This window comes from Streptomyces sp. LMG1-1-1.1, assembly GCF_040815545.1.
Lineage (GTDB): Bacteria > Actinomycetota > Actinomycetes > Streptomycetales > Streptomycetaceae > Streptomyces.
This window is the reverse complement of the sequence record NZ_JBFPNH010000021.1, coordinates 169,739-225,149: the sequence shown is the minus strand read 5'-3', so window position 1 is coordinate 225,149 and position 55,411 is coordinate 169,739. Positions and strand designations below refer to the sequence as shown.

The 55,411-nt window shown below is 72.5% G+C and carries 53 protein-coding genes, 1 tRNA gene and 1 pseudogene (2 of these 55 cut by a window edge); 32 read left to right on the top strand and 23 right to left on the bottom strand.

Going from position 1 to position 55,411, the window contains the following annotated elements; translation table 11 throughout:
• Positions 1–125 carry the end of a hypothetical protein gene (locus MRBLMG1_RS11670; RefSeq protein ID WP_367823366.1) on the top strand. The gene continues 526 nt to the left of window position 1, outside the view, so the window shows 125 of its 651 coding nt (coding positions 527–651); its start codon lies off the left edge, out of view; the stop codon is at positions 123–125.
• 40 nt (positions 126–165) lie between these two features.
• On the opposite strand, the gene MRBLMG1_RS11665 is transcribed toward MRBLMG1_RS11670, so the two are convergent.
• Positions 166–870: an SLATT domain-containing protein gene (locus MRBLMG1_RS11665; protein WP_367823692.1), complete on the bottom strand. Its 705-nt coding sequence runs from the start codon at positions 868–870 to the stop codon at positions 166–168.
• Between the two features lie 290 nt (positions 871–1,160).
• Between MRBLMG1_RS11665 and MRBLMG1_RS11660 the strand changes: the two genes are divergently transcribed.
• From MRBLMG1_RS11660 to MRBLMG1_RS11630, 7 genes are all read left to right on the top strand, one after another.
• Complete coding sequence (locus tag MRBLMG1_RS11660) at positions 1,161–1,496, top strand: YbaB/EbfC family nucleoid-associated protein (RefSeq protein WP_367823691.1); 336 nt, start codon at positions 1,161–1,163, stop codon at positions 1,494–1,496.
• A gap of 69 nt (positions 1,497–1,565) precedes the next feature.
• Complete coding sequence (recR, locus tag MRBLMG1_RS11655) at positions 1,566–2,165, top strand: recombination mediator RecR (protein WP_033202382.1); 600 nt, start codon at positions 1,566–1,568, stop codon at positions 2,163–2,165.
• Positions 2,166–2,200: 35 nt separating this feature from the next.
• Positions 2,201–2,869 carry a DUF5063 domain-containing protein gene (locus tag MRBLMG1_RS11650; RefSeq protein WP_367823364.1) on the top strand — a complete coding sequence of 223 codons (669 nt, stop codon included), beginning with the start codon at positions 2,201–2,203 and terminating at the stop codon, positions 2,867–2,869.
• A 115-nt stretch (positions 2,870–2,984) separates the two neighbouring features.
• On the top strand, positions 2,985–4,256 hold the full coding sequence (locus tag MRBLMG1_RS11645) for an aspartate kinase (RefSeq protein ID WP_367823362.1): 1,272 nt from the start codon (positions 2,985–2,987) through the stop codon (positions 4,254–4,256).
• A complete protein-coding gene (locus MRBLMG1_RS11640; protein WP_367823361.1) occupies positions 4,253–5,311 on the top strand; it encodes an aspartate-semialdehyde dehydrogenase in 1,059 nt (352 codons plus the stop codon). Before MRBLMG1_RS11645 ends, MRBLMG1_RS11640 begins: the two co-directional genes overlap by 4 nt.
• Before the next feature lie 263 nt (positions 5,312–5,574).
• Complete coding sequence (locus tag MRBLMG1_RS11635; RefSeq protein WP_367823359.1) at positions 5,575–6,327, top strand: SigE family RNA polymerase sigma factor; 753 nt, start codon at positions 5,575–5,577, stop codon at positions 6,325–6,327.
• Positions 6,324–7,661, top strand: a complete 1,338-nt coding sequence (locus MRBLMG1_RS11630; protein ID WP_367823357.1) for a hypothetical protein — start codon at positions 6,324–6,326, stop codon at positions 7,659–7,661. The genes MRBLMG1_RS11635 and MRBLMG1_RS11630 overlap by 4 nt, the downstream gene beginning before the upstream one ends.
• A 49-nt stretch (positions 7,662–7,710) precedes the next feature.
• Here the strand turns inward: MRBLMG1_RS11630 and MRBLMG1_RS11625 are convergent, their stop codons facing one another.
• Both MRBLMG1_RS11625 and MRBLMG1_RS11620 read right to left on the bottom strand, forming a co-directional pair.
• Positions 7,711–8,451 carry an SURF1 family protein gene (locus MRBLMG1_RS11625; RefSeq protein ID WP_367823355.1) on the bottom strand — a complete coding sequence of 247 codons (741 nt, stop codon included), beginning with the start codon at positions 8,449–8,451 and terminating at the stop codon, positions 7,711–7,713.
• A gap of 61 nt (positions 8,452–8,512) precedes the next feature.
• Entirely contained in the window at positions 8,513–10,336 is a 1,824-nt protein-coding gene (locus tag MRBLMG1_RS11620) for a S9 family peptidase (protein ID WP_367823353.1), read from the bottom strand.
• Positions 10,337–10,407: 71 nt separating this feature from the next.
• Between MRBLMG1_RS11620 and MRBLMG1_RS11615 the strand changes: the two genes are divergently transcribed.
• Positions 10,408–11,238, top strand: coding sequence for a class I SAM-dependent methyltransferase (locus MRBLMG1_RS11615; RefSeq protein ID WP_367823351.1), 831 nt, complete (start codon positions 10,408–10,410; stop codon positions 11,236–11,238).
• An 83-nt stretch (positions 11,239–11,321) separates the two neighbouring features.
• Here MRBLMG1_RS11615 and MRBLMG1_RS11610 read toward each other — a convergent pair whose 3' ends face one another.
• Positions 11,322–12,359 carry an Lrp/AsnC family transcriptional regulator gene (locus MRBLMG1_RS11610; RefSeq protein WP_367823349.1) on the bottom strand — a complete coding sequence of 346 codons (1,038 nt, stop codon included), beginning with the start codon at positions 12,357–12,359 and terminating at the stop codon, positions 11,322–11,324.
• Positions 12,360–12,553: 194 nt separating this feature from the next.
• On the opposite strand from MRBLMG1_RS11610, the gene MRBLMG1_RS11605 reads away from it, so the two are divergent.
• Together MRBLMG1_RS11605 and MRBLMG1_RS11600 are read left to right on the top strand one after the other, a co-directional pair.
• A complete protein-coding gene (locus MRBLMG1_RS11605) occupies positions 12,554–13,915 on the top strand; it encodes a tetratricopeptide repeat protein (protein WP_367823347.1) in 1,362 nt (453 codons plus the stop codon).
• Between the two features lie 38 nt (positions 13,916–13,953).
• Positions 13,954–14,961, top strand: a complete 1,008-nt coding sequence (locus MRBLMG1_RS11600) for a YdcF family protein (protein WP_367823345.1) — start codon at positions 13,954–13,956, stop codon at positions 14,959–14,961.
• Positions 14,962–14,991: 30 nt separating this feature from the next.
• Here MRBLMG1_RS11600 and MRBLMG1_RS11595 read toward each other — a convergent pair whose 3' ends face one another.
• A complete protein-coding gene (locus MRBLMG1_RS11595; protein ID WP_367823343.1) occupies positions 14,992–16,833 on the bottom strand; it encodes an alkyl/aryl-sulfatase in 1,842 nt (613 codons plus the stop codon).
• Positions 16,834–16,986: 153 nt separating this feature from the next.
• Here MRBLMG1_RS11595 and MRBLMG1_RS11590 point away from each other — a divergent pair, with 153 nt between their 5' ends.
• The gene (locus MRBLMG1_RS11590) at positions 16,987–17,268 is read left to right on the top strand and encodes a hypothetical protein (protein ID WP_367823341.1); all 282 of its coding nucleotides are present in this window, start codon (positions 16,987–16,989) and stop codon (positions 17,266–17,268) included.
• A 65-nt stretch (positions 17,269–17,333) separates the two neighbouring features.
• On the opposite strand, the gene MRBLMG1_RS11585 is transcribed toward MRBLMG1_RS11590, so the two are convergent.
• Positions 17,334–18,530, bottom strand: coding sequence for a serine/threonine-protein kinase (locus MRBLMG1_RS11585; RefSeq protein ID WP_367823340.1), 1,197 nt, complete (start codon positions 18,528–18,530; stop codon positions 17,334–17,336).
• Positions 18,531–18,758: 228 nt separating this feature from the next.
• Here MRBLMG1_RS11585 and MRBLMG1_RS11580 point away from each other — a divergent pair, with 228 nt between their 5' ends.
• Positions 18,759–19,637, top strand: coding sequence for a glycosyltransferase family 2 protein (locus MRBLMG1_RS11580; RefSeq protein ID WP_367823338.1), 879 nt, complete (start codon positions 18,759–18,761; stop codon positions 19,635–19,637).
• 60 nt (positions 19,638–19,697) lie between these two features.
• Here MRBLMG1_RS11580 and MRBLMG1_RS11575 read toward each other — a convergent pair whose 3' ends face one another.
• The 4 genes from MRBLMG1_RS11575 to MRBLMG1_RS11560 form a co-directional block, all read right to left on the bottom strand.
• Entirely contained in the window at positions 19,698–20,390 is a 693-nt protein-coding gene (locus tag MRBLMG1_RS11575; RefSeq protein WP_367823337.1) for an HAD family hydrolase, read from the bottom strand.
• Between the two features lie 242 nt (positions 20,391–20,632).
• A tRNA-Pro gene (locus MRBLMG1_RS11570) sits at positions 20,633–20,706 on the bottom strand.
• Between the two features lie 60 nt (positions 20,707–20,766).
• Positions 20,767–20,928 carry a hypothetical protein gene (locus MRBLMG1_RS11565; protein WP_367823335.1) on the bottom strand — a complete coding sequence of 54 codons (162 nt, stop codon included), beginning with the start codon at positions 20,926–20,928 and terminating at the stop codon, positions 20,767–20,769.
• Positions 20,929–20,957: 29 nt separating this feature from the next.
• Complete coding sequence (locus MRBLMG1_RS11560; RefSeq protein ID WP_367823333.1) at positions 20,958–21,896, bottom strand: metallophosphoesterase; 939 nt, start codon at positions 21,894–21,896, stop codon at positions 20,958–20,960.
• A 74-nt stretch (positions 21,897–21,970) separates the two neighbouring features.
• Here MRBLMG1_RS11560 and MRBLMG1_RS11555 point away from each other — a divergent pair, with 74 nt between their 5' ends.
• A complete protein-coding gene (locus MRBLMG1_RS11555) occupies positions 21,971–22,435 on the top strand; it encodes a GatB/YqeY domain-containing protein (RefSeq protein ID WP_367823331.1) in 465 nt (154 codons plus the stop codon).
• 75 nt (positions 22,436–22,510) lie between these two features.
• Here MRBLMG1_RS11555 and MRBLMG1_RS11550 read toward each other — a convergent pair whose 3' ends face one another.
• Complete coding sequence (locus MRBLMG1_RS11550) at positions 22,511–24,751, bottom strand: transglycosylase domain-containing protein (protein ID WP_367823329.1); 2,241 nt, start codon at positions 24,749–24,751, stop codon at positions 22,511–22,513.
• 416 nt (positions 24,752–25,167) lie between these two features.
• Here MRBLMG1_RS11550 and MRBLMG1_RS11545 point away from each other — a divergent pair, with 416 nt between their 5' ends.
• Positions 25,168–25,512, top strand: coding sequence for a WhiB family transcriptional regulator (locus MRBLMG1_RS11545; protein WP_026058363.1), 345 nt, complete (start codon positions 25,168–25,170; stop codon positions 25,510–25,512).
• Between the two features lie 173 nt (positions 25,513–25,685).
• On the opposite strand, the gene MRBLMG1_RS11540 is transcribed toward MRBLMG1_RS11545, so the two are convergent.
• Both MRBLMG1_RS11540 and MRBLMG1_RS11535 read right to left on the bottom strand, forming a co-directional pair.
• A complete protein-coding gene (locus tag MRBLMG1_RS11540; protein ID WP_367823690.1) occupies positions 25,686–27,020 on the bottom strand; it encodes an ArsA family ATPase in 1,335 nt (444 codons plus the stop codon).
• Positions 27,021–27,181: 161 nt separating this feature from the next.
• Positions 27,182–28,144 (bottom strand): ArsA family ATPase, encoded by a 963-nt coding sequence (locus tag MRBLMG1_RS11535; RefSeq protein WP_367823327.1) that lies wholly within the window; start codon positions 28,142–28,144, stop codon positions 27,182–27,184.
• 136 nt (positions 28,145–28,280) lie between these two features.
• On the opposite strand from MRBLMG1_RS11535, the gene MRBLMG1_RS11530 reads away from it, so the two are divergent.
• The 5 genes from MRBLMG1_RS11530 (at position 28,281) to MRBLMG1_RS11510 (ending at position 31,768) form a co-directional block, all read left to right on the top strand.
• Entirely contained in the window at positions 28,281–28,439 is a 159-nt protein-coding gene (locus MRBLMG1_RS11530; protein ID WP_015034547.1) for a DUF4177 domain-containing protein, read from the top strand.
• Positions 28,436–28,906, top strand: a complete 471-nt coding sequence (locus tag MRBLMG1_RS11525; protein WP_367823325.1) for a RidA family protein — start codon at positions 28,436–28,438, stop codon at positions 28,904–28,906. The genes MRBLMG1_RS11530 and MRBLMG1_RS11525 overlap by 4 nt, the downstream gene beginning before the upstream one ends.
• 91 nt (positions 28,907–28,997) lie before the next feature.
• Entirely contained in the window at positions 28,998–29,885 is an 888-nt protein-coding gene (locus MRBLMG1_RS11520) for an NUDIX hydrolase (protein WP_367823324.1), read from the top strand.
• A complete protein-coding gene (locus MRBLMG1_RS11515) occupies positions 29,882–30,712 on the top strand; it encodes an MBL fold metallo-hydrolase (RefSeq protein WP_367823322.1) in 831 nt (276 codons plus the stop codon). Before MRBLMG1_RS11520 ends, MRBLMG1_RS11515 begins: the two co-directional genes overlap by 4 nt.
• Before the next feature lie 171 nt (positions 30,713–30,883).
• Entirely contained in the window at positions 30,884–31,768 is an 885-nt protein-coding gene (locus tag MRBLMG1_RS11510) for a prohibitin family protein (RefSeq protein ID WP_367823320.1), read from the top strand.
• A 74-nt stretch (positions 31,769–31,842) separates the two neighbouring features.
• On the opposite strand, the gene MRBLMG1_RS11505 is transcribed toward MRBLMG1_RS11510, so the two are convergent.
• Entirely contained in the window at positions 31,843–32,517 is a 675-nt protein-coding gene (locus MRBLMG1_RS11505; protein ID WP_018845857.1) for a Crp/Fnr family transcriptional regulator, read from the bottom strand.
• 230 nt (positions 32,518–32,747) lie between these two features.
• On the opposite strand from MRBLMG1_RS11505, the gene nth reads away from it, so the two are divergent.
• The 3 genes from nth to MRBLMG1_RS11490 all read left to right on the top strand — a co-directional run bounded on the left by nth (position 32,748) and on the right by MRBLMG1_RS11490 (position 35,681).
• Positions 32,748–33,596: an endonuclease III gene (gene nth, locus MRBLMG1_RS11500; RefSeq protein ID WP_367823318.1), complete on the top strand. Its 849-nt coding sequence runs from the start codon at positions 32,748–32,750 to the stop codon at positions 33,594–33,596.
• Positions 33,597–33,702: 106 nt separating this feature from the next.
• On the top strand, positions 33,703–34,401 hold the full coding sequence (locus MRBLMG1_RS11495) for an NUDIX hydrolase (protein WP_367823316.1): 699 nt from the start codon (positions 33,703–33,705) through the stop codon (positions 34,399–34,401).
• 80 nt (positions 34,402–34,481) lie between these two features.
• Positions 34,482–35,681, top strand: a complete 1,200-nt coding sequence (locus MRBLMG1_RS11490) for a MarP family serine protease (RefSeq protein WP_367823314.1) — start codon at positions 34,482–34,484, stop codon at positions 35,679–35,681.
• 71 nt (positions 35,682–35,752) lie between these two features.
• On the opposite strand, the gene MRBLMG1_RS11485 is transcribed toward MRBLMG1_RS11490, so the two are convergent.
• From MRBLMG1_RS11485 to MRBLMG1_RS11460, 6 genes are all read right to left on the bottom strand, one after another.
• Complete coding sequence (locus tag MRBLMG1_RS11485; RefSeq protein WP_367823312.1) at positions 35,753–35,941, bottom strand: hypothetical protein; 189 nt, start codon at positions 35,939–35,941, stop codon at positions 35,753–35,755.
• Positions 35,942–36,062: 121 nt separating this feature from the next.
• On the bottom strand, positions 36,063–36,998 hold the full coding sequence (locus MRBLMG1_RS11480; RefSeq protein ID WP_367823311.1) for an alpha/beta fold hydrolase: 936 nt from the start codon (positions 36,996–36,998) through the stop codon (positions 36,063–36,065).
• Complete coding sequence (locus MRBLMG1_RS11475) at positions 36,995–37,480, bottom strand: phage holin family protein (RefSeq protein WP_367823310.1); 486 nt, start codon at positions 37,478–37,480, stop codon at positions 36,995–36,997. Before MRBLMG1_RS11475 ends, MRBLMG1_RS11480 begins: the two co-directional genes overlap by 4 nt.
• Before the next feature lie 41 nt (positions 37,481–37,521).
• Entirely contained in the window at positions 37,522–38,913 is a 1,392-nt protein-coding gene (gene nhaA / locus MRBLMG1_RS11470) for a Na+/H+ antiporter NhaA (RefSeq protein ID WP_367823309.1), read from the bottom strand.
• A 268-nt stretch (positions 38,914–39,181) separates the two neighbouring features.
• A complete protein-coding gene (gene acs / locus MRBLMG1_RS11465; protein ID WP_367823308.1) occupies positions 39,182–41,137 on the bottom strand; it encodes an acetate--CoA ligase in 1,956 nt (651 codons plus the stop codon).
• Positions 41,138–41,404: 267 nt separating this feature from the next.
• A complete protein-coding gene (locus MRBLMG1_RS11460) occupies positions 41,405–43,756 on the bottom strand; it encodes a SulP family inorganic anion transporter (RefSeq protein WP_367823307.1) in 2,352 nt (783 codons plus the stop codon).
• A gap of 258 nt (positions 43,757–44,014) precedes the next feature.
• Between MRBLMG1_RS11460 and MRBLMG1_RS11455 the strand changes: the two genes are divergently transcribed.
• The gene (locus tag MRBLMG1_RS11455; protein ID WP_367823305.1) at positions 44,015–45,343 is read left to right on the top strand and encodes a hypothetical protein; all 1,329 of its coding nucleotides are present in this window, start codon (positions 44,015–44,017) and stop codon (positions 45,341–45,343) included.
• On the opposite strand, the gene MRBLMG1_RS11450 is transcribed toward MRBLMG1_RS11455, so the two are convergent.
• The gene (locus MRBLMG1_RS11450; protein WP_367823303.1) at positions 45,321–46,307 is read right to left on the bottom strand and encodes an ATP-binding protein; all 987 of its coding nucleotides are present in this window, start codon (positions 46,305–46,307) and stop codon (positions 45,321–45,323) included. The two genes, MRBLMG1_RS11455 and MRBLMG1_RS11450, sit on opposite strands and share 23 nt — an antisense overlap.
• 102 nt (positions 46,308–46,409) lie before the next feature.
• Here MRBLMG1_RS11450 and MRBLMG1_RS11445 point away from each other — a divergent pair, with 102 nt between their 5' ends.
• A complete protein-coding gene (locus MRBLMG1_RS11445) occupies positions 46,410–47,228 on the top strand; it encodes an oxidoreductase (protein ID WP_367823301.1) in 819 nt (272 codons plus the stop codon).
• Between the two features lie 423 nt (positions 47,229–47,651).
• Here MRBLMG1_RS11445 and MRBLMG1_RS11440 read toward each other — a convergent pair whose 3' ends face one another.
• Positions 47,652–48,518 carry an HAD family hydrolase gene (locus MRBLMG1_RS11440; RefSeq protein ID WP_367823299.1) on the bottom strand — a complete coding sequence of 289 codons (867 nt, stop codon included), beginning with the start codon at positions 48,516–48,518 and terminating at the stop codon, positions 47,652–47,654.
• Between the two features lie 448 nt (positions 48,519–48,966).
• Between MRBLMG1_RS11440 and ssd the strand changes: the two genes are divergently transcribed.
• The 7 genes and pseudogenes from ssd to MRBLMG1_RS11405 all read left to right on the top strand — a co-directional run.
• Positions 48,967–50,088: a septum site-determining protein Ssd gene (ssd, locus tag MRBLMG1_RS11435; RefSeq protein ID WP_367823298.1), complete on the top strand. Its 1,122-nt coding sequence runs from the start codon at positions 48,967–48,969 to the stop codon at positions 50,086–50,088.
• Positions 50,085–51,266, top strand: a complete 1,182-nt coding sequence (locus MRBLMG1_RS11430; RefSeq protein WP_367823296.1) for a TadA family conjugal transfer-associated ATPase — start codon at positions 50,085–50,087, stop codon at positions 51,264–51,266. Before ssd ends, MRBLMG1_RS11430 begins: the two co-directional genes overlap by 4 nt.
• Positions 51,267–51,319: 53 nt before the next feature.
• Positions 51,320–52,198: a type II secretion system F family protein gene (locus MRBLMG1_RS11425; RefSeq protein WP_414721570.1), complete on the top strand. Its 879-nt coding sequence runs from the start codon at positions 51,320–51,322 to the stop codon at positions 52,196–52,198.
• A complete protein-coding gene (locus MRBLMG1_RS11420; protein WP_367823294.1) occupies positions 52,195–52,962 on the top strand; it encodes a type II secretion system F family protein in 768 nt (255 codons plus the stop codon). Before MRBLMG1_RS11425 ends, MRBLMG1_RS11420 begins: the two co-directional genes overlap by 4 nt.
• 137 nt (positions 52,963–53,099) lie before the next feature.
• A complete protein-coding gene (locus MRBLMG1_RS11415; RefSeq protein ID WP_367823688.1) occupies positions 53,100–53,324 on the top strand; it encodes a DUF4244 domain-containing protein in 225 nt (74 codons plus the stop codon).
• Positions 53,311–53,670, top strand: coding sequence for a TadE family type IV pilus minor pilin (locus MRBLMG1_RS11410; protein WP_367823292.1), 360 nt, complete (start codon positions 53,311–53,313; stop codon positions 53,668–53,670). Before MRBLMG1_RS11415 ends, MRBLMG1_RS11410 begins: the two co-directional genes overlap by 14 nt.
• A pseudogene (locus tag MRBLMG1_RS11405) lies at positions 53,556–53,948 on the top strand (Rv3654c family TadE-like protein); the annotation flags it as partial. The gene MRBLMG1_RS11410 and the pseudogene MRBLMG1_RS11405, both read left to right, overlap by 115 nt.
• A 40-nt stretch (positions 53,949–53,988) precedes the next feature.
• On the opposite strand, the gene MRBLMG1_RS11400 reads toward MRBLMG1_RS11405, so the two are convergent.
• On the bottom strand, positions 53,989–55,411 hold the 3' portion of the coding sequence (locus tag MRBLMG1_RS11400; RefSeq protein WP_367823291.1) for a DEAD/DEAH box helicase. It continues 1,181 nt past the right edge of the window; only the last 1,423 of its 2,604 coding nucleotides appear in the window; its start codon lies off the right edge, out of view — the gene reads right to left on this strand; it ends in the stop codon at positions 53,989–53,991.

Genomic DNA, 55,411 nt, shown 5'->3' with positions numbered 1-55,411 from the left:
AGGAGCCGGCCGCCCCGGTCCCGCACGACGGCAGCCCCTTCGCCCGGGAGCGCCACGTGTGGCTGGGGCTGCACGCGGCGGCGGTCCGGAGCCTCGCCCAGGGCTCGATGATCATCCTGAGCTGAGCTGTTGCGCCGCTCACCCCGCGCCGCCCCCGGACAGGCCCTAGCGGGCCTCCGGGGGCCGCTGGCGCGGCATGTTCGGCCGGGTGCCGGGCGGCAGCGGGAAACGGCCCGCCGGGTGGTGGCTCTCGGCCCGCGCGGGCACCACGCCCGCCGACTGCAGCGCGAGCGGCGCCGGACCCGAACGGAACTCGACCATCCAGTCCGCGGTCTCCGCCCGGACGAGCTCCGTCACGTCCTCCGAGAAGCGGCGCAGCACCCCCAGACATCGCTCCGCGGCCTCACTGGCGGTGCCCTCCGTGGGTCCCAGGACCTCACGGACGCTCTCCGAGGCCCAGTCGAACTGCAGGGCCTGGAGACGGCGCTGCACGGCCTGCGCGGTCGCCACGTTCCTTATCCAGCCGGACGTCAGGCCGAAGTACCGGTCGCAGGCCATGCAGGCGGCACCCAGCAGCAGCGACAGGTAGCCCCAGCCGGCGGCGCCCGCGGCGACCCCGGTCAGGTCCAGCAGCGGCAGCGCGGCGCCCGCGATCACCCCGGCGGCCGTGCCGACCCGCAGGGCCCGGGCGCAGCGGCGCTTCCAGACACGGTCCGAGAGGTACCACTCCGCCGTGCGGAGGGCTTGGGACTCCACCCAGCGGTACAGCTCGTCGAGCCGTTCCGCCGGCTCACCCCAGTCGCCCAGGGGGAACGGCGTACCGGTCAGATCGCGGTGGACGTCTCCCCCGGGGGGCCCCGGTGGCTGCATCTCCGGCTGCTGGCTCACCGGGGGACTCCTCTGTTCAGCTCAGCGCTCATGTCCTTCTGTGACGTGCGGTGCACGTGGTGCCTGCCCTTCCTACCGCCGAATGGTGGGCGGCGGGCCCGGAATCCCGGGATTTGCGCCCACAAGAGGGTGTTGATCAGGTAGAGGAGGCCGCAGTTTCTCACCCGAAAGAGTGATGGAGGCAGGGCGGGCGGGGACCACGTAGGCTCGGCGTACCGACACATACGGACGTACCGAACTTCGGACGCGACGAACCTCAGGAGTGAGTGACCGTGTTTCCCGGTGGTGGCCAGCCCAACATGCAGCAGCTTCTCCAGCAGGCCCAGAAGATGCAGCAGGACCTCGCCCAGGCGCAGCAGGAACTGGCCGCGACCGAGGTCGACGGCCAGGCGGGCGGCGGCCTCGTGAAGGCGACCGTCACCGGCTCCGGCGAGCTCCGCGGCCTGGTGATCGACCCCAAGGCGGTCGACCCGGAGGACACCGAGACCCTCGCCGACCTGATCGTGGCCGCCGTCCAGGCCGCCAACGACAACGCGCAGCAGCTCCAGCAGGCCAAGCTCGGCCCGCTGGCCCAGGGCATGGGCGGCATGCCGGGCCTGGGCTTCTGAGCCTGCTCTTCTAACGAGCACTTCCAGCCACTACCGTAAGAATCAAGCACTCCCGAGGAGGGCGTTCCGTTGTACGAAGGCGTGGTTCAGGACCTCATCGACGAGCTGGGCAGGCTGCCCGGCGTCGGTCCCAAGAGCGCGCAGCGGATCGCCTTCCACGTCCTCCAGGCCGAGCCGACGGACGTCCGGCGGCTCGCGCACGCGCTCCTGGAGGTCAAGGAGAAGGTCAGGTTCTGCGCGGTCTGCGGCAACGTGGCACAGCAGGAGCAGTGCAACATCTGCCGGGACCCGCGGCGCGACCTCACCGTCATCTGCGTGGTCGAGGAGCCCAAGGACGTCGTGGCGATCGAGCGGACCCGCGAGTTCCGCGGCCGGTACCACGTCCTCGGCGGTGCGATCAGCCCGATCGAGGGCGTCGGCCCGGACGACCTGCGCATCCGCGAGCTGCTCGCGCGGCTCGCGGACGGTGCCGTCACCGAGCTGATCCTCGCGACCGACCCGAACCTGGAGGGCGAGGCCACCGCGACGTACCTGGCGCGGATGATCAAGCCCATGGGGCTGAAGGTGACCCGGCTCGCCAGCGGGCTCCCGGTCGGTGGCGACCTGGAGTACGCGGACGAGGTGACCCTCGGCCGTGCCTTCGAGGGACGGAGGCTGCTAGATGTATGACGACAGGGCCGGTGCGCTCTCAGGGAGGCTGCTCGATGTCTGACGCCACACTGCACTCCGTCACGCAGGACCCCGACGACTTCGCGGTCCAGATCTCCGACTCGATCGAGAGCTTCATCGTCGCGACCACCGAGGTCGCCAAGGGCGACGAGCCGGACAGCGCCGTGCCCTTCCTGCTCCTGGAGATCTCCCAGCTGCTCCTCACGGGCGGCCGGCTCGGCGCGCACGAGGACATCGTCCCCGACGAGCGGTACGAGACCGACACGGGACCCGAGCCGGACGTCGACGACCTGCGCGAGCGGTTCGCGGTGATGCTCGACCCGGTCGACGTCTTCTCCGAGGTCTTCGACCCCTACGAGCCGCGCAAGGCGCCCGTCCCGGCCCGGATCTCCGACAACCTCGCCGACATCGTCACCGACCTCCGCCACGGCCTCGCGCACTACCGCGCGGGCCGCACCAGCGAGGCCCTCTGGTGGTGGCAGTTCTCCTACTTCTCCAACTGGGGCCCCACGGCCTCGGCCACCCTCCGCGCCCTCCAGTCCCTCGTCGCGCACGTCCGCCTCGACCAGCCCCTCGCCGCCCTCGACGGCCTCGACACCGACGAGGACCTCACCGAGGACGACCTCGCCGAGGAAGCCGGCCGCGTGATGCTCGAAGAGATCGCGGCCCCGCTGGGCCTGCGGGGCCGTTCCGTCAAGGGATGATCACTTGCTGAGCTTCGTATCTCAGGATGTGATATACGGTCGGCGTTTCCAGGTCCCTCGATAGACTGAGCCGATCGCAGCGCCGGCTGCGGCACAGACTGAGCGAGGAGCGCACGTGGGCCTTGTCGTGCAGAAGTACGGAGGCTCCTCCGTTGCCGATGCCGAAGGCATCAAGCGCGTCGCCAAGCGAATCGTGGACACCAAGAAGGACGGCCACCAGGTCGTCGTCGTGGTTTCCGCGATGGGCGACACGACGGACGAGCTGATCGATCTCGCCGAGCAGGTATCCCCGATCCCTGCCGGGCGTGAGTTCGACATGCTGCTGACCGCCGGAGAGCGGATCTCCATGGCCCTGCTGGCCATGGCGATCAAAAACCTGGGCCACGAGGCCCAGTCGTTCACGGGCAGCCAGGCAGGCGTCATCACCGACTCGGTCCACAACAAAGCGCGCATCATCGATGTCACGCCGGGCCGGATCCGCACCGCCCTCGACGAGGGCAACATCGCCATCGTCGCGGGCTTCCAGGGCGTGTCCCAGGACAAGAAGGACATCACCACGCTGGGCCGCGGTGGTTCCGACACCACGGCCGTGGCGCTCGCCGCCGCGCTCGACGCCGAGGTCTGCGAGATCTACACCGACGTCGACGGCGTCTTCACGGCCGACCCGCGCGTCGTGAAGAAGGCGAAGAAGATCGACTGGATCTCCTTCGAGGACATGCTGGAGCTCGCCGCATCCGGCTCCAAGGTGCTGCTGCACCGCTGCGTCGAGTACGCGCGCCGCTACAACATCCCGATCCACGTCCGCTCGTCCTTCTCGGGACTCCAGGGCACGTGGGTCAGCAACGAACCGCAAGGGGACCAGAAGGTGGAGCAGGCCATCATCTCGGGTGTCGCCCACGACACCTCCGAGGCGAAGATCACCGTCGTCGGCGTGCCGGACAAGCCGGGCGAGGCCGCGGCCATCTTCCGCGCCGTCGCGGACGCCGAGATCAACATCGACATGATCGTGCAGAACGTGTCCGCGGCCTCCACCGGCCTCACGGACATCTCCTTCACCCTCCCGAAGGCCGAGGGCCGCAAGGCCCTCGACGAGCTGGAGAAGGCGAAGGGCGCGATCGGCTTCGACTCGCTCCGCTACGACGACCAGATCGGCAAGATCTCCCTGGTCGGCGCCGGCATGAAGACGAACCCCGGCGTCACCGCGGACTTCTTCAAGGCGCTGTCCGACGCGGGCGTGAACATCGAGCTCATCTCGACCTCCGAGATCCGCATCTCGGTCGTCACCCGCGCCGACGACGTCAACGAGGCCGTGCGCGCCGTCCACACCGCCTTCGGTCTGGACAGCGACTCGGACGAGGCCGTCGTCTACGGAGGCACCGGCCGATGACGCCGAAGCCGACGCTCGCGGTCGTCGGTGCGACCGGAGCCGTCGGCTCGGTGATGCTCCAGATGCTGTCGCACCACGCGGACGTCTGGGGCGAGATCCGACTCCTCGCCTCCCCGCGCTCGGCGGGCCGCAAGGCCGCCGTGCGCGGGGAGGAGTGCGAGATCCTCGCGCTCTCCGAGGAAGCCCTGGAAGGCGTCGACCTGGCGCTCTTCCTGGCCCCCGAGGCGGTCGCGGCGCAGTGGGCGCCCATCGCCGCCGCCAAGGGCGCCGTCGTCGTGGACACCTCGGCGGCCTTCCGCGCCGACCCCGACGTGCCCCTGGTGGTCCCCGAGACCAACCCCCACGCCGCGCGCGTACGGCCCCGCGGCATCGTGGCGAGCCCCGGCTCCACCACCCTCGCTCTGATCGTCGCCGTGGGCACCCTGCACGCCGAGTTCGGGCTGTCCGAGCTCGTCGTCACCGCCCAGCAGGCCGCGAGCGGCGCCGGCGCCGGACAGGCGGGCGTCGAGGCGCTCCGCGCCCAACTGGGCCTGGTCGCCGGCAGCGACGACCTCGGCACCCACCCCGGTGACGTACGACGGGCCGTCGGCGACAACACCGGCCCCTTCCCCGGGCCCCTCGCGCTCAACGTCCTGCCCTGGTCGGGCACGCCCGGCGCCGACGGGGCCTCCTCGGAGGAGGAGCACGTCCGGGACGAGACCCGCCGGATCCTCGGCCTCCCCGCACTGCGGGTCGCCGTCACCTGCCTCCGCGTGCCCGTCGTGACCGGGCACTCCGTCTCCGTCCACGCGCGCTTCGAGCACCCCGTGCCGGTCGAGCGCGCCCACGAGATCCTGGCGACCTCGCCCGGCGTCGTGCTGTACGACGACCCCGCCGCGGGCGACTTCCCCACCCCCGCCGACGTCGCCGGCACCGACCCCACCTGGGTGGGACGGGTCCGGCGCTCCATGGACGACGAGCGTGCGCTCGACTTCTTCGTCTGCGCCGACAACCTGCGCAAGGGCGCGGCCCTGAACGCCCTTCAGATCGCGGAATCGGTTGTCACAGCTTTGTAGGATCTGTGGACGTCCTGTGAGCAATTAGGCGTCAGATACCTCTTGAACTGCGGTGATGCCGTGGAAGAGGATGCTTTTCCCCCCTGCCGCAACCAACGGCCGGGTGGAGGCGTCTCTGCGTTCACCCACGACCGTGTGGCGCGGAACACGCCGTGAAAGCGGGGCACAGGGGGAGAACGGTTACGCATGAGGACATACGACTCACCGTCAAAAAGGGTGGCGTACGCGTACAACCCTGTCGGGGGGACGTGTGTCCAACAGGCGTGGCAGAGGTACTCGACATCGCGACCATCGCTCCGCTCCGCGGCGCGGGCACAGGCGTGCTCCCCGTGCGGGGCGCCGCCGTGCTCCCCCTGCGCGGAAGTGCCGTCGGCCCCGTACGCGGCCCCGCGGTCCGTCCGTTCAGACGCCCGCGCCCACTCGGCGGGATGCCGGTGATCGCCCCCGTGCCCGCCGCGCCCCGCGCGGCCGGGATGGACGCGATCCCGGCGCCGCGCGCCAGCGCCGAGGGCACCTCGGCCGCCGGAACCACCGTCGACCACCTGACCGAGACCTACCGCGCCCACTACCGGTCGCTGCTCGGTCTCGCCGCGCTGCTCCTCGACGACACGGCCTCCTGCGAGGACGTCGTCCAGGAGGCGTTCATCCGCGTCCACTCGGCCCGCAAGCGCGTCCGCGAGCCCGAGAAGACGCTCGCGTACCTGCGCCAGACCGTCGTGAACCTCTCCCGGTCCGCGCTGCGCCGCCGCATCCTCGGCCTCAAGCTGCTGTCCAAGCCCATGCCGGACATGGCCAGCGCGGAGGAGGGGGCGTACGAGCAGCTGGAGCGCGAGGACCTGATCAAGGCGATGCGCGGCCTCCAGCGGCGCCAGCGCGAGGTGCTCGCCCTGCGGTACTTCTCCGACATGACCGAGGCTCAGGTCGCCGAGACGCTCGGGATATCCCTGGGGTCCGTGAAGGCGTACGGCTCGCGGGGCATCGCGGCGCTGCGCGTCGCGATGGGAGCGACGGCATGAGCGAGACCTCCGGCAGGACACCTGACGAGGTGCCCGAACCGGTGTCCGGCAAGGGACCCGGCAAGGCACCCGACGCGGTGCCCGACGTGGTGCCTGAGGCTGTGCGCGACGCGGTGCCCGACGTGGTGCCCGGCTCCGTGCCCGGCCCGGTGTCAGGTGGGAGGCCCCGTGAGGACGGCGGTGCTCGTGACGAGCACGACGCCCTGGATGAACGCAACGACGTGAGTGGACAGCGCATGGTGAAGATCGAGCCCGGACCCGGCGAGGGCGACGGTGACGACGAACTCGCGCTGCGGCGGCTCTTCCAGGGGGCCGTCGCCGGCCTGGAGCCCTCCGCGGGCTCGCTGGACCACCTGCGCCGTGCCGTCCCCGCGCGCCGCGCCCGCAAGCGCCAGGCCCTCGTCGGCGCCTGCGCCGCCGTCGTCCTCATCGGGACGGCCGTTCCCGCGTTCGTGCACGTCGCCTCCTCGGGCGGCCTCTCCGCGGCCGACGCCGTGAACGCGGGCCACGGCGAGGACGCCCAGGGCGGCACCGGCGCCGAGGCCGGCGCCGAGGGCGGCCAGAGCACCCACGGCCCCGCGACCGGCGTCTCGCCGAGCCAGGGCGCCGGCCAGGGGACCGGCGGCGGGCAGTCGCCGGGCGCCGCCGGCGGGCAGCAGCAGTCGCAGGGCGCGGGCAACGGCTCCGCGTCCCGCTGCGGCCCCGACCAGCTCGGCGTCAGCAGCGAGGGAGCGCAGGGCCCCGACGACCAGGGCAGGTTCTACGGCAACTTCCGCATCGCCAACGTGTCGGGCCGGGACTGCGTCGTCGACGGCAGCGGCGTCGTCGGCTTCGAGGCGCGCGGCGCGGCCGACCCGGGACGGATCGCGGTGGTCCGGCACACCTCGGGGGACAACGGCAGCGGCCTGCCCGACCCCTCGCAGGAGTCCTCCTCGCTCGTCCTGAAGCCCAACGGTTCGTACGAGGTGAAGTTCGTCTGGGTGCCGAGCGAGACCTGTCCGACGACGGGGACCACCCCGACTCCGACGCCGCCCACGCCGACCGAGCAGCCCACCACGCAGCCGCCGACGGTCCCGCCGACCACCACCGCCGACCCCGGCCCCACCACGGGCACCGGAGGCACCGGCACGGCGGGCACGGGCGCGGAGGCGGGCGCGGGTTCCGACGCCGGGACCGGTGTCACGACCCAGCTGCTCCACGAGGACGACGCTCCCGCGGACGGCAGCGTCGTGGTCAGCCACACCGCGGAGCCGGGCGGCCCCACGGCGTCGGCGATCGTCACGAACGCCTGCGCCGGCGTCATCTACCGGACCGGCATCCTGAACGCCTCCTGAGGCGCCGCCGGGACCCACCTGCCAGGGCCGGTGGCCCCGGCCCGGGGAGCTACAGGCCCAGTGCCTCGTCCCGGGACGCCTCCGCCTCGCGGCGCACGAGGCGGAACCACATGAAGACGACGAAGCCGGCGAAGACGAACCACTCCGCCGTGTAGCCGAGGTTCTGGAAGGCCTTCGCGTCCAGGCCGGTGCCCGCCGCGGCGGCGGCCGGTACCGGCGTCAGCCCGGCGGGGGAGTCGGCGAGGGTGATCCAGGCGTCGTAGACGTCGTCCGTCACCACGTTCACCAGGGCCGCCGCGCTGATCATGCCGAGCTGCCCCTCGGGCAGCCCGCCCGCCGCGCTGACGCCCTTCGTGCCCGCGTTCTCCGAGGCCTGGAGCGCGCCCACCACCGTGACCTCGCCGGACGGCGGGGCGGGGGCCTTCGCGCCCGTGGGGAGCCAGCCGCGGACCACCGGCAGGGACCGGCCGCCGTCCGTCCTGAGCAGCGTCAGGACGTACGAGCCGGAGCGGCCGTCCAGCTCGCGGTCGGGGACGAGGAACTGCTCCCCGAACCTGCCGCGGGCTTCCGCCGACCGGCCCGAGGTCTCCGTGTCCACCGGCAGCAGGGACGCCAGCGGCTCCGCCTTCAGCGAGCTCGCGGCGGGCCGCTGCTCGGCCTCCTGATGGGAGTCGACGCGGTCCTCGAACTTGCCGAGCTGCCAGGTGCCCATGAAGACGCAGAACGGGATCGCGAGGAGGACGAACGCGTTGATCCCCCACCAGCGGGGCGTTCTCAGGAACCGGTACACGCCCCCACGGTACGCAAGCCCGCCCCGCCCCCCGTCGGCCGGGTCCCCGCGCGGCCGTCGGTCAGGCCGGGCCGGACACCCCCAGGTGCTTCGCGGCGAAAGCCAGGTCCAGGCCGACCTGCTTGATCCGCTCCTCCACCACCAGCGAGCCGTGGCCCGCGTCGTACCGGTACACCTCGTGGACCGCGCCCCGGGCCGCCAGCCGGTCCACGTAGTTGTCGATCTGCCGGATCGGGCAGCGCGGGTCGTTGACGCCGGCCGAGACGTGCACCGGGGCCTTCACCGCGTCCACGTACGTCAGCGGCGACGAGGCCGCGTACCGCTCGGGCACCTCCTCCGGCGAACCGCCGAGCAGGGTCCGGTCCAGCGCCTTGAGGGCCTCCATCTCGTCCTCGTACGCCGTGACGTAGTCCGCGACCGGGACCGCCGCCAGGCCCACCGCCCAGTCGTCCGGCTGGGTGCCCAGGCCGAGGAGCGTGAGGTAGCCGCCCCAGGAGCCGCCGGACAGGACGAGGCGCGACGGGTCGGCGAGGCCGCTCGCCACCGCCCAGGCGCGGACCGCGGCGATGTCCTCCAGCTCGATCAGGCCGACCCGGTGCTTGAGCGCGTCGGTCCACTCGCGGCCGTACCCCGTCGAGCCGCGGTAGTTGACCCGCACCACCGCGTACCCGTGGTCCACCCAGGCCGCCGGTCCCGACGCGAAGGCGTCGCTGTCGTGCCAGGCCGGACCCCCGTGCACCTCGAAGATCGTGGGGAAGGGGCCCTCGCCCTCCGCCGGGCGCTGCACGAGCGCGTGGACCCGGCCGCCGGGCCCGTCCACCCACACGTCCTCCACGGGCACCGACGGCGGAGCCTTCGCGCCGGGCGGGTCGAGGACGACACCGCCGGCCGTGGAGCGCACCACCGGCGGCTCGGCGGCCGACGACCACAGGTACTCGACGCTGCCGTCGGGCCGGGCCGTCGCACTCGACACCGAACCGGCCGGGGTCTCCACCCGGACCAGGGCGCCGGTGGCGATCTCGTACCGCCAGAGCTCGCTGCGCGCCTCGAAGCTGTGCACGATCAGCAGCCCGGAGCCGTCCGGGTACCACTCCGCCGACACGTCGCCCGGCAGGTCGAGCCGGAGGTCGGTCTCGGTGCCCGCCGCCACGTCCCACAGCATCGGCTCCCAGCGGCCGCGCCGCTGGTGCCCGACGAGCAGCCGGGTGTCCCCCGCCGCCGGGGCGAAGCCGAGGACCGTGAGCCCCAGCTCCTCCGTGCCGCCCTTGGTGTCGTCGAGGTCGGCGAGGACGGCCGCGTCCGAGGCGCGCAGCACGCGCAGCGCCGAGTGCATCGCGTCGCCGTGCTCGGTGTGCTCGATCGCGATCAGCGCGCCGTCGTACGAGAGGTCGCCGACCCCGGCCGACTCCCGGTGCCGGTAGATCTCGACGGGGGCGCCGGCCCCGGGGCGTACGAGATGGACCGTGGAGCCGTCCTCGTCCGTGGAGCGGCCGACCACGAGCGTGCCCTCGCGGCCGATGGCGAGTCCGGCCGGGTAGGAGGCGTCGAGGCCGGGCACGGCGGGCTCGTCGGGGCCGCCGGCGAACGGCTGGCGCATCCACACCCCGAACTCGTCCCCGTCGGTGTCCGCGAACCACCAGACCCACGCACCGTCCGGGGACAGCGTGCCGTCCGTCGTGCCGTTCGGCCGGTCCGTGACCTGCCGCTGGGCGCCGCTCGCCCGGTCCCAGGCGTACAGCTCGTACGTCCCCGTCGCGTTGGAGACGAACAGCGAGCGGTCGGGGGCCTCCTCGGCCCACTCGGGCAGGGAGACGCGCGGTGCGCGGAAGCGCCGCTCCCACGCAGGGGTCTCCGCGGGGAGCTCGGGGTTCTTGCTCTCAGTCATGGACCCATGATGCTCCGGCCGGCGGACGATTCGGGTCGCGTCCTCCCCGGCCTGTGGATAACCTCGCCGACATGTACTCTCCGACCCCCGAAGACTGGCTCGAGGCCAACCGCGCGCGCTGGGACGAGCGCGTCCCGATCCACGCCGCGAGCGAGTTCTACGACCTCGACGCCTTCCGCGCGGGCAAGGACGCCCTGCGCGACTTCGAGCTCGCGGAGGTCGGTGACGTCACCGGGCGCTCCCTGCTGCACCTGCAGTGCCACATCGGCCTCGACACGCTCTCCTGGGCCCGGCACGGCGCCGCGCACGTCGTCGGCCTGGACTTCTCCGAGCCGGCCGTCGAGACGGCCCGCTCGCTCGCGACCGACCTGGGCCTCTCGCAGGACCGGGCCGCGTTCGTCGCCGCCGACGTGTACGACGCCGCGGAGGCCGTCCCGGACCGCGCGTACGACATCGTCTACACCGGCAGCGGGGCGCTGTGCTGGCTCCCGGACATCGACCGCTGGGCGGAGATCGCCGCCTCGCTCGTCGCGCCCGGCGGCTTCCTCTACGTGGCGGAGTTCCACCCGCTGACCGATTCGCTCGACGACGAGACCGGCAGCCGGATCGTCCATGACTACTTCGTCCGCGAGCCCTGGGTGGACACCTCCCCGGGCACGTACGCCGATCTCGACGCGGCCACCGTCCACAACCGCAGCGTGGAGTGGGTGCACCCGGTCGGCGAGGTCGTCACGGCGCTCGCCAAGGCCGGTCTGCGGATCGAGTTCCTGCACGAGCACGAGGCGTCGCTGTTCCCGCGCTACGGCGCGCTCCAGCGGCACGAGGACGGCTACTACCGCTTCCCCGCGGACCGTCCCCGCATCCCCCTGATGTACTCGATCAAGGCCTCCCGCCCGGCCTGACCGTCACGAAGACTCCGGTGACCCGCCGAGCCTGACCGCCCGTCAGCGGGCTTCGGCGGGTCTCGGCGGGCCTGAGCCGGGCCTCAGGGGGCGCAGTAGGGCCGTACGTGGTGCGTCCGCCGGCCGTCGGGGCCGAGGACCTGTGCGCCTATCTTGTGGGTGCGGAGCGACAGCGAGGTGCCCGCGACGCGGAGTGCCGGGGCGGCCCGCACCATGGCCGCCGTGATGTCGTGGAGTTCGTCGACGGTACGGAGCCACATGGCGAGGGCCAGGTTGTGCGGCCCGGTGACCGAGGTGATCACGCGGGTCTGCCGCAGTCGGGCCAGCGCGGCCACGGTCGCCGGGACGTCGAGCGGCGGGACGTCGGCCGTGACCATCGCCCAGACCGGGCGCCCGGAGAACCGGGGGGCCGCCTGGCAGTGCTGGTGGAGCACGCCGGCGCCGGTGAGGGCGTCCAGTCTGCGGCGCACGGTGGACTCGCTCGTGCCGCACTGCCGGGCGAGCTCGGCGGCGCTGCGGCGGGCGTCCCCGGCCAGTTCCGCGACCAGTCGCCGGTCGAGCTCGGTCACGTACGGGTACGCGCGCGTGTGCGCGGAGCGGGGCCGCCGGTCGCCGTTCACGGCCTCGGCGAGCAGCTGGGCCTGGGACGGCGGGAGTTGTTCGATCCGTGACCGGTAGGGGCGGTTGTGCAGCCGTGTGACGACCTGGGTGCGGGACCGGAGCACTCCGGGCAGTCGGCGGATGCGGTCCGCGAGGTAGGCGTCGAGCGCGTACAGGTCGGGCCAGACCACGAGGAGCACGAGGTCGGCGTCGCCGGTCACCTGGTGGACGCCGAGGGTGCAGGGGTCGCCGGCGACCTGGATCGCGGTGGCCTCCGCGTCGCCGGGGACGCACTCAAGCTCGACCCAGGCGTACAGCGTGGCGTCCGTGCCGAGACGGGCCGCGAGCAGCGAGTTCCAGGCGTAGCCGCCGGAATTGAGGTGCTCCCAGCGCCGGGCGAGGGTGTCGGGGCTCGTCCCCAGAACCCCCGCCAGCTGGGTCCAGCTGGCGCGCGGGGCGATCTGCAGTGCGTGGATCAATGACAGATCCGCTTCTCCCAGGACGGATTCCCCGGTATCCATGTACCTCCTTGGTCGATCCCGGCCAATCCCTGGGTGTGGGCTGCGGGAAGCCCCAGGATGTGGACCAGGGCAAATGCATTCAAGCCGCGACGGTGGCTGATTTCCATTAAATCCGTCCTAAGTCACAGGAGAGGGACGGGGAAGGAACACGGGGGCTGCGGCGCATGTGGGCAGGGGAATCGGCGGAAAACGAAATGTTGTGGGGCGAACCGGTCGGCCTTGACCAGCTCGCCGCGGCCGAGCGCGGCTACGAGAGCGCCGGACCGGCCGAACAGCTCCTGTGGGAGCGGCTGTCCGTCTTCGAAGGCGCCTTCGGCCGGGACGCCGTCCGCGAGGTCTGCGCCTCCGGCTCGCTGCCCGCCGCGGAGGTCCAGGAGGTCCTCGACCGCCTCGCGCCCCTCGCGCTCCTCCCCGTCGACGACCTCTTCGACGGCGAGGACGGCCTGCCCCGCTACTGGATGCCGCATCCCATGCGGGCCGTCGGCGCCCGCCGGCTCACGGCGCGCGGAGACCGCTGGGTGGTCGTCCTGCACCACCGCAGGTGGTGCGTGAAGCTGGCCCGGCGGGCCGCCGACTGGTGGCAGCGGGGACGGCAGCTCGACGCCAGGGACCTCGCCCTGCGGGAACTCCCCGACCTGGCCGCCGCCATGGACCCGACGACCGCGCCGCTGTCGCCGAGCACCGAGGCCGACACCGCCGTCGAGATCGCCGTCTCCCTGTGGTTCCTGTGGGTGGCCTGCGGGCGGATCGCCGAGGGCCGCACCCGGCTGCGGCACGCCCTCAGCCTGCACCCGGGCCCGGTGCCCGCCCGTGCCCTGTGGCTCGCGGCCTTCCTGGAGCTGGAGTCGGGCCGCCCCGAGGACGCCGACCCGCTCCTCGCCCAGTCGTGGGCGGCTGCCGTGCGGGACGGGGACGACCGCTGCCTGGCGCTCCTGGCCCATCTGCGCGGCGCGACCGCCCTCTACCAGGGGCGTACGCGCGCGGCGGCGGCCGAATTCCGGGACGCGCTGGCGCTGATGGGGGAGCACCCGGAGTTCGGGCCGACCCGCCAGGCGTGCTGGGTCGGCCTCGCCCTCTCCCTGTGCCGCTCCGACCCGGAGGCGGCGCAGGAGGCGCTGGACCAGGGCGACCTGGACGGCGTGAGCCGGCGGGCCTGGGTGGGCCGCGACCTGTTCGCCGATGCCTGGGCGTATCACGTACGGGCCGAACTCGTCGCCTGGGACGGCGACCGGGAGCGGGCCGCCGGCTACGCCCGCCGGGCCCTGCGCGAGCACCTGCGGCTCGGCTCCGCCGTGGGCGCGGCCTGCGCGGCGGAACTCCTGGCCCAGATGCGGGCGCTGGAGGGGCAGCACGACGTGGCGGCCCATCTGCTGGGCGCGGTCGACCTGTTGCGGACCTCGGTCTTCGACTCCTCGTACCGCCCGGCGGAGTACTGCATGGTGACACGCGCCCGCGGGGAGGCCGCCCTCCGGGCGCTGCTCGACGACCCCGAGCTGAGGAGCGCGTACGAAGAGGGCGCGAGGCGGGGCCTGTTCATGCTGGCGGGCGAGGTCTAGCACCCCCCTCTGTCGGTCGTGGTGTCTACGATGTCGGCATGCTCGCCTTCGTCGTGGCCGCCGTGTTCCTGCTGCTCTTCGGGGCCGGTGTGCGGCGCGACCGGCGCCGCTTCGGCAACGCCGTGTACCTCGGCCTCGCCGTCACCTTCCTCGGCCTCGGGCTCCTCACGGGCATCGACGACGCCCCGCCCGGCGTCGCCGAGACGGTGATGATCACCGTGCTGCTCGCCCTCGGCCTGGGCCCGGTCGTCCTCGCCGGACTGCTCTGCGCGAACGGCGTGAAGATGGTCCGCAAGGAGGGCAGAAGCCCGGCCAACCTGCTCGCGCTCCTCGCCGGCGCCGGCATGTTCGCCGTGATGGGCCTCGCCGTCACGGCGGCCGTCACCCGCTCACCAGCCCTCGGCGTCCTCGTCGGCACCGCCCTGCTCGTGCTGGCCTACGTCTCGTTCCTCTTTCTCTGCTTCGTCGGCTACGCCTACCTGTACGGCCGGATGCGGATCCGCCGCGACGCCGACTACGTCGTGGTCCTCGGCTCCGGGCTGATCGGCGGCCGCCGCGTGCCGCCCCTCCTCGCGAGCCGCCTCGACCGGGGTCGGCAGGTCTACGAGATGCTGGCCGCGCGCGGTGGGAACGCACCCGTCCTCATCACCTCCGGCGGGCAGGGCCCCGACGAGGAGGTGCCCGAGTCCCACGCGATGGCCGACTACCTCGTCGAGCGCGGCTTCCCGGCCGGCGCGGTGGTGCGCGAGGACCGCTCGCGCACCACCGAGGAGAACATGCTGCTCAGCAAGGAACTGATGGAGCGGGACCGGCCCGGCTCCTCCTGCGTCATCGTCACCAACAACTTCCACGCCTTCCGGGCCGCCCTGGAGGCCCGCCGGGCGGGCCTGGACGGCCAGGTGGTGGGCTCGCCGACCGCCGCCTACTTCTGGCCGTCGGCGACCATCCGCGAGTTCGTCGCGGTCTTCCTCCAGTACAAGGTGGTCAACCTCGGGATCTGCCTCACGCTGATCCTGCTGGGCTTCCTGGCGTGGGTCGTGAGCTGAGAGCGGCCCGTCCGGTCCGTCACGGCCTCCTCACGGGGTGACGATCGGGAACCGGGGGTCGGGCTTCGTCACGTACGAGAAGAGGCGGGCGAGCAGTGCCGCGTCCCCCTCCACGCCGATCCCGAGCTCCTCGGGACTCTTCCCGGCGAGGAGGCCGAGGAGCTGGGCCTTCCCCCCGAGGGTGAGGGTGAGCCCGGCGGGCGTCCGCGGCGCGGCGACCACCCGGTGCGTCAGGGCTCCGTTGTGCAGGGTGAGGCGCCGCCGCTCGCCCGCGTCCGTGGGGACGTCGAGCAGGACCAGGTCGATCGTCAGGTCGTCGTCCCAGGCGCGCGGGCCGTCGATCGCGACGGCCACCGAGTCGATCAGCATCGGGACGGTGAGGGCCATCGCCATCTCGGGGTTGGTCATGTCGACCATGTCGCCCCCGACGCCCTCGCGGAGCTCCTGGGCGCCGCGCAGGTAGAAGTTGCGCCAGGTGGCGTTCTCGGCGCCGTACCCGAGGCGCTGGTACACCCCGGCGAGCACCTCCTTGGCCTCCGCGTTGCCGGGGTCGGCGAAGACCAGGTGGTCGAGGAGGGTCGCGGCGAAGCGCAGGTCGCCGTCCTCGGCGTACGCCCGGGCCTTGGCGAGCGCGTCGGCGGGCCCGCCGGCCACCTCCACGTACCGCCGCGCCAGCTCCACGGGCGGCTGCTCCCAGAGATGGGCCGGGTTACCGTCGTACCAGCCGAGGTAGCGCTGGTAGATCGCCTTGGTGTTGTGGCTGAGCGAGCCGTAGTAGCCGCGGCCGTGCCAGGCCTTCTCCAGGGCGGGCGGCAGCTCGATCAGCTCGGCGATCTCGACGCCCGTGTGCCCCGCGTTCAGCAGGCGGAGGGTCTGGTCGTGCATGTACGCGTAGAGGTCGCGCTGCTCGGCGAGGAACGCCACCACGTTGTCGTGGCCCCAGGTGGGCCAGTGGTGGGAGGCGAAGCCGACGTCGTACCGCCCGTGGAAGTACTCGATGGCCTCGTCCAGGTAGTGCGACCAGATCCGGGAGTCGCGGACGACCGCGCCGCGCAGGGTGAGCACGTTGTGCATGTTGTGCGTGGCGTTCTCCGCCAGGCACAGGGCGCGGTGGTCGGGGAAGAGGAAGTTCATCTCGGCCGGCGCCTCGGTGCCCGGCGTGAGCTGGAAGACGATCCGCACCCCGTCGACCGTCTCCTCCTGCCCCGTCTCCGTGATGTCCACGGTCGGCGGGATCAGGCTGATGGTGCCGGTGGAGGTGCCCTGCCCGAGCCCCACGCCGATCTGGCCGTCCGGGGCCTTCGGGAGCCCGACGCCGTACATGTAGCTCGCCCGGCGGGTCATCGCGTTGCCCGCGTACACGTTCTCGCTGACCGCGTGCTCCAGGAAGCCCGCGGGCGCGAGGATCGGCACGCCCTCCTCGGTGCCGTGCGGGAGGACGCCCCGGACACCGCCGAAGTGGTCGCCGTGCGAGTGCGTGTAGATCACCCCGGTGACCGGCCGGTCACCGCGGTGCTCCCGGTACAGCGCGAGGGCGGCGGCCGCCGTCTCCACGGAGATCAGCGGGTCGATGACGACGATCCCGCGCTCGCCCTCGACGATCGTCATGTTCGAGATGTCCAGGCCGCGGACCTGGTAGATCCCCTCGGTGACCGCGTACAGACCCTGCCGCGCGCAGAGCCGGCCCTGCCGCCACAGACTGGGGTGAGCGGTGTCCGGGCACTCCGCCTTGAGGAAGTCGTAGGCGTCGTTGTCCCAGACCACACGGCCGGCCTCGTCCGTCACGACGCCTGGGACGAGCGAGCCGAGGAATCCGCGGTCGGCGTTGTCGAAGTCGGTCGTGTCCTCGAAGGAGGGAAGGATGTCGCTCATGTATCCGGGGGCTCCGTTCCGCGCGGGCGGTGGTTCGGCGTACCGGTCCATCTGAACACCGGGCCACTACGACCGCACTTCGGAGCGGCGGGACCGCCGGACCGTACCTACTCTGGAGATACGCGTCCCACTCCGGCGGCACGGAGGTGGCCCATGAGGGCACGCCACCACTTCCACATCGACTATCTCGGGCACTCGGTCTCCGCGACCGTGCAGACCGGTCACACCCCCGTCGTCGAGGTCCTCGTCGACGGCAAGGAGACCGGCTACGCCACGACCAAGGACGACCGGCCCGTCACCGTTCCCGTCGAGCTCCCGACCGACCCGCCGACCCCCGTCACGGTACGGGCGACCCCGGGGCCCGGCGTCCCGCGCTGCCTGCTCCTCGCCACGGCGGACGGAGAGGGGCAGGTGATGGCCCCGAGGCTGTACTGAGACCGGGCCGGCCCGGCTCCGGAGCGGTCGGCACCGACCGGCGCTGACCGGGACCCGGCGCCGGCTCAGGAGAGCCAGGCCATCCCGATGATCAGGAAGACGACGAACGCGATGGCCCCCGCCACCGCCGCCGTCTTCCGCGGCCGCCGTCTGGACAGCTCGGCGAGCCCCCCGCCGGCGCCGCCCGGCCGCTCCCGCCTGCGCGAGGCGGCGGCGGGCGCGGCCATGGGCCCGGTCGAGGGCCGGGACGCCGAGCGGGACGCCGAGCGGGACGCGGAGCCGTGCGTGGACGCGGCCCCGTGCATCGGCGCCGTTCCCGGCATGGGCGCGCCCCCGTGCGCGGACTGCGCGGCCCCCGGCATCGGCGCCGAGCCCCTCCTCGGCATCGGGGACGACATCGGCGCGGCGGTCCGCGTCGACATCGGCGCGGCCGCCGGGGTGGGCTGCGGGTACGCCCGCCACGCCCCGGAGGAGAACCAGTCCGCGATCGACTGCGCCGAGGGCCGCTGCTCCGGCCGCTTGGCCAGCAGGCTCAGCAGGTACGTCTCGAACTCGGGCGGCAGCGCCGCCCCGAGCCGGGTCGGCGGCACCGGCGGGGTGTCGATGTGCTGGTACAGCAGAGCCGTGGCGGTGTCCGCCCGGAACGGCGGTCGGCCGGTGAGCAGTTGGTAGAGCACGCAGCCCAGCGAGTACACGTCGGAGGCGGACGAGGCCGGCTGCCCGAGGGCCCGCTCCGGTGCCAGGTACAGCCCCGTGCCCACGATCTGACCCGTCGTCGTGAGCGCCGCCGACGGGTCGTCGACGAACCGGGCGATGCCGAAGTCGGCCAGCTTCACCGTCCCGTCGGCGTCCACGAGCAGGTTCCCCGGCTTGATGTCCCGGTGCACCACGCCCTGCCGGTGCGCGGCCGCGAGTCCGGCGGCTGCGTGCGCGGCCACCACGGCGACCCGCTCGGCGGGCAGCAGCAGCGGGTCGGACGGACTCCCCGCGAGGCTGTCCCCCTCGACCAACTCCATGACGAGGAAGAGCTTTCCGTCCCACGTTCCGAAGTCGAAGACGCCCACCACGTGCGGGTGGCTCAGCCGTGCCGCGGTCTGCGCCTCCAGGCGGAACCGTTCGGCGGCCGACGGGTCGGTCCCCTGCGCCAGCATGAGCTTCACGGCCACGGCCCGCCCGAGCACCTCGTCGGTGGCCTGCCACACCTCGCCCATGCCGCCCCGGCCGATACACACATGAAGCCGATATCGGTCCGCGACCAGCACCTGGAGACCACCCTTTCGACGATCGATCAACCTGACGGAAGGGGACAAGCGTAGAGCCGTCCGCCCCGACCCCTCGCGCCGCTCCCCTCCCAGCGGACCTCCGGACGTGACGACCCGCCAGGAGTGAAGGCCTGCCGGCGCCCGGCCGCACGCCGGGTGAACGCCGGGTGGCGCCCGGCGGTTAGCATCGCGGCCCGGAGTATTCACGCGTGTGGGACGGAGTGGGTCGTGGCACGACCGCGTATGGGTGTGGCGGTACTGACGATGGGCTCCCGCCCCGCCGAGCTGCGGCTGCTCCTCGACGCCGTGGCGCGGCAGGACGAGCCGGCGGCCCGGATCGTCGTCGTCGGCAACGGCACCGGCTCGCTGCCCGAACTCCCCGAGGGCGTGACGGGCGTCGAACTGCCGGAGAACCGGGGCGTGTCGGGCGGCCGGAACGTCGCGATCGAGACCCTCCGCGCGTTCGGCGACGTGGACGTGGTGGTCGACCTCGACGACGACGGCCTCCTCGTCGACACGGACGTCTTCCGCCGCCTCGCCGACCTGTACGCGGCCGACCCCGCCCTCGGCGTCGTCTCGTTCCGCATCGCCGACGAGACCGGCGAGACGCAGCGCCGGCACGTCCCCCGCCTCGGCGCCAAGGACCCGCTGCGCGGCGGCGAGGTGACGACCTTCCTCGGCGGCGGCCACGGCCTGTCGATGCGGATGCTCGACCGCGTCGGCGGCTGGCCCGAGGAGTTCTTCTTCACCCACGAGGAGACCGATCTCGCCTGGCGGGCCCTCGACGCCGGCTGGAAGGTCCTCTACGCCCCCGAGCTCCTGCTCCAGCACCCCAAGACCAGCCCGGCCCGCCACGCCGTCTACTACCGGATGACCGCCCGCAACCGCGTCTGGCTCGCCAAGCGCAACCTTCCGGCCCTCCTCGTCCCCGTCTACCTCGGCGTCTGGACGCTCCTCACCCTCGCCCGCACCCGCTCCCTCCCCGGCCTCGCCGCCTGGTTCGCCGGCTTCGCCGAAGGCCTCCGCCGCCCCTGCGGCCCCCGCCGCCCCATCCGCTGGTCCACCGTCCGCCACATGACCCGCCTGGGCCGCCCCCCGATCATCTGACCCACCCCCGTGGGGGGCTTCCCCGAGAAGCCCCTGTGACAGGTCCCCGCCGGCCCTCTGCTACGCCGTGGTGAGCGCGTCGGCGATGGACTGCATGTCCTGGATGACGACATCGGCCCGCGCTTCGGCGAACGCCTCGGACTTGTGGGGCTTGTTCGCGTAGCCGATGACCGCTGCCCCGGCCGCGTGGGCGGCCTGGATATCCGTGAGTGAGTCGCCGATCAACGTGCAGCTCGATACGTCGGCGTGCATCAACTCGGCTGCCGTGATGAGCGGGAACGGGTTCGGCTTCATCAGGTGCGGCTGCTCGGAGGGTCGACCCACGACCTCGGTGACGTACTCGTACAGCCCGTGCAGTCCGAGGAAGACCCGCACACATTCGGCTGAGTTGTTGCTCACCACCGCGACGCCTCGACCAGCGGAAACCGCCGCCCGGAGTGCTTCCGCCGCACCAGGTGTCGGCTGCCCGGCCACCGCGACGGCTCGGACCTCGGCGGCCGTCAGTGCCTGCTCGATCTTCTGGCCGAGTTCGGTGTCGGCCTCGTACGCGATGCGCAGTACCTCAATGGGGTCGTCCGTCTGGGAGGCCTTCGCCCCCGCGGCTTCGTTCTCGGCGGCTAGGAGGTCGGTCAGTTCCCCCGCGACCTCGGGCGCCGGCAGTCCCGCGAACACGTCGCATACGGGTCCGTCGAAGTCGAAGAGGACCACGCGCGCGTTCGCCAGGGTCTCGGTGAGCGGATCATCGTGCGTCAAGGTCGAAGTCCCTTCCGATCGTTTCCCAGGCACTGTCGATTCGATCCTGGCGGCAAACCGCTCGTCAAGCGGGGGAGCGGCAGGACCAGGACCGGTGCCGTGGTCATGGACGGGATCTTGGGGGGAGGATCAGCTGCGGCCGTAAGCACGCGAGGAGCGGCAGTCACGCAGAGAGACACGCAGACAGAAACAGGTGAGGCCGGTACTGGATCCAGTACCGGCCTCACCTGCTGTTACGGCTGTCGGGGTGGCGGGATTTGAACCCACGACCTCTTCGTCCCGAACGAAGCGCGCTGCCAAGCTGCGCTACACCCCGATGTCGCTGCTCTGTTCTTCACGTCGCGGCGACATCGCTTACTTTAGCCCACGCGCGCGCTCAGGCGAAATCCGGTATTCGGGGGACGGCGGCGCAGGTCGGATGCGGTCGAGGCTCGCCGACGATCGCGAGGTCGAGGCCGGGGACGGCGAGCCGCTGGGCGGCGTGGCGCGGGCGGAGGGCGCCGGGCGGGGTGGGGAGGTGGAGGACGAGGCCGATCACCGGGATGCGGAGCAGGACCCCGTGAGTGGTCAGGGACGCGCCGTCAGGGTGAGCAGGGTGGCCTCGGGAGGGCAGGCGAAGCGGACCGGGGTGTACCGGTTGGCGCCGCAGCCCGCGGAGACGTGGAGGTACGAGGTCCGGTCGGCGACCGTGTGCGTGGAGAGCCCCTTCACCCGGTCCGTGTCGAGGTCGCAGTTGGTGACGAGCGCCCCGTAGAAGGGGATGCACACCTGCCCGCCGTGGGTGTGCCCGGCGAGGATCAGCTCGTATCCGTCGGCGGTGAAGGCGTCGAGCGAGCGCAGGTACGGGGCGTGGACGACGCCCACCGTGAAGTCGGCCGAGGCGTCGGGGCCGCCGGCCACGCGCTCGTAGCGGTCGCGCTTGATGTGCGGGTCGTCGAGGCCGGTGAACGCCAGGTCGGCTTCGGGCAGCTTCAGCCGGCCGCGGGTGTTGGTGAGGTCCACCCAGCCGGCCGCGTCGAAGCCGTCCCGCATGGGCTCCCACGGGTTGTGGCGGGCGCCGACGACGGGCCCGTTGCCGTTGAGCCCGTGGCGGCCCTGGGCCTTCTCCTTCAGGTAGCGGCCGGGGTTGCGGGGCGTCGGCCCGTAGTAGTCGTTGGAGCCCATGACGTACACGCCGGGGAACTCCATCAGGGGGCCGAGCGCGTCCAGGACCTCCGGCACCGCGTCCGGGTCGGAGAGGTTGTCGCCGGTGTTGACGACGAAGTCGGGGCGGAGGCCCGCGAGGGACTGGAGCCAGGCGCGCTTCTTGCGCTGGCCGCACACCATGTGGATGTCGGAGACCTGGAGGACCCGCAGGTCGCGCATGCCCGGCGGGAGGACCGGGACCGTCACCCGGCGCAGCCGGAACGAGCGGGCCTCGAAGCCCGCCGCGTAGACGAGTCCGGCCGCGGCCGCAGCCGTCAGACCTGCCGTGACCTTCAGGGGGATCCCGTACCGTGCGCGCATCCCCCCATCGTCGCAGACCCGCGCGGCGGAAATGCGCGGGCGGTCGGGGCGGGGCACCTGCCACACTTGACCTCATGACCACGCTCAAGGAGAAGCTCAAGGCCGACCTCAACGCCGCGATCAGGGAGCGCGACGAACTGCGTTCCTCGACCCTGCGGCTGACCATCACCGCCATCACGAAGGAGGAGGTCGCGGGCAAGACCAAGCGCGAACTCTCCGACGACGAGGTGCAGAAGGTGATCGCCAAGGAGGCGAAGAAGCGCCGCGAGGCCGCGGAGGCCTTCGCCCAGGGCGGCCGCCACGAGTCCGCCGAGCGGGAGAAGGCCGAGGGCGTCCTGCTCGACGCGTACCTGCCGAAGCAGCTCGGTGACGAGGAGCTCGACGGGATCGTCGCGGCGGCCGTCGAGGAGGCGAAGGCGGCGGGTGCCGAGGGCCCGCGCGCCATGGGCGCCGTGATGAAGATCGTGAACCCGAAGGTGGCCGGCCAGGCCGACGGCGGCCGTGTCGCCGCCTCCGTCAAGAAGCTGCTCGCGGGCTGATCCGCGCCGGTTCGGCGTTCGATACGCGAGAGGGCGCCCCCACCAGGTGGGGGCGCCCTCTCGCGTATCGCGGTGTCAGCGGTTGCCGCGGCCCGGTCGGCCGTCGCCGCCGCCCAGCATGTCCGGCGGGAGCGTGATCCCGGGGAACGGGTTGGTCGGGTCGGTGTCGCCCGGCTTGGCGTCGCCCGGCTTGCGGGGCTTGTTCGGGCCCTCGTCGCCCTCCTTCTCCGGGTCCTTGGGCTTCTCGGCCCGCGGTACGGAGACGGTGTTGAAGCCCGGCGTCTCGGAGGCGTCGAGCGCGCCCGTCATCGCGATCTTCCAGATGGGGCCGGGGAGGCAGCCACCACAGACCTTCTCGTAGTACTCGCCGCCGATGGTGATGTCGTACATCGACTTCTTCTCGCCGACGTCGTCACCGACCCAGACGGCGGTGGACAGGTTCGGGGTGTAGCCGACGAACCAGGCGTCCTTGCGGTCGTTGGTGGTACCGGTCTTGCCCGCGTTGTCGCGGTCGCTCAGGCCGGCCTTGGTGCCGGTGCCGTCCTCGACGACGCCCTTCAGCATCTGGTTGATGACGTCGGCGGTGTGCTGCGACATCGCGCGCGAGCACTTCGACTGGGGCACGTTCAGCTTGTCGCCGTTGGCGGCCTTGATCGACTCGATGACGACCGGGGTGCAGTACATGCCCCGGTTGGCGAAGGTCGCGTAGACGGACGCCATGTCGAGCGGGGTGCTCTCGATACTGCCGAGCGTGATGGACGGGCTCTGCTTGACGGGCTTGCCCAGCTCGCGCTCGTAGCCGACGTGCTTCGCCATCGTCAGCGTCTCGCACAGGCCGGCCATCTGCTCCAGCTTGGCGAAGTAGGTGTTGATGGACTTGCCGAGCGCGCTGGTCATGTCGTAGGCGCCCTTCTCCGACTCGACCTCGTTGTTCACCTCCCAGTTCGCGTAACCCGCGGGCTTGCCGTCGCAGCGGGTGTAGTCGTTCTCCGGGATGTTGATCTGCGCCGGGGTGTCGAAGACCTGGGCCGGGCTCAGGCCCTTCTCCAGGGCCGCGGCCGCGGTGATCGGCTTGAAGGTCGAGCCGACCTGGAAGCCGTACGTGGTGCCGCCCATCTTGCTGCCGACGGCGAGGTTGAGCGTGGTCTGGTGCTGCTTCTGGTCCAGGCCGTACGGGCGGGACTGGCCCATCGAGATGATCTTGCCGGTGCCGGGCTTGACCTGGACGACCGAGGCGGCGACCTGGTCGTCCTTGTTGATCTTCGCGATGGCGGCCTCGTTGGCGGCGGCCTGGGCGCGCGGGTCGAGCGTGGTCTTGATGGTGAGACCACCCAGGTTCCACAGCTTCTGCCGCTCCTCGGCCGTCTTGCCGAAGGTCGGGTCGTTGAGGATCGTCTTGCGGACGTAGTCGCAGAAGAAGCCGGAGCCGTCGACGGCCGTGATGCAGCCGTTCTTCGGGGTCTTCACCTTCAGCTTCAGCGGGGTGGCCTTCGCCTCGTCGGCCTCGGCCTGGCTGATGTCCTTCACGTCGGCCATCCGCTGGAGGACCACGTTGCGGCGCTTGGTGGCTTCCTGGATGTCGTTGATCGGGTCGTAGCGGCTCGGCGACTGGACGAGCCCGGCCATCATCGCCGCCTCGCCCAGGGTGAGGTTGGCGGCCGGCTTGGAGAAGTACCGCTGGGAGGCGGCCTCGATGCCGTACGCCTGCTGCCCGAAGAACGTGATGTTGAGGTAGTTCTCCAGGATCTTCTTCTTGCCCAGCTCCTCCTCGACCTGGATCGCGAACTTCAGCTCGCGGACCTTGCGGCCGATGGTCTGCTGGGTGGCCTGGGCGACCTTCTCGGGGTCGTCACCGGCCTCCTCGACGAAGACGTTCTTCACGTACTGCTGGGTGAGGGTGGACGCGCCCTGCGCGACACCGCCCGACTGCGCGTTGCGGTTGATCGCGCGCAGCACGCCCTTGAGGTCGATCGCCCCGTGCTCGTAGAAGCGGCCGTCCTCGATCGCGACGATCGCCTTCTGCATGTACGGCGAGATCCTCTCCAGCGGGACGACCTTCCGGTCCCGGGAGTACACCGTGGCGATGAGCCCGCCCTCGGAGTCGAGAATCGTGGTGCGCTGACTCAGCGGCGGGGTCTTCAGGTTGGAGGGGATCTCGTCGAACCCCTCGACCGTGCCCTTCGCGGCGAGTCCCAGTGCACCGGCCGCGGGCAGGGCGATGCCCGCCAGCACGGCTCCGGAGAGCACACTGACACCGAGGAACTTGGCGGCCTGCTGGGTCCCGGTCAGACCACCGCCCGAGCGCTTCTTTGCCATGGGGGCAGCCTACGTTCTCATTCGCCGGACACGCGTATATGCCTTGGCCTAAGCTGCTCACAACTGTCACAGCAGTGCGGTCTCGCATCAAGACCCGTGCGTGACATCGGTATGAATTCCCGTGACCCCGAAACACGGGAAGCTCGTGTCCGATTCCGGCTCATGCGTCACGCGGTGCCCGAAGTGGCCCCGCCGAGGAACGGCGTATCTGCGTGATATGTCCGCTATCACACGCATGTCCATCGATCACTCCCCTGGGTGATCTGACGCGCACGCATAGTCCGTTCGGGCCATCCAAGATTGGGCCCGAAGGGGGTGTTGCGCTGTGCCCACCTTCCGTAACGTCCCAACTGGCAGCGGTGAATATGCCGCTGTCGCCGTGGGGGAGCCTCGATTCGGGAGAGGACGGCGCCGGTATGGGCTGGGTAGCTGACTGGAGTGCGCAGGCGGCCTGCCGCACTACCGATCCGGATGAACTATTCGTGCAGGGAGCGGCACAGAACAGGGCAAAGGCGGTGTGCACCGGATGCCCGGTGCGGACCGAGTGCCTCGCCGACGCCCTGGACAACCGGGTGGAGTTCGGTGTGTGGGGCGGCATGACGGAGCGCGAGCGCCGCGCCCTGCTGCGCAGGAGGCCGACCGTCACCTCGTGGCGCCGGCTCCTGGAGACGGCGCGCACGGAGTACGAGCGCGGCGCGGGCCTGCTGCCCGTCGCCATGGAGGACGACGCGACGTACGAGGCGTACGCGGCGGTCGGCTAGACCCCGACCCGTACGCGACACGGGTACGGAGGCATGCGTACGCGACAGGGAGCTCCTGGACGTACGCGGCACGGAGACGCCCGTCCGCGGTGCAGAGGCTCCTGGACGTACGCGGCACGGAGGCACCCGTCCGCGGTACGGAGCTCCTGGACGTACGGAGACGGGGATACCGCTCAGGTCGAGGGCGTCCGCCCGGCCGCGAGCCGGTCACCGATGGCCCGCAGCCCGGCGAGGTCGTGCACATCGCCGGGCAGGGCGGCCACTTCGGCCACCGCCACCTCGGGGTGGAGCGCGGTGAAGCGGTCGCGCGTGCGCTGCTCACGCGCGAGCACCCGCATGCGCTCGGCATGCAGGCGCAGAAGTCCCGCGGTGAGATGACGAACGTCGACGTCCGTGTCCGTGTATGTGTCCGGGTCCGTGCTGGTGTCAGTGGCTTCGTCGTCGTGCTGTGCGGCCGGTTCGGCTGTGGGGGCAGCCTCTGAAACGGGGAGTGCGGCGGCGGTGGCGAGATCGGACGGCTCGGGCATCGTGGCCGGGGAGCCACGCAGTTCAGCCTTCCCGCCCCCCTGATCCACAATGCGCCCCTCGTCAAGATTTTCCGCGGCGGCCCGCGCCCGCTCGGCCGACAGCCGGGCGGCGCCGCTGCCGTGGACGCGGTTGAGCACGAGGCCCGCCAGCGGCATCTCGTCGGCGGCCAGCCGCTCCACGAAGTACGCGGCCTCCCGCAGCGCGTCCCGCTCCGGCGTGGCGACCACGAGGAACGCCGTGCCCGGGGCCTGGAGCAGCTTGTACGTGGCGTCGGCGCGGGTCCGGAAACCGCCGAACATCGTGTCCATCGCCGCCACGAACGTCTGCACGTCCTTGAGGAACTGACCCCCGAGCAGCTTCCCGAGCGTGCCCGTCATCATCGACATGCCGACGTTCAGGAACTTCATCCCGGCCCGGCCGCCCACCTTCGCCGGGGCCATCAGCAGCTTGATGAACTTCCCGTCGAGGAACGACCCGAGGCGCTTCGGCGCGTCCAGGAAGTCCAGCGCGGACCGGGACGGCGGGGTGTCGACGACGATCAGGTCCCACTCGTCGCGGGCCCGGAGCTGTCCCAGCTTCTCCATCGCCATGTACTCCTGCGTACCGGCGAACCCGGCCGACAGGGACTGGTAGAAGGGGTTCCGCAGGATCGCCCGCGCCCGCTCGGGGTCCGCGTGCGCCTCGACGATCTCGTCGAAGGTCCGCTTCATGTCGAGCATCATCGCGTGCAGCTCGCCGCCGTCGGAGCCCTTGATCCCGTCGACCTTGCGCGGGGTGTTGTCGAGGGAGTCGATGCCCATGGACTGGGCGAGCCGGCGGGCCGGGTCGATCGTGAGGACCACCACCCGCCGTCCGCGCTCCGCCGCCCGCACGCCGAGCGCCGCCGCCGTGGTCGTCTTGCCGACCCCGCCCGCACCGCAGCAGACGATGATCCGGGTGCCCAGGTCGTCGATCAGCGGATCCAGCTCCAGGACCGGCACGGCGTCGAGCCCGCTCGCGACGGCGGGGCCGGGACGGTTCGCCGCGGTCGGGTCGGGGCCCGTCGCGGGGGTGGTCGCGTCGGGCCCGGTCGTCGGGGCGGTCCGGTCGGGGCCGTCCGCGGTGGGCGCGGCGCCGGGACCGCCGGTGGCTGCCTTCTGCGTCACGCGCCCACCCCTTGCTTCCGCAGTTCCTTCGCGAGCCGGTAGAGCCCCGCGATGTCCGCCCCGTCCCCCAGGTAGGGGAGTTCGTACGCGGGGACGCCGATGCCGTCCAGGACGGCGCGCTGGTCCCGCTCCAGCTCCACCCGGCGGGCGTGCTCGACCGCCTCGTCGAGGAGCGGCTCGACCAGGCGCGTGCCGCCCGCGACGCCGACCGAGGCCAGGGTCCGCGCGATGGCGTCCCGGTGGTCGCCGGAGGCGGCCCGTACCGCAGCGCCGTCGAGGACGTGCGGGCGGACCATGTTCACCACGACCCGCCCCACCGGCAGTTCGGCGGCGCGGAGCTCGGCGACGCCGTCGGCGGTCTCCTGGACCGGCATCTCCTCCAGGAGGGTCACCAGATGGACCGCCGTCTCGGGGGACTTGAGGACCCGCATGACGGCCTGCGCCTGGTTGTGTATCGGGCCGATCCTGGCCAGGCCGGCGACCTCGTCGTTGACGTTGAGGAAGCGGGTGATGCGGCCGGTGGGCGGGGCGTCCATGACGACGTGGTCGTAGGTGTGGCCGCCGTGCTTCTCGCGCCGCCGGACCGCCTCGCAGGCCTTGCCGGTCAGCAGGACGTCCCGGACGCCCGGGGCTATGGTCGTCGCGAAGTCGATCGCGCCGAGTTTCTTCAGGGCCCGGCCCGCGCTGCCCAGTTTGTAGAACATCTGGAGGTAGTCGAGGAGCGCGCGCTCGGCGTCGATCGCCAGCGCGTACACCTCGCCGCCGCCCGGCGCGACGGCGATCTTGCGCTCCTCGTACGGAAGGGCTTCCGTCTCGAAGAGCTGTGCGATGCCCTGTCTGCCTTCGACCTCGACGAGGAGGGTTCGCTTCCCCTCCGTCGCGAGGGCGAGGGCGAGGGCGGCGGCGACCGTCGTCTTACCGGTACCACCCTTGCCGCTGACGACCTGGAGCCTGCTCACGCTGTCGAGCCTAACCACTGGCGGCCGTGCCCAATCAGGTGACCGCCCCGGAGAAGCTCCCTAGGGGGTGTCTTGCCGGGCAGCTGCGGGGGCCGCCTCGGCGGGGCGCCCCGCGGCAGCGGATACAGTCGGCCCCATGACCAAGTGGGAGTACGTCACGGTGCCGCTTCTGGTGCACGCGACCAAGCAGATTCTGGACACCTGGGGCGAGGACGGCTGGGAGCTCGTCCAGGTCGTGCCCGGGCCGAACAACCCCGAGCAGCTCGTGGCCTACCTGAAGCGGGCCAAGTCGTGAGCGGGGCCGTCGAGGCGAGGCTCGCCGAGCTCGGCCTGACCCTGCCGGAGGTCGTGCCGCCGCTGGCCGCGTACCAGCCGGCCGTGCAGTCGGGCGTGTACGTCTACACCTCGGGCCAGCTCCCGATGGTGGCGGGCAAGCTGTCGGTGACCGGCAAGGTCGGCGACGAGGTCACCGCCGAGGAGGCCAAGGAGCTCGCCGCCACGTGCGCGCTCAACGCCCTCGCGGCCGTGAAGTCGGTCGCCGGTGACCTCGACCGCATCAAGCGCGTCGTGAAGGTCGTCGGTTTCGTCGCCTCCGCCGCCGACTTCACCGGCCAGCCGGGCGTCGTCAACGGCGCCAGCGAGCTGCTCGGCGCCGTGCTCGGCGAGAAGGGCGTGCACGCGCGCAGCGCCGTCGGCGTGGCCGTGCTGCCGCTCGACGCCCCGGTCGAGGTCGAGGTCCAGGTCGAGCTCGTCGACGCCTGATCACCCCGCACGCACCCGCGTGGAGCCGGTTTCCCCCGTTCCGGGGAAGCCGGCTCTCGTGCATTCCGATGCTTGCGCATAGCATCCGGCCATGCCGAATGGTCAGCCGAATCAGACGAACGGTCAGTGGTACCCGCCGGAATGGCCCGACCGCATCCGTGCCCTCGCCGCCGGTGAGCTCACCCCGGTGACGCCCCGGCGCGCCGCCACCGTCCTGCTCCTGCGGGACGGCGCGGAGGGCCCCGAGGTCCACATGCTGCGCCGTCGCACCTCGATGGCCTTCGCGGGCGGCGCGTACGCCTACCCCGGCGGTGGTGTCGACCCGCGCGACGAGCAGCCGGTCCGCTGGGCGGGGCCGTCGCTCGAGGTGTGGGCCGGGCGGCTCGGCCTCGACGACGACGCACAGGCCCAGGCCGTGGTCTGCGCCGCCGTGCGCGAGACGTTCGAGGAGGCGGGCGTCCTGCTCGCCGGCGAGACCGCGGACACCGTGGTCGGCGACACGACCGGCGCGGAGTGGGAGCGGGACCGGGAGGCTCTGGTCGCCCGCGAGCTGTCGTTCGCCGACTTCCTCGACCGGCGAGGGCTCGTCCTGCGCTCGGACCTGCTGGGCGCGTGGGCCCGCTGGATCACGCCGGAGTTCGAGCAGCGCCGGTACGACACGTGGTTCTTCGTGGCCGCGCTGCCGGCCGGGCAGCTGACCCGGGACGTCTCCGGGGAGGCGGACCGCACGGTCTGGATCCGTCCGGCCGAGGCCGCGGCGGGCTACGACCGGGGCGAGCTGATGATGATGCCGCCGACGATCTCGACGCTGCGCACTCTGGAGTCGTACGGCGCGGCGGCCGAGGTGCCGGCGGCGGCGGGCGGCCAGGACATGGCGCCGGTGCTCGCCCAGGCCCGTCTGGAGGGCGACGAGCTGGTCCTGAGCTGGCCGGGGCACGAGGAGTTCACCAAGATCATTCCGGCCGGGGGTGCGCGATGAGCGACGCGGCGGCGCTGCCGGGGCAGCCCCGCGGTCTGGTGGTCTCCGGGCCCGCGACGGCCCGCGCCGTGAACGTCCTGGCGCCGAACCCGTCCGCGATGACGCTGGACGGCACCAACACCTGGCTCCTCTCGGAGCCCGGCTCGGACCTCGCCGTCGTGGTGGACCCGGGTCCGCTCGACGAGAGCCACCTGCGCCATGTGGTCGACACCGCCGAGAAGCTCGGCAAGCGGGTCGCGCTGACCCTGCTGACCCACGGTCACCCGGACCACGCGGAGGGCGCCGGGCGCTTCGCCGAGCTGACGGGGACGGCCGTGCGGGCCCTCGACCCGGCGCTGAGGCTCGGTGACGAGGGGCTCGGCGCGGGGGACGTGGTGACCGTCGGCGGTCTGGAGCTGCGGGTCGTCCCGACGCCCGGGCACACCTCGGACTCGCTCTCCTTCCATCTGCCCGCCGACCGGGCGGTGCTGACGGGCGACACGATCCTGGGGCGCGGTACGACGATGGTCGCGCATCCGGACGGGCGGCTGGGGGACTACCTGGACTCGCTGCGGCGGCTGCGCTCGCTGACCGTCGACGACGGGGTCCACACGGTCCTGCCGGGGCACGGACCGGTCCTGGAGGACGCGCAGGGGGCCGTGGAGTTCTACCTCGCGCACCGGGCGGGCCGGCTCGCCCAGGTCGAGTCCGCGGTCGCGAGCGGCCTGCGGACGGCCGCGGAGGTCGTCGCCCACGTCTACGCGGACGTGGACCGGTCGCTGTGGCCGGCGGCGGAGCTGTCCGTCCGGGCGCAGCTGGAGTACTTGCGGGAGCGCGGCCGGGGCTGAGCGGCGGAGCTGTCCGTCCGGGCGCGGCTGGAGTACCTGCGGGAGCGCGGCCGGGGCTGAGCGGCGGAGTTGTCACGATCCTGAACCGAGAGGGCCCCCGACCCTTCGGTCTCCTTGACCCGTGTTTTACGCTCCGCTTACTTCTGGCCGTAGCTTTCGGGGGGAACGCCCGTGTTCGTCATCGCCATCCTGCTGGTCATCGCCGCAGTGGTGCTCTACTTCGTCGGTCGTGCCAACGACTCCAACGGGCTGAAGTTCGGCGCCCTCGGAGCGGTCCTGGCCGGCGTCTTCTCGTTGATCGTGAGCATGACGTACGTGATCAGCGCGTACGAGGTCGGCGTGCCGGTCGCCTTCGGCAAGGTGGGCTCGCCCATGACCTCGGGCATGCACGTGAAGTCGCCGTTCACGAACGTCACGACCTTCTCGACCCGCCCGGTCGACCTCAACCTCTCCGACAAGGACGTGGTCGAGGTCCGCTCCTCGCAGGGCGGTGTCATGTACGCCGAGGTGACGGTGAAGTGGGCCGTCGTCCCGTCCAAGGCCGTCGAGCTGTACAAGCTCGCGGGCACCGAGGACGCCATCCAGCAGCGGCTCGTCTACCCGGACAGTCGCGAGATCGTCCGCAACGTCTTCGCCCGCTACTCGAGCGAGCAGGGCTACGCGTCCGACCGCGAGAAGATCAACGCCGAGATCGGCGACCTGATCAAGGAGCGTCTGGCCCCGCGCGGAATCGTCGTGACCACGGTCAACCTGCGCAACGTGAAGCCCTCGGACGCCCTGCAGGGCCAGATCGACCGCAAGATCCAGCAGCAGCAGGCCACCGAGCGGGCCATCGAGGCCTCCCGTACCGCCAAGGCCGAGTCCGACCGGCGCCGGATCGAGGCGGAGGGCATCGCCCGCGCCAACAAGATCCTCAACGACTCGCTGACCGACAAGGTCCTCATGAACCAGTGCATCGACGCCTTCAAGGAGGCGGCGGCGAAGAACGCGATCTACACCGTGCCCTGCGGCAACGGCACCTCCGCCCCGGTGATCGTGGACGGCTCGAAGCGCTGACCGCCGGCCCGTCCGACACGTGAAAGGCCGCCCCGGTCCTCGGACCGGGGCGGCCTTCCGCGTAGGGCGGGGTGCTAGCGCGAGCGCTTCGCGAGGCGCTCGACGTCGAGCAGGATCACGGCGCGGGCCTCCAGGCGCAGCCAGCCGCGCTGGGCGAAGTCGGCGAGCGCCTTGTTGACCGTCTCGCGGGAGGCGCCGACCAGCTGGGCCAGCTCCTCCTGGGTGAGGTCGTGGACGACGTGGATGCCCTCCTCCGACTGCACGCCGAAGCGGCGCGACAGGTCGAGGAGCGCACGGGCGACACGGCCCGGGACGTCGGAGAAGACCAGGTCGGACATCTGGTCGTTGGTCTTGCGCAGCCGGCGGGCGACCGCGCGCAGCAGCGCGGTGGCGACCTCGGGGCGGACGTTCAGCCAGGGCTGGAGGTCGCCGTGGCCGAGACCGAGCAGCTTGACCTCGGTCAGCGCGGTGGCGGTGGCGGTACGCGGGCCCGGGTCGAAGAGCGAGAGCTCGCCGATGAGCTCGCCGGGGCCGAGGACCGCCAGCATGTTCTCGCGCCCGTCGGGGGAGGTGCGGTGCAGCTTCACCTTGCCCTCGGTGACCACGTACAGGCGGTCACCGGGGTCGCCCTCGTGGAACAGCGCGTCGCCACGGGCGAGCGTCGCCTCACTCATCGAGGCGCGCAGCTCGGCTGCCTGCTCGTCATCGAGCGCCGCGAAGAGCGGGGCGCGCCGCAGAACGTCGTCCACGAGTTCTCTCCTACTGTCGACCTGCTCAAAGGACCTGGGTCCCATGATGCCGGACGCACAAAACCGTGCGATCAATCACAGCAAGTTTGACCCACGGAGCTACCCGTCCGTACGCCAGGGGCCCGATTGGGGTCCGATCGGCCACGCCCGGGGCAGATGTCGGCGGTGGCCCCTAGGCTGGCCGGGTGTCCAACTCGCCGGTGAGAGCGCAGGCCAAGGGGGCTGGAAGAGTGTCGGCCGAAGGAAATTCCGCTGTGGGCGAACACGGCGTGTCGAAACGGGTGAAAGCCTCAAATCGGAAGGCGGTGAAGCCCGAGTCGCGGCTCGCGATGGTCCGCAGAGCGCGGAAGATCAACCGGGAACTGGCCGAGGTCTTCCCGTACGCCCATCCGGAGCTCGACTTCCGCAATCCCTTCGAGCTGCTCGTCGCCACGGTCCTCTCGGCGCAGACCACGGACCTGCGGGTCAACCAGACGACCCCCGCCCTCTTCGCGAAGTACCCCACGCCCGAGGACCTCGCCGCCGCCGTGCCCGAGGACGTCGAGGAGCTCATCCGCCCCACCGGCTTCTTCCGCGCCAAGACCAAGTCGATCATGGGTCTGGCCGCCGCCCTCAGGGACGACTTCGGCGGCGAGGTCCCCGGTCGCCTCGACGACCTCGTCACCCTCCCGGGAGTGGGCCGCAAGACCGCCTTCGTCGTCCTGGGCAACGCCTTCGGAGTCCCCGGCATCACCGTCGACACCCACTTCATGCGACTGGTCAGGCGCTGGAAGTGGACCGAGCAGGAGGACCCGGTCAAGATCGAGGCCGAGATCGCCGAGATCTTCCCGAAGAGCGAGTGGACGATGCTCTCGCACCGGGTGATCTTCCACGGCCGCCGGATCTGCCACGCCCGCAAGCCCGCCTGCGGCGCCTGCCCCATCACCCACCTCTGCCCCTCGTACGGCGAGGGCGAGACCGACCCCGAGAAGGCCAAGAAGCTGCTGAAGTACGAGATGGGCGGCCTCCCCGGCCAGCGGCTCAACCCGCCGCCCGGCTACCCCGGACGCCCGGCGCCGCCCCTCGGGGCGAGCGACTGAGCCTCCCAGGGCCGGGCAGCGGCCCGGCCCCCGGAGCCGGCCCCCCGAACCGGGGCCGCGGGAACGAACCCGTCCACCGATCGCGTTGTGAACCACGGGGGTGCCTATGACGCGCACTGACGAAGACATGACCGGCACTGGCGGCCTGCTCAGCCGGGACGGCCTGCCCGCCTGGCTGGGCCCCGTCGACCGGGCCGCCCGCACGGTCCGGCCCGAGCAGCTGAGCCGCTTCCTGCCGCCCGCGAACGGGGCCGGCCGCCAGTCCGCCGTCCTCGTCCTCTTCGGCGAGGGCGAGCGCGGACCCGAGCTGCTCCTCATGGAGCGGTCCGGCAGCCTCCGCTCGCACGCCGGGCAGCCCTCCTTCCCCGGCGGCGCCCTCGACCCCGAGGACGGCGACCCGGCCGACGGCGGACTGCTGCGCGCCGCCCTCCGCGAGGCCCAGGAGGAGACCGGCCTCGACCCCTCGGGCGTCCAGGTCTTCGGCGTACTGCCCCGGCTCTACATCCCGGTCAGCGGCTTCGTCGTCACCCCCGTCCTCGGCTGGTGGCGCACCCCCAGCCCGGTCGGGGTCGTCGACCCCGGCGAGACCGCCCGGGTCTTCACCGTGCCCGTGGCGGATCTCACGGACCCCGCGAACCGCGCGACCACCCTCCACCCGAGCGGCCACCAGGGCCCCGCGTTCCTCGTCGCATCCGCTCTGGTCTGGGGTTTTACCGCCGGAGTGATCGACCGGCTGCTCCACTTCGCCGGCTGGGAGCGCCCGTGGGACCGCGCGAGACAGGTCCCGCTCGACTGGCGCTCATGACAGGCTGACCTTCGGTGCGGGTCCGGCCTCGGTCGAACTCGCCCCGGGCGACCGGAAACGAATCTGCGAGGCTACTGACGGTGAACGTGCTGGACATCCTGTTGCTGGTCGCCGCCGTCTGGTTCGCGATCATCGGCTACCGCCAGGGATTCGTGGTCGGCATCCTCTCGGTGCTCGGGTTCCTCGGCGGCGGTCTCGTCGCCGTCCTGCTGCTCCCGATCCTCTGGGACCAGCTGACGGACAACAGCGAGGTGTCGACCTCGGCGACGGTCGTGTTCGTGATGGTCGTCATCGTCTGCGCCTCGGTCGGCCAGGCGTTCACCACCCACCTCGGCAACAAGCTGCGCCGGTTCATCACCTGGTCGCCCGCGCGCGCCCTCGACGCCACCGGCGGCGCCCTGGTCAACGTCGTCGCCATGCTCCTGGTGGCCTGGCTCATCGGCTCCGCCCTGGCCGGCACCACCTTGCCGACCCTCGGCAAGGAGGTGCGCAACTCGAAGGTGCTCCTCGGCGTCTCCCGGGTGATGCCGGATCAGGCCTCCACCTGGTTCGCCAACTTCAGCTCGACGCTCGCCCGCAGCGGCTTCCCCCAGGTCTTCAGTCCCTTCGCCAACGAGCCCATCACCGAGGTGCTGCCCCCGGACCCGGCGCTCGCCCGCAGCCCCGTCGCCGAACGCGCCCAGCGCTCCATCGTCAAGGTCGTCGGCACCGCCCAGAGCTGCGGCAAGGTGCTCGAAGGCACCGGCTTCGTCTTCGCCGACCGCCGGATCATGACCAACGCCCACGTCGTCGGCGGCGTCGACGAGCCGACCGTCCAGATAGGCGGCGAGGGCAGGCTCTACGACGCCAAGGTCGTCCTTTACGACTGGCAGCGCGACATCGCCGTCCTGGACGTGCCGGACCTCAAGGCCACGCCGCTGACCTTCACCGACGAGGCCGCCCGCAGCGGGGACGACGCGATCGTCGCCGGCTTCCCGGAGAACGGCTCGTACGACGTGCGATCGGCGCGCGTCCGGGGCCGCATCAGCCCCACGGGGCCCGACATCTACCACCGTGACCAGGTCCGCAGGGAGGTCTACTCGCTGTACACGACGGTCCGGCAGGGCAACTCCGGCGGCCCGCTCCTCACCGAGGACGGCGAGGTGTACGGCGTGATCTTCGCCCGCTCCCTCGACGACGCGAACACCGGCTACGCCCTGACGGTCGACGAGATCCGCGAGGACATCGAGCGCGGCCGGACCGCCAACCAGCAGGTCGACACCCAGGCCTGCGCCCTGTAAGCCCTCACAGAGGGCCCGGCCCTGGGATCAGTCGCGGGGATGCCGGAGGGACCCCCCCAGGGGCCCTCGGGTCAGTCGCGGGGATGCCGGAGCCGGGCCGAGACCCAGCGGGCCCGGCGGCGCAGGATGCGCGAGATCCCCACCTCTGGCGCGGCGAACGTGCGGCCCTGGTCCTGCGGGCCACCCCTCTCCCGGGAGGCCGGCCCCGTGGCCGAGCGGCGTTCGCGTGCCGTGTCACTGTAGTCGTGCGTCCAGCCCATACTTCGACGTCTGCCCGGGGCCCAAGGTCGGTAACCGCCCGAGGGCCCGCCAATCGGAGTATGCGCCGGGCACATGGCCGTTCGAGGGACGCCTGTGCCCCTACCGGGGGGTGAGGGCGCGTCAGCGGTCGGGCTCGGGATCCTTCAGCCAGTTGACGAGCTCCGTGGAGAAGGCCACCGGGTCCTCCTCGTGCGGGAAGTGCCCCAGGCCGTCGAAGAGCCGCCAGCGGTACGGCGCTTCCACGTACTCGCCCGAACCGGCGGCGCTGCGGGTCCGCATCACCGGGTCCATCGAGCCGTGCAGATGCAGCGTCGGCACCCGCACCGGCCGCTTCATGCGCCGGTTGAACTGGATGCCGTCCGGGCGGGCCAGGGACCGCACCATCCAGCGGTACGGCTCGATGGAGCAGTGCGCCGTCGACGGGACGCACATCGCCCGCCGGTACACCTCGATCGCCTCGTCATCGGCCGGCTTCGGCCCCGACCAGTCCCGGATCAGTTCGCCCACCAGCGCCGCGTCGTCCGCGACGAGCTGACGTTCCGGCAGCCACGGCCGCTGGAAGCCCCAGACGTGCGAGCCGGCCCGCGACTGGGCGAAGTCCGACAGCATCGCCGAGCGCCAGCGGCGCGGGTGCGGCATCGAGGAGACCACCAGGCGGCGCACCAGCTTGGGCCGCATCACGGCCGCCGTCCAGGCGAGGTAGCCGCCCAGGTCGTGCCCGACGAGCGCCGCGTCGGGCTCGCCGAGGGAGCGGACGACACCGGTGATGTCGAGGGCCAGGTTGGCGGGGTCGTAACCCCGGGGCGTGCGGTCGCTGCCGCCCACCCCGCGCAGGTCCATCGCGACGGCCCGGAACCCCGCCTCGGCGAGGGCGGGCAGCTGGTGGCGCCAGGTCCACCAGAACTGCGGGAAGCCGTGCAGGAGCAGCACCAGCGGGCCGTCGCCCATCTCGGCGATGTGGAACCGGGCGCCGTTGGCCGCCACGTCGCGATGGGTCCACGGCCCGTCGAGCCGTACGGGCCCGGCGTTGCCGTTGCTGCTCTCGGGGAGGGTCATACCGACGAGCGTGCCACAGTGGAGGCCTTGTCGAGGGCCGGCGTCCGCGTCGGACGGGGGTGCGGCTTCGCGTTCTGCATGATCGCCGCCGTCTGCTTGGCGGAGGCGATGGACTTCTCCGGCGGCTTGACCTTCTTGAACTTGGCGTACGCGATCAGGCCGAGCAGCACCGCGAGCAGCACGTTGAAGGCGAAGGACAGCAGGAAGCACCACACGAGGTTCCAGCCCCCGTTGCCGTTGTGCCCACCGGTCCAGGTGTTGATGGCGTACGCGAGGGCGAAGCTCAGCATCGGCAGCGAGAACAGCAGCACGACGAGGGCACTGATGCCCATGGCGCTGCCGAACACACCGCGCTTGACGTCCTGTCGGATCTCGGCCTTGGCCAGGGCGATCTCGTCGTGCACCAGTGCGGACATCTCAGCGGTCGCCGAGGCGACCAGCTGGCCGAGGCTGCGCTCAGTGCCGTCGAACGGGTCGCTCATCGCTGCTCCCTCTCCTTCTGTCTACGGTGGTCCGAGTCAGATCATGCCGGACGGTCGGTCCTGTCGCGCGATGCCCCCGCCAGTTCGGCGCGCTCCCGGTGTTCGGCGGCCTTCTTCTCGTAGATCTCCGCCATCCGCAGGTGGTACTCCGGATTGTCCTGCTCGTAGATGTCGGGGATGCCGTCCTGGTCGTCGTCGCGCTCCTCCTCGGCGCAGAGCGCCTGGTACTTCCGGACCCGCAGCTTCAGCAGGATCGAGGCGAGTACGGCGGCGATGAGCGAACCGATCAGGACCGCGGCCTTCACCTCGTCGGTGAGGACGGCGTCCCCGGCGAAGGCGAGTTCGCCGATGAGGAGCGACACCGTGAAGCCGATCCCGGCGAGGGCGGCGACGGCGAACACGTCGGGCCACGCCAGGTCGGGGTTCAGCTCCGCACGGGTGAACCGGGCGGTGAGCCACGTACCGCCGAAGATGCCGACCGCCTTGCCGACGACGAGGCCGAGGACGACGCCGAGGGTGACCGGCTGGGTGAAGACGTCGTGGAGCGCGCCGCCGGAGACGCTCACGCCGGCGGAGAACAGCGCGAAGAGGGGGACGGCGAGACCCGCCGAGATCGGGCGCACCAGGTGCTCGATGCGCTCGCCGGGGGAGTGCTCCTCGCCCTCCCGGGTGGTGCAGCGCAGCATCAGGCCCATGGCGACGCCGGCGATGGTGGCGTGGACGCCGCTGTTGTACATGAGGCCCCAGATGACGAGGGCGAGCGGCACGTACACGTACCAGCCCCGGACGCCCTTGCGGAGCAGCAGCCAGAAGACGACGAGGCCGGCGACGGCGCCGCCGAGCGCGGCGAAGTCCAGGTCGCTGGTGAAGAAGATCGCGATGATCAGGATCGCGAAGAGGTCGTCGACGACGGCGAGGGTCAGCAGGAAGGCGCGGAGCGACGACGGCAGCGAGGTGCCGATGACGGCGAGCACGGCGAGCGCGAACGCGATGTCGGTCGCGGTGGGCACGGCCCAGCCGTCCATGGAGCCGTTGCCGAGGGTGTTGACCAGGGCGTAGACGAGGGCGGGGGCGGCCATGCCGCAGAGCGCGGCGACGACGGGCAGCGCGGCGGCCCGGGGGTCGCGCAGTTCGCCCGCGACGAGTTCGCGCTTGAGCTCGATGCCGGCGACGAAGAAGAAGATCGCGAGGAGGCCGTCGGCGGCCCAGTGCTGGATCGACAGGTCGAGGCCGAGGGCGGCCGGTCCTATATGGAAGTCGCTGACGGACTCGTAGCTCCCGCTCAGCGGGGAGTTCGCCCAGACGAGTGCGGCGACGGCGGCGACGAGGAGCAGCACGCCACCGACGGTCTCGGTGCGCAGCGCGTCGGCGAGGTACCGCCGCTCGGGCAGGGGGAGCAGTCCGAGGAACTTGCGGTCGGTGGGCGCAGACACGTGGGAGACCTCCGTCGGGCAGGCAGGGCGAAGCACATGCCGACCAGACTTCCCGGCGCACCTAGGTCTTACTGACGCGTTCCTGACGCGATCCTTACCTTACCTAACGAGCGATGGGTTGTGTCCGGCGAGATTCACTTTAGGGAGAATCGCCGCTTTCGTCCCGCCGGGCGAGCGGTACGCGTGAGGCGCCGGCTCCCTGCGGCACGCGGGAGCGCCCGCCCCGAACGATCCGGGACGGGCGCTCACGCCGGACGGCCGCTGTGGCTCAGTCCTCGCTGGAGGCGTCCGGCAGCTGGGTCTGGATGAGCGACATGACCGAGGAGTCGGTCAGCGTGGTGACGTCGCCGAGCTCCCGGTTCTCCGCCACGTCGCGCAGCAGACGGCGCATGATCTTGCCCGAGCGGGTCTTGGGCAGCTCCGCCACCGGCAGGACCCGCTTCGGCTTGGCGATCGGGCCGAGCGTCGCGCCGACGTGGTTGCGCAGGTCGGCGACGAGGTTCTCGTCCTGGCTCGCGGTGCCGCGCAGGATGACGAAGGCGACGATGGCCTGACCGGTCGTCTCGTCGGCGGCGCCGACGACGGCCGCCTCGGCGACCGACGGGTGCGACACCAGGGCCGACTCGACCTCGGTCGTCGAGATGTTGTGGCCGGAGACGAGCATGACGTCGTCGACCCGGCCGAGCAGCCAGATGTCCCCGTCGTCGTCCTTCTTGGCGCCGTCGCCGGCGAAGTACTTGCCCTCGAAGCGGGACCAGTACGTGTCGATGTAGCGCTGGTCGTCGCCCCAGATGGTGCGGAGCATGGACGGCCACGGCTCGGTGAGGACCAGGTAACCGCCGCCGCCGTTCGGGACCTCGTTCGCCTCGTCGTCCACGACGGTGGCGGAGATGCCCGGCAGCGGACGCTGGGCGGAGCCCGGCTTGGTCTCGGTGACGCCCGGCAGCGGCGAGATCATCATGGCGCCGGTCTCGGTCTGCCACCAGGTGTCCACGATCGGGGTCTTGCCCGCGCCGATGTGCTCGCGGTACCAGACCCAGGCCTCGGGGTTGATCGGCTCGCCGACCGAGCCGAGCACCCGGAGGCTGGACAGGTCGAACTTCGCGGGGATGTCGTCTCCCCACTTCATGAAGGTGCGGATCGCGGTGGGCGCCGTGTAGAGGATCGTGACGCCGTACTTCTGCACGATCTCCCAGAACCGGCCCTGGTGCGGGGTGTCCGGGGTGCCCTCGTACATGACCTGCGTCGCGCCGTTGGCCAGCGGGCCGTAGACGATGTACGAGTGACCGGTGACCCAGCCGATGTCGGCGGTGCACCAGTAGACGTCGGTCTCCGGCTTGAGGTCGAAGACGGCGTGGTGGGTGTACGCGGCCTGGGTGAGGTAGCCGCCGGAGGTGTGCAGGATGCCCTTCGGCTTCCCCGTGGTGCCGGAGGTGTAGAGGATGAAGAGCGGGTGCTCCGCGTCGAAGGCCTCCGGGGTGTGCTCCGCGGACTGGCGGGTGACGATGTCGTCCCACCACACGTCGCGGCCCTCGGTGAAGGCGGTGTCCTGGCCCGTACGGCGGACCACGAGGACGTGCTCGACCTGCGGGCACTTGGCGACGGCCTCGTCGATGGCCGGCTTGAGGGCGCTCGGCTTGCCGCGGCGGTAGCCGCCGTCGGCGGTGACGACCACCTTGGCGTCGGCGTCCTGGATGCGGGAGGCCACGGCGTCTGCGGAGAAGCCGCCGAAGACCACCGAGTGGGCGGCGCCGACGCGGGCGCACGCCAGCATCGTGATCGCGGCCTCGGGGATCATCGGCAGGTAGACGGCGACCCGGTCGCCCTTGCGGACGCCCAGCTCGGTCAGGGCGTTGGCGGCCTTGGAGACCTCGTCCTTCAGCTCGGCGTACGTGAGGGCGCGGCTGTCGCCCGGCTCGCCCTCGAAATGGATGGCGACCCGGTCGCCGTGGCCCGCCTCGACGTGCCGGTCGACGCAGTTGTACGCCACGTTCAGCTCGCCGTCCGCGAACCACTTGGCAAACGGCGGGTTCGACCAGTCGAGGGTCTCGGTCGGCTCGGTGACCCAGGTCAGACGCTTGGCCTGCTCGGCCCAGAAGCCCAGCCTGTCCGCCTTGGCCTGCTCGTACGCCTCCGCCGTCACGTTGGCGTGCGCGGCCAGCTCGGCGGGCGGCGCGAAGCGGCGCTCTTCCCGGAGCAGATTGGCCAGGCTTTCGTTGCTCACGACATCTCCCTTTCCCAGGGCGTCCTCTGTGCTGATGTGTCCCGTGTCATAGCTCACCAGTCAGATGCCCGGGTGACAAGAGCCTCCAGGCAATTGGTTTAGACCTGTGAGCCGTCAGACGTACGGTGGCCCCTTCCTCCCGAGCGGTGGGAGAAGGGGCCACACAGTCTCACGGACGGCCGCGGCCCATGGTTCAGGACGCGCGGTGGCGCGTTCCCGGGCGGGAGAGTGGCGCGATCCCGAGCTCCGACGGGCGCGATGGCCTGTTCAGGACGCCTGTGCCGTCTCCAGGTGGTCCGTGGGCATCACCTGGGTGAAGACGTCGTCGTAGCTGTGCACCTCGTCCGCGTCGGAGAGCAGGTACGCCTGCGCCTCGCCCACGTGGAAGTACACGCCGTGCAGCGTGAGCGTCCCCTCGGCCAGCCGGCGCGCCACCGGCTCGTACGCCCGCAGGTGCTCCAGCTGCTGGACCACGTTGGTCAGGCAGAGCTGCTCGACCGCGTCGGCCGGCAGGCGTCCGGCGATCCGGGCCCAGGCGTGCCGCCGGCTCGCCATCCGCTCCAGGCTGGGCCGGCCGTGGCGCAGCCAGCGGCGGAGCGGTGTCGGCGGGTCGTCGGGACCGCCGCTCAGCAGGGCCTGCATCGCGCCGCAGCCGGAGTGGCCGCAGACGGTGATCGAGTCGACCCGGAGCACGTCGACCGCGTACTCGATCGCCGCCGCCACCGAGTCGTCCCCGCTCTCCTCGCCGGGGAGCGGCACGAGGTTGCCGACGTTGCGCACGGTGAAGAGGTCACCGGGGCCGCTCGACGTGATCATGCTCGTGACGAGCCGGGAGTCGGCGCAGGTCAGGAAGAGCTGCGAGGGGCGCTGGCCCTCCCGGGCGAGCCGCGCGAGCTCGTCCCGGACGAGCGGGGCGGTGTTCCGCTGGAACTTGCCCATGCCGCTCGCCAGGTGCAGCCCCGTCCGCTCGGGGGCGTCGCTCTCGGCCCGCTCGACCGGCTGCTCCCCGCACTGGTGGTTGTGCCAGGGCGTCCAGGGGCGGCAGCAGGCGTGCGAGGCCGAGGCGGTGACCGGGGCGGGCTCGGCGATCCGGGCACCGGAGGGGCCGGTCGTCTCGACCGTGCCGCCGTGGGCGAGGTGCCCGGCGGTCCAGTCGCTCAGCGTCTCGTAGGCCGCGTGGTCCATGAAGGACCCGTCCAGCTCGACCACCACGTCCGACCCGTGCGGCAGCTGGTGCAGCGCCCGGCTCAGTCGGGGGACGGCCAGGAAGGTCAGCTGGCCCCGCACGCGCAGCAGCTGGCGCCCGTCCCGCTCCTCCTGGGTGATGCGGGTGCGCGCGAGCCGGTGCAGGGCCACCGCGATGGCCACGGCGATGCCGAGGGCGACGCCCTCCAGGAGCCCGACGAGGACGACACCGGCCAGCGTCACCGCGTAGACCACGACCTCGCGGTGCCGGGTGACCGTACGGATGTGGGTGATGCTGACCATCTGGATGCCGACCACCATGACGAGGGCGGCGAGCGCGGGCAGCGGGATCAGGTCGAGCACCGGCACGAGCAGCAGGGCCGCGAGCACGATCCACAGGCCGTGCAGCATCGTCGAGGCCCGACTCACCGCACCCGCCGAGACGTTGGCGACGCTGCGGACCGCGACCCCGGCGATGGGCAGCCCGCCGAGGGCGCCCGAGAGCACGTTCGCCGCGCCCTGGCCGGCGAGTTCGCGGTCGAGGCGGGAACGCGGCACGCCCTGGGCCCCGCCCGGACGGGCGGCGACGAGCTTGTCGACCGCGACGGCGGAGAGCAGCGACTGCACGCTGGTGACCAGCGTGATCGTGAGCACGCCGGCCGCGATGCCGAGGACCGGCCCCTCGGGCAGCCCCGGGAGGGCGTGGCTGCTCCAGGACGGCAGGTCGACACGGGGGACGGAGAGCCCGGCGAACGCCGCCACCGCCGTCGCCCCGGCCACCGCGACGAGCGCGGCCGGAACCCTCCGCACGAGCCGCCCGGCCCGGCCCGGCAGCCGCGGCCAGTACAGCAGGACGGCCACGGTGAGGGCGCTGATGCCGAGCGCGGCCGGATGGACGTGCGCCAACTGGGCCGGCAGGCCGAGGGCGTTGTCCACGGTGGAGCTCTGGGGGGTGCCGCCGAGCACGATGTGGAGCTGTGCGAGGGCGATGGTGACGCCGATGCCGGCCAGCATGCCGTGCACGATGGCGGGGGACACGGCGAGCGCGGAGCGGGCCACCCGCAGGGCGGAGAGCGCCAGTTGGGCGACTCCCGCGAGGACGGTGATGGCGCAGGTGGTGCGCCAGCCGTACAGCTGGATGAGTTCGGCGGTCACGACGGTGAGGCCGGCGGCGGGGCCGCTCACCTGGAGCGGCGAACCGCCGAACCGGCCGGCCACGATGCCGCCGACGGCGGCGGCGACCAGTCCGGACTGGAGCGGGGCTCCGGTGGCGAGCGCGATGCCCAGGGAGAGGGGCAGCGCGATCAGGAAGACGGCGACCGAGGCGGACAGGTCGGCGCCGGCGATGCGGAAGCGGCGCGGTCCGTCCGGCGGGCTGTGGGGCCGCTGGACTCGGGGCCGGGTGGTCGTGCGGGCAGGGGTGCAGAGGGTCATGTTCCCGTCTCCTCCGGGGCAGCGCGGTCGCGGCTCGTGCGGGGTGATGCGGCGGGGACACCGACGAGCTAACTCTCGGTAAATGAAGAGTAATGGAGAGTAAAGACTGCGGCATTATTTTCAGGGCAAATAGGGCAATGATTCACCGGTTCCGGTGACAGAACGTGCCCATGCCGCTTGTCGTTGACGCGCTCCGGTCCCGGCGGTGCGACGTTGACGCCGCTTGTAGGGAAATCCGAGGATCCGAGGAGTGTGCGGATGACAGCCGCCGGGAGAACCACCACTGTCCAGAAGAGGGCGCTCGCCGTCGGCGCCCTCGCCCTGGCTCTCGCCACCGGCCTCGCCGGCTGCTCGGGCTCCGATGGCACGGCCACGAAGGGCATCCCGGGCGGCGCCGGCGGCAAGAAGCCCCCCGCGGCGGCCCCGCAGGCCGCGCCCCGGCTGATCGGCGACGGCTCCACGGCCTTCACCGGCGCCCAGCCCCACCAGCCGGTCTGGCAGCGCCTCAAGCCGGGGGAGACCCCGCCGCAGTTCGTCGTCTTCTCCTGGGACGGCGCCGGCGAGGACAGCCAGAAGCTGTTCTCCCACTTCCGCACCGTGGGCAAGAAGTACGACGCCAAGATGACGTACTTCCTCAGCGGCGTGTACCTGCTGCCCGAGGAGAAGCGGCACCTCTACGACCCGCCGCAGCACAGCGCGGGCCGCTCCGACATCGGCTTCAACGACACCGAGGGCATCCGTGCCACCGTCCGCGAACTGCGCGGCGCGTGGCAGGAGGGCAACGAGGTCGGCACCCACTTCAACGGGCATTTCTGCGGCGCCGACGGTGGCGTCGGCAAGTGGTCCGTCGAGGAGTGGAAGAGCGAGATCAACCAGGCCAAGTCCTTCGTCAAGAACTGGAAGACCAACGCCGGCCTGCGCTCCGAACAGCCGCTCCCCTTCGACTACGACAAGGAGCTCGTCGGCGCCCGCACCCCCTGCCTCGAAGGCCGGACGAACTTCGTCCAGGCGGCGGCGCAGATGGGCTTCCGCTACGACACCAGCGGCGTCAACGACCAGATCTGGCCCAAGAAGGACCTGGGCCTCTGGGACCTGTCGATGCAGCTCGTACCGGTCCCCGGCCGCGCCTTCCAGACGCTCTCCATGGACTACAACTTCCTGGTCAACCAGTCACCCGGCACGACCCAGGGCGACCCCTCCCGGCAGGCCTACTGGGGCGACCAGATGCGCGACGGCCTCGTGCAGGCCTTCGAGCGCTCCTACCGGGGCAACCGGGCGCCGCTGATCATCGGCAACCACTTCGAGTCCTGGAACGGCGGCACGTACATGCGGGCCATCGAGGAGACCATCGCCACGGTCTGCGTGCAGCGGGACGTCAAGTGCGTCTCCTTCCGCCAGCTCGCCGACTGGCTCGACGCCCAGGACCCCGACGTCATCGCCAAGATGCGCACCCTCAAGGTCGGCGAGGCCCCCGCCGGCGGCTGGAAGGCCTTCCTCGCCCCCCAGCCCGCGGCCCCCGCCGGAGCCCCGGCGGGAGGCGTTCCGGCAGTCCCGGCGCCCGCCGTCAAGCAGGCTGAACGGCGCTGAGCCCTTCCGACAGCACGAACCCGGGGTCGACCTGCGAAGCCAGGTCGGCCCCGGTCTTGGCGTTCCCCCAGCTCTCCGCGTTGCGCAGGTGGAAGTGGACCATCTGGCGGGTGTAGCGGTCCCAGTCGCGGTGCGCGTACGAGTCGTCGGCCGCGTCCTGGAGGGCCTGGAGGGACATGCGGTTGTCCGCCTCCAGGAGTTCGAAGCGGGGCGGGCGGCCCTTCTCCATCGCGCGGACCCAGTCCGAGTGGCCGACCGTCACGAGCAGGTCCTCGCCGACCTCGTCGCGCAGGAAGTCGAGGTCGTCCCGGCCCTGCACCTTGTTCCCGACGACCTTCAGCGCGACGCCGAAGTCCCGCGCGTACTCCTTGTACTGCCGGTAGACCGAGACGCCCTTGCGGGTCGGCTCGGCGACCAGGAACGTCATGTCGAAGCGGGTGAAGAGGCCGGAGGCGAAGGAGTCCGAACCCGCGGTCATGTCGACGACCACGTACTCGTCGGCGCCGTCGACCAGGTGGTTGAGGCACAGCTCCACCGCGCCGACCTTCGAGTGGTAGCAGGACACCCCGAGGTCCGCCTCGGTGAAGGGGCCGGTCGCCATCAGCCGGACGTCGCCGTCGTCCAGCGGCACCGGCCGGGCGCACGCCTCGTACACCGGGTTGTCCTCGCGGACCCGCAGCAGCCGCGAACCCTCCCCGGGCGGTGTCGTCTTGATCATCGTGTCGGCGGAGACGATCCGGGGGTTGGAGCCCCGCAGGTACTCCTTGATGAGCGGCAGGTGCGCGCCCATCGCGGGCAGCGCGGCGGCTTCCGCGTCGGCGAGGCCGAGCGCGGTGCCGAGGTGCTGGTTGATGTCGGCGTCGACGGCGACGACCGGGGCTTCGTTGGCAGCGAGATGGCGGATGAAGAGCGAGGACAGCGTCGTCTTGCCGCTGCCGCCCTTCCCGACGAAAGCGATCTTCATGTTCACCTAGCGTAGTGGCACGATCGCATGCCGTGGTCAAGGAGCGTGAAGAAGACCACTCCTTCGTGGGGCGGGCCCCCGGGGCGCGTAGCCTCCTTACTTATGAGTACGCACGCCTCTGACCCCTTGGCCGCCCTCGGCTCGCTCCCGGGCGTCGCCGACGCGGTGGACTCCGTACGCAAGGCCGTCGACCGGGTCTACGGCCACCGTGTGATGCGTCGCCGCAGCAACGAGATCTCCTCCGAGGCGGCACTGCGCGGGGCGCGCGGCTCGGCCGCCCTCGCCGGCGCGGACTGGGCCCTGGAAGAGGTCCGCCGGCGCAGCGACTTCAGCGCCGACCCCGAGGCCCGCGCCGTCGGCGCCGCCCTGCGCCTCGGCGCCGAGGCGGGACAACTGCTCTCCATCTGGCGCCAGTCGCCGCTGCGGGTGCTCGCCCGGCTCCACCTGGTCGCCGCGGGCGACCCGGGCGCGTCGGTGGGGCGGCCCCGCCTGGACGGCGAGCCCGTCGACGAGCCGCTGATCGAGGCCCCCGTGCCCACCCCCGCCGAGGTCGCCGGCCGTCTCGACGGCCTCTCGGAACTGATCGTCGCGGGCGGCGACGCCCCGGCCCTGGTGACGGCCGCGGTGGTGCACGGCGAACTGCTCGCGCTGCGCCCCTTCACCTCTTACAACGGTCTGGTCGCGCGCGCGGCCGAGCGGATCGCGCTGATCGGCAGCGGCCTCGACCCCAAGGCGATCTGCCCGGCCGAGGTCGGCCACGCGGAGCAGGGGCGCGCCGCCTACGTGTCGGCGTTCGAGGGCTATCTGTCGGGGACCCCGGAGGGCGTCGGCGCCTGGATCGCCCACTGCGGACGCTCGGTCGAACTGGGAGTCCGCGAGTCCACCGCCGTCTGCGAGGCCCTCCAGCGCGGCGCCGCCTGAGGCGGGTCGGGTCGGGCTGGTCGGGTCGGGGTGCGCGGGTGGCCGGGCTGGTCGGGTCGGGTGCGCGGGTGCGCGGGTGGCCGGGCTGGTCGGGTCGGGGTAGAAAAATTCCGGGCCCCGTGCGGGGCCCGGAACGGGTTGCGGCGGCACCAGTCCTGGTACCGCCGCTGGCACTTCCACCCAGTTACCAAGCGTCCTCGATATGTGCCCATCAGGCCGGGAACTTTGCCCGTGGCCTGGTGCGGCTGGCCCGTAATCGACGGGTCGACGTCGCGTGGGTGCCCGGTTTCGGTGCTAGGTCCGTGGGGCCTTCATGCTCAACAGGTGATCCTCTCGGATGTCCTTGGTCTCGCGGGCCTGATTCCTTTCTACTCCTGTCCGTGACGAAGCGAAAGTGCTGGCCTCACTTCTCTGGCGCATCGCTCAAATTCGGGCAAAGTCATCGCTGAGCCGCTGGGCGAGCGCGGCCTGCCGGCGCCGAGCGGCGTACCAGACGAGTCCCGCGCCCACCGCCGCCGCGCCCACGGCCGCCGCGGCGACGAGCGTGGGCCGGGGCGGCATCCGGAACTCGGGCAGCCGCTGCTTGAGCCGGACCGGCTTCTCGAAGGAGAGAACCGGCCATTCCCTGGCCGTGGCCTCGCGGCGGAGCGTCCGGTCGGGATTGACCGCGTACGGGTGACCGACGGCCTCCAGCATGGGGAGGTCGGTCGCCGAGTCGCTGTACGCGAAGCAGCGCGAGAGGTCGTAGCCCTCCGACTGGGCGAGCTCCCTGACCGCCTCGGCCTTCGTCGGGCCGTAGGCGTAGTACTCGACCTCGCCGGTGAAGCAGCCGTCGTCGCCGACCACCATCCGGGTGGCGACGACCCGGTCCGCTCCGAGCATCTCGCCGATCGGCTCGACCACCTCGGCTCCGGACGTCGACACGATGACGACGTCGCGGCCCGCGGCGTGATGCTCCTCGATGAGCGAGGCGGCCTCGTCGTAGATGATCGGGTCGATCAGGTCGTGAAGGGTCTCGGCGACGAGCTCCTTCACCTGGGCGACGTTCCAGCCTTTGCAGAGCGCGGAAAGGTATTCGCGCATCCGCTCCATCTGGTCGTGATCGGCCCCGCCCGCCAGGAAGACGAACTGGATGTACGCCGTCCGCAGGGCGGCGCGGCGGCTGATCAGTCCGCCTCGGTAGAAGGACTTGCTGAAGGTCAGCGTCGATGACTTCGCAATGACCGTCTTGTCCAGGTCAAAGAAGGCGGCTGTGCGCGGCAAGGAGTGGTTTTCCACAAGCCTGAGCATAGGTGCCCGCCATTCGGCGTACGCTCGGGCGCGTGGGTTTGCCTGAGAAGGCTCTCGGGTACACCATGGAAGTCACGGATCGTTCGCGACCGTGCTAACCCGGTCCGGCTCCTCCCCCCCGAGTCGGCCGGAGAGACGACCCCCGCTCTCCCCCCCGGCGGGGGTCGTCGCATGTCCGGAGCCGTTTCGGTCCTGCGAGACATCGCCCACTCCCTTCCTTCCGGCCTTCGGCCGCCCCGTCCGTGCGCGGCCCGCCGGACGCGCGATTCATCACTCACAGTAACCGGCAGGATGCGTTCCGGGGAGTCCTCCGAGGGGTGGCGAAGTTATTCACAGGGCTTCGGTTATCCCCAGTTTTTAGGTGACTTCCGCACGATTTCCCTGATGGCCCGACGGTGATTCCTGTCGCGAAGTTCGCGGACGGCAGGAATCACGAGAGGGGCATGCCGTGGGGGCATCCAGGACGGGTACGGAATCGCGCCGGACGGAGTCGACGGCTCCGGGCGAACCGCGCCGCGCAGGGCCGCTGATCGTCACCGAGGACCTCGGGCTGCTCGACGACCTCCTCCGGCTGTGCGCCGCGGCCGGGGTCGAGCCCGAGGTGCACCACGGCGTGCCGGAGCGGCGCGCGAGCTGGACCGAACCGCCGCTCGTGCTCGTCGGAGACGACGCCGCGGCCCGGTGCCGGGGAGCCGCGCGCCGACCGGGGACCGTCCTCGTCGGCCGCGACCGGGACGACCCGGGAGTGTGGCGGCTGGCCGTCGAGATCGGCGCGGAGAGCGTGCTGCGGCTGCCGGACGCCGAGAGCCTCCTCGTCGACCGGATCGCCGACGCGGCGGAGGGGGCCGGCCGGCAGGCGCTGACCGTCGGGGTCGTCGGCGGCCGCGGCGGCGCCGGCGCCTCCACCCTCGCGTGCGGCCTCGCGCTCGCCGCCGCGCGCACCGGGCGGCGCACCCTGCTCGTCGACGGGGACCCGCTGGGCGGAGGACTCGACGTGCTGCTCGGCGGCGAACGCGAGGAGGGCAGACGCTGGCCCGACTTCGCCGCGTCGAAGGGCCGCCTGGCCGGTGGCGCCCTGGAGGAGTCCCTCCCGTCGGTGCGGGGAGTCCGCGTGCTCAGCTGGGGCAGGGAGCCCGCCGCGCCGGTACCGCCCGAGGCGGTGAGGTCCGTGCTCGGCGCGGCACGCCGCCGGGGCGGGGTCGTCGTGGTCGACCTGCCGCGCGGCACCGACGGGGCGGCCGCCGAGGCCCTCGCCCAACTCGACCTCGGACTGCTCGTCGTGCCGGGCGAACTGCGGGCCGTCGCGGCGGCCCACCGGGTGGCCGCCACCCTCGGCATGGCCGTCCGCGACGTGCGGGCCGTGGTCCGCGGACCCTACGCGGCCGGACTCGACGAGCGGTGGGTCGCCGACGCGCTGCGGCTGCCGCTCGCCGGCGAACTCCCCTACGACCCGGGGATCGTGACGGACCAGGACGCGGGAGTGCCGCCGGGCGCCGAACCCCGCGGGCCGCTCGGACGGTTCTGCGGCGCGTTCTGGGAGCGTGCCCTCGCCCCGGGCGGCGCGGCATGACCGGGACGTGGGCCGCCGGCGGGGGCGGCGGCACCGGCCTCCTCGACGCCGTGCGGCAGCGGCTCGCGGCGAGCGGCGCCGAACCCACCCCGGCGCGGGTCGCCGCGGCGCTGAGGGCCCAGGGACGGCTGCTCGGCGACACGGAAGTCCTCGGCGCGGCCGAGGAGCTGAGGTGCGAGCTGATCGGCACCGGACCGCTGGAGCCGCTGCTCGCCGACCCGGCGGTCACCGACGTCCTGGTCTCGGCACCCGACCGGGTCTGGGTGGACCGCGGCGCCGGACTCGAACGGGCCCCGGTGTCCTTCCCGGACGCCACCGCCGTCCGCAGGCTCGCACAACGGCTCGCGGCGGTGGCCGGGCGCCGGCTCGACGACGCCCGCCCCTGGGTGGACGCACGGCTCCCCGACGGCACCCGGATGCACGCGGTGCTGCCACCGGTGGCGGTCGGCTCGACCTGCCTGTCGCTGCGGGTGGTGCGCCCGCGCGCCTTCTCGCTCGACGAGCTCGCCGCGGCGGGCACGGTACCGCCGGGCGGTGCCGCGATCCTCCGGGCCCTCATCGACGCGCGCGTGTCGTACCTCGTCAGCGGCGGGACGGGGACGGGGAAGACCACGCTGCTCGCCTCCCTGCTCGGCCTCGTCGGGGAGCGGGAGCGGATCGTCCTCGCCGAGGACTCGGCGGAGCTGCGCCCGGACCACCCGCACGTGGTGCGCCTCGAGGCGCGGCCCGCCAACCAGGAGGGCGCCGGACTCGTCACCCTGCGGGACCTGGTCCGCCAGGCACTGCGGATGCGGCCGGACCGGCTCGTCGTCGGCGAGGTCCGCGGCGGCGAGGCGGTGGACCTGCTCGCCGCCCTCAACACGGGCCACGACGGAGGCTGCGGGACGCTCCACGCCAACACGGCCGCGGCCGTCCCGGCCCGCCTCGAAGCCCTCGGGACGGCGGCGGGCCTCGACCGGGCCGCCCTCCACAGCCAGCTGGGCGCCGGACTCTCCGCCGTGCTCCACCTCGTGCGGGACCGGGACGGACGGCGGCGGATCGCCGAGGTCCATGTGCTGGAACGGGACAGGGACGGCCTCGTCCGCACCGTTCCCGCGCTCCGGTGGAGCGCGTCCGGGTTCGAGCGGGAGCAGGGCTGGCAGCGGCTGAGGGCCCTGATCGGAGGGGGACCGTGCTGAGGGGGCACGCGGTGTTCGCGCAGGACGCGGCCACCGTGCTGAAGGGACAAACGGTGTTCGCGCAGGGCGCGGCGCAAGGCGCGGCGGTGCTCTGCGCGGTCCTCGCGCTGTGGTGGGCGGTCGAACGGCGGCGCGGGGTGGGCCGGGCGCGGGCGCTGCTCACGGCCGGCGCTCCCGGTGGCCGTAAAGGCGGATCAGGTACCGGGGCGGCATGGCCGGCGGTGGCCGCGCGGTGGTGGGCCGTCCTGCGGGGGCGGCGCGCGTGGCTGTGCCTGCCGGCGGCCGGAGCGCTCGCGCTGCTCGGCGAGTCACCGGTGCCGCTGGTGCTGGGAGCGGTCGCCGTGCCGGTGGTGGAGCGGCGGCTGCGGGCCGCCGGGCGCCGGAGGGAACGGGAGGCGCGGGCCGAACGGGTGGTGGCCCTGTGCGCGGCGGTCGTCGGCGAGCTGAGGGCCGGGTGGCAGCCGGCGCAGGCGCTGGCCTTCGCGGCCCGGGAGACGGGCGCGCTCGGCCACGAGGAGGCGGGCGTGCTCGCGGCGGCCCGGTTCGGCGGGGACGTGCCGGAGGCACTCCGCAGGGCGGCCCGGCAGGACGGCGCCGACGGCCTCGCCGGCATGGCGGCCTGCTGGCAGGTGGCCGTGGACGGCGGTGCCGGTCTGGCCGCGGGGCTCGACCGTCTGGAGGCCGCCCTGCGCGACCACCGCGAGCAGCGGGAGCGGCTGCGGGCCGAACTTGCCGGTGCGTGGGCGACGGTGGTGGTGCTCGCACTGCTTCCGGCGGCCGGCCTCGCCCTCGGCGCCGCACTGGGCGCCCACCCGCTGCGGGTCCTGCTGCACACGCCCGCGGGCCTCGGCTGCCTGGTCGTGGGCGGGGCCCTGGAAGCGACCGGCCTGTGGTGGGCCGCACGGATCGTACGAGGAGGCGAACGACCATGACCCTGAACGCACTTCAGACATCGGCGCTCCTGACCCTGGTCGTCTACGCGGCCGCGAAGATCCTCTGGGCGCTGGTTCGCGGGCGGCGGGCGCGGGCACAGCGACGGAGGCTGCGGGGCCTGTTCCCTGAGCCCGCGCCACGAACCCGCACGGCCCGGGCCGGGCCGCCGTCGTGGCTGGGGTACGGGATGGCGCCGCTCGTGGCGGCCGGCCTCGGCTGGGCGCTGTTCGGCGCGATCGGAGGCCTGTGCGCGGGCGTCCTGGTGGCGGCCGGGTTGCGGCAGGGAGCCGCGAAGCGCGCGTCCGCACCCGCCGACGTCGAGGAGGCGACACGTCACCTTCCGCTCGCCGCCGACCTGTTGGCGGCCTGCGCCGCCTCCGGTGCCGGGCCCGGTGAGGCGGCGGAGGCCGTGGGCCGGTCGCTGGGCGGACCGCTGGGCGAACGGCTGACCCGCACGGCGGCCGAACTGCGCCTCGGCGGGGAACCGGCCGAGGTGTGGCGGAGGTTCGGCGCGATACCGGGCGCCTCGGGGCTGGCCCGCTGCATGGAACGGGCCGGTTCCTCGGGAGCACCCGCGGCGGAGGCCGTCGCCCGGCACGCGACCGCCCTCCGCGCGGCCCGCGCCCGCACGGCGGCGACCCGGGCCCGCCGGGCCCAGGTCCTGATCAGCGCCCCCGTGGGGCTGTGCTTCCTGCCCGCCTTCCTGGCGGTGGGGGTGGCCCCGGTGGTGATCGGACTGGCGACGGGGCTGCTCGACGGATGACAGGACCAGGACATCGCGCGCCAGGCACGGCGAGCGCGAGAGGAACGACAGCCATGCCAGGCACGACAGGCACGGCAGACACGGCAAGCACGGCAGGACGGGACGAGGAGGCGGACATGGTGGTCAAGGTGGCAGGGATGGCGGCAGGTGCGGCGGGCAAGGTGGCGGTGTCGGTGAGCGGGTGGTGGCGGGCCCGGCGGGCCGCGGCGCGCCGGGACGCGGGGATGACCACGTCCGAGTACGCGGTGGGGACGATCGCGGCGGCGGCGTTCGCGGCCGTGCTGTACAAGATCGTGACCAGTGACGCCGTCTCCGGAGCACTGGAATCGGTGATCGGGAAGGCCCTCGATGCGCCGTTCTGACCGGGGATTCGTGACCGTGGAGGCGGCGATGGTCCTGCCGGTCCTCGCGCTGTTCACCGTGACCCTGCTCTGGGCGCTGGCCGCCGCCGCGGCTCAGATCCGGTGCGTGGACGCGGCACGGGCGGGGGCACGGGCGGCGGCCCGCTCCGAACCGGTGGCCTCCGCCGAGGCGGCGGCCCGCGCCGCCGCGCCCGAGGGCGCCCGGGTGTCGGTGACGCGCTCCGGAGAGCTGTGGCGGGTGACGGTGGAGGCGGCGGCCCCCGGCCCCCGGGGCATGGGCCTCACCCTGCACGCGGACGCCGCGGCCCTCGCGGAGGACACGGCGGCCGCTGGGGGGCCGCCGTGACGGCCGGGCGTCGGCCGCCGTGCGGGGACCGGGGCGCGGCGACCGTCTGGGCGGCGTTCGCGGCGTGTGCGCTGTGCGTGGTGTTCGGGGCGGTGCTGGCGCTCGGGCAGGCCGTGGCGGCCAGGCACCGGGCGGGTGGGGCGGCCGATCTGGCCGCGCTGGCCGCCGCGGACCGGGCGCTGTGGGGCGAGGGAGAGGCGTGTGCCGCCGCGTCCCGGGTGGCGGCCGCGCAGGGTGCCGAGCTGGCGGGGTGCGTGCTGCGCGGCGAGGTCGCCGAGGTGACCGCCCGGGTCGTGCGCGGGCCGTACCGGCCGGAGGTCAGGTCGCGGGCGGGACCGGCGGAGGACGCTCCTCCGCCCGAGGGGCTGCCCGACGCTCCTCTGCCCGACGCTCCTCCGCTCGAGGGGCTGCCGGCGGAACTGCCCGAGGCGCTGCCTGGGGGGCCTCTTCCGGGGGAGAGGCGGCCGGTGGGGCTTCCGGTGCCTCCCGCAGGAGTTCCGTGAGGAGGCGTACGGCGCCGCGCTTGTGGAGCGGGTCGTTGCCGTTGCCGCACTTCGGGGACTGGATGCAGGAGGGGCAGCCCGCCTCGCACTCGCAGGAGGCGATGGCCTCGCGGGTGGCGGTCAGCCAGGCGCGGGCCGTGTGGAAGGCGCGTTCGGCGAAGCCCGCGCCCCCCGGGTGGCCGTCGTACACGAACACGGTGGGAAGCAGCGTGTCGGGGTGGAGCGGGACGGAGACGCCGCCGATGTCCCAGCGGTCGCAGGTCGCGAAGAGCGGCAGCATGCCGATGGAGGCGTGCTCGGCGGCGTGCAGGGCACCGCCGAGGATCTCCGGGTTGATCCGGGCGGCGTCGAGCTGGTCCTCGGTGACCGTCCACCACACGGCCCGGGTGCGCAGGGTGCGGGGCGGCAGGTCGAGCTTGGTCTCGCCGAGGACCTCGCCCGTGATCAGCCGGCGGCGCAGGAAGGAGACGACCTGGTTGGTGACCTCGACGGAGCCGTAGCAGAGGCGGCCGGCTCCCCAGGGGATCTCTGTGTCGGTTTCGAGGACGGTGATGGAGGTGGTGTCGCGGGCGGTGGTGGAGTACGGCGGGGCGGCCTCCTCGACGAGGGCGACGGAGTCCTTGAGGTCGAGCTCCCGCACCAGGTAGGTGCGGCCCTGGTGGAGGTGGACGGCGCCCTCGTGGACGGCCGTGTGGGAGGCGGCCTCGTCGACCGTGCCGAGCAGGCGGCCGGTGCCGGACTCGACGATCCGGACGGGGCTGCCGCCGCCGCCCCGGATGTCGGTGAGGTCGGCGGCCCGCTCGCGGCGGGTCCAGTACCAGCCGGTGGCGCGGCGGCGCAGCAGCCCGGCCCCTTCCAGCTGGGGCAGCAGGCCGGGGACGGCCGGGCCGAAGAGCGCCAGGTCGGGATCCGTCAGCGGGAGCTCCGCGGCGGCGGCGCAGAGATGGGGGGCGAGGACGTAGGGGTTGTCGGGGTCCAGGACGGTCGACTCGACGGGCTGGTCGAAGATCGCCTCCGGGTGGTGGACCAGGAAGGTGTCCAGCGGGTCGTCGCGGGCGACCAGGACGGCGAGGGCGCCCTCGCCCGAACGGCCGGCGCGGCCTGCCTGCTGCCACAGGGAGGCCCGGGTGCCCGGATAGCCGGCGATCACGACCGCGTCCAGGCCTGAGACGTCCACGCCCAGCTCCAGGGCGGTCGTGGCGGCCAGGCCGAGGAGCTCGCCGGAGTGCAGGGCCTGC

Excerpts from the sequence above, each read along its gene's own strand:
- MRBLMG1_RS11455 (WP_367823305.1), top strand. The coding sequence starts at position 44,015 with ATGACAGCCGCCGGGAGAACCACCACTGTCCAGAAGAGGGCGCTCGCC.
- MRBLMG1_RS11595 (WP_367823343.1), bottom strand. The coding sequence starts at position 16,833 with ATGAGCGACATCCTTCCCTCCTTCGAGGACACGACCGACTTCGACAAC.
- MRBLMG1_RS11590 (WP_367823341.1), top strand. The coding sequence starts at position 16,987 with ATGAGGGCACGCCACCACTTCCACATCGACTATCTCGGGCACTCGGTC.
- MRBLMG1_RS11415 (WP_367823688.1), top strand. The coding sequence starts at position 53,100 with ATGGCGGCAGGTGCGGCGGGCAAGGTGGCGGTGTCGGTGAGCGGGTGG.
- MRBLMG1_RS11620 (WP_367823353.1), bottom strand. The coding sequence starts at position 10,336 with ATGACTGAGAGCAAGAACCCCGAGCTCCCCGCGGAGACCCCTGCGTGG.
- MRBLMG1_RS11495 (WP_367823316.1), top strand. The coding sequence starts at position 33,703 with ATGACGCGCACTGACGAAGACATGACCGGCACTGGCGGCCTGCTCAGC.
- MRBLMG1_RS11520 (WP_367823324.1), top strand. The coding sequence starts at position 28,998 with ATGCCGAATGGTCAGCCGAATCAGACGAACGGTCAGTGGTACCCGCCG.
- MRBLMG1_RS11630 (WP_367823357.1), top strand. The coding sequence starts at position 6,324 with ATGAGCGAGACCTCCGGCAGGACACCTGACGAGGTGCCCGAACCGGTG.
- MRBLMG1_RS11445 (WP_367823301.1), top strand. The coding sequence starts at position 46,410 with ATGAGTACGCACGCCTCTGACCCCTTGGCCGCCCTCGGCTCGCTCCCG.
- MRBLMG1_RS11480 (WP_367823311.1), bottom strand. The coding sequence starts at position 36,998 with ATGACCCTCCCCGAGAGCAGCAACGGCAACGCCGGGCCCGTACGGCTC.
- MRBLMG1_RS11460 (WP_367823307.1), bottom strand. The coding sequence starts at position 43,756 with ATGACCCTCTGCACCCCTGCCCGCACGACCACCCGGCCCCGAGTCCAG.
- MRBLMG1_RS11530 (WP_015034547.1), top strand. The coding sequence starts at position 28,281 with ATGACCAAGTGGGAGTACGTCACGGTGCCGCTTCTGGTGCACGCGACC.
- MRBLMG1_RS11665 (WP_367823692.1), bottom strand. The coding sequence starts at position 870 with ATGCAGCCACCGGGGCCCCCCGGGGGAGACGTCCACCGCGATCTGACC.
- MRBLMG1_RS11515 (WP_367823322.1), top strand. The coding sequence starts at position 29,882 with ATGAGCGACGCGGCGGCGCTGCCGGGGCAGCCCCGCGGTCTGGTGGTC.
- MRBLMG1_RS11605 (WP_367823347.1), top strand. The coding sequence starts at position 12,554 with ATGTTGTGGGGCGAACCGGTCGGCCTTGACCAGCTCGCCGCGGCCGAG.
- MRBLMG1_RS11550 (WP_367823329.1), bottom strand. The coding sequence starts at position 24,751 with ATGGCAAAGAAGCGCTCGGGCGGTGGTCTGACCGGGACCCAGCAGGCC.
- MRBLMG1_RS11560 (WP_367823333.1), bottom strand. The coding sequence starts at position 21,896 with ATGCGCGCACGGTACGGGATCCCCCTGAAGGTCACGGCAGGTCTGACG.
- MRBLMG1_RS11410 (WP_367823292.1), top strand. The coding sequence starts at position 53,311 with ATGCGCCGTTCTGACCGGGGATTCGTGACCGTGGAGGCGGCGATGGTC.
- MRBLMG1_RS11440 (WP_367823299.1), bottom strand. The coding sequence starts at position 48,518 with ATGCTCAGGCTTGTGGAAAACCACTCCTTGCCGCGCACAGCCGCCTTC.
- MRBLMG1_RS11610 (WP_367823349.1), bottom strand. The coding sequence starts at position 12,359 with ATGGATACCGGGGAATCCGTCCTGGGAGAAGCGGATCTGTCATTGATC.
- MRBLMG1_RS11475 (WP_367823310.1), bottom strand. The coding sequence starts at position 37,480 with ATGAGCGACCCGTTCGACGGCACTGAGCGCAGCCTCGGCCAGCTGGTC.
- MRBLMG1_RS11600 (WP_367823345.1), top strand. The coding sequence starts at position 13,954 with ATGCTCGCCTTCGTCGTGGCCGCCGTGTTCCTGCTGCTCTTCGGGGCC.
- MRBLMG1_RS11555 (WP_367823331.1), top strand. The coding sequence starts at position 21,971 with ATGACCACGCTCAAGGAGAAGCTCAAGGCCGACCTCAACGCCGCGATC.
- MRBLMG1_RS11450 (WP_367823303.1), bottom strand. The coding sequence starts at position 46,307 with ATGAAGATCGCTTTCGTCGGGAAGGGCGGCAGCGGCAAGACGACGCTG.
- MRBLMG1_RS11430 (WP_367823296.1), top strand. The coding sequence starts at position 50,085 with ATGACCGGGACGTGGGCCGCCGGCGGGGGCGGCGGCACCGGCCTCCTC.
- MRBLMG1_RS11485 (WP_367823312.1), bottom strand. The coding sequence starts at position 35,941 with ATGGGCTGGACGCACGACTACAGTGACACGGCACGCGAACGCCGCTCG.
- MRBLMG1_RS11650 (WP_367823364.1), top strand. The coding sequence starts at position 2,201 with ATGTCTGACGCCACACTGCACTCCGTCACGCAGGACCCCGACGACTTC.
- MRBLMG1_RS11420 (WP_367823294.1), top strand. The coding sequence starts at position 52,195 with ATGACCCTGAACGCACTTCAGACATCGGCGCTCCTGACCCTGGTCGTC.
- MRBLMG1_RS11640 (WP_367823361.1), top strand. The coding sequence starts at position 4,253 with ATGACGCCGAAGCCGACGCTCGCGGTCGTCGGTGCGACCGGAGCCGTC.
- MRBLMG1_RS11615 (WP_367823351.1), top strand. The coding sequence starts at position 10,408 with ATGTACTCTCCGACCCCCGAAGACTGGCTCGAGGCCAACCGCGCGCGC.
- MRBLMG1_RS11545 (WP_026058363.1), top strand. The coding sequence starts at position 25,168 with ATGGGCTGGGTAGCTGACTGGAGTGCGCAGGCGGCCTGCCGCACTACC.